This is a genomic window from Sulfitobacter sediminivivens, from assembly GCF_042611115.2.
Lineage (GTDB): Bacteria > Pseudomonadota > Alphaproteobacteria > Rhodobacterales > Rhodobacteraceae > Sulfitobacter > Sulfitobacter sediminivivens.
Map to the genome: position 1 here is coordinate 114,638 of NZ_JBHGAR020000003.1, position 54,832 is coordinate 169,469.

General features: G+C 57.0%; 61 protein-coding genes (2 of these 61 cut by a window edge). 50 read left to right on the plus strand and 11 right to left on the minus strand.

What is annotated here, in order from left to right; all coding sequences use genetic code 11:
- Window positions 1–533, minus strand: the 5' portion of a protein-coding gene (gene moaA / locus ACEWL3_RS04915) for a GTP 3',8-cyclase MoaA (RefSeq protein ID WP_386179752.1). The gene continues 475 nt to the left of window position 1, outside the view; the window shows 533 of its 1,008 coding nt (coding positions 1–533); the start codon lies at window positions 531–533; its stop codon lies off the left edge, out of view.
- 85 nt (window positions 534–618) lie between these two features.
- On the opposite strand from moaA, the gene ACEWL3_RS04920 reads away from it, so the two are divergent.
- Window positions 619–1,128, plus strand: coding sequence for a hypothetical protein (locus ACEWL3_RS04920; protein WP_386179755.1), 510 nt, complete (start codon window positions 619–621; stop codon window positions 1,126–1,128).
- A gap of 84 nt (window positions 1,129–1,212) precedes the next feature.
- On the opposite strand, the gene ACEWL3_RS04925 is transcribed toward ACEWL3_RS04920, so the two are convergent.
- Genes ACEWL3_RS04925 through glmU form a run of 4 tightly spaced genes read right to left on the minus strand, consistent with a single transcriptional unit; the run spans window position 1,213 to window position 5,618 of the window.
- Complete coding sequence (locus ACEWL3_RS04925) at window positions 1,213–1,896, minus strand: DNA alkylation repair protein (protein ID WP_386179758.1); 684 nt, start codon at window positions 1,894–1,896, stop codon at window positions 1,213–1,215.
- Window positions 1,889–2,443: a pyridoxamine 5'-phosphate oxidase family protein gene (locus ACEWL3_RS04930; RefSeq protein ID WP_386179761.1), complete on the minus strand. Its 555-nt coding sequence runs from the start codon at window positions 2,441–2,443 to the stop codon at window positions 1,889–1,891. The genes ACEWL3_RS04925 and ACEWL3_RS04930 overlap by 8 nt, the downstream gene beginning before the upstream one ends.
- Entirely contained in the window at window positions 2,443–4,263 is a 1,821-nt protein-coding gene (gene glmS / locus ACEWL3_RS04935) for a glutamine--fructose-6-phosphate transaminase (isomerizing) (RefSeq protein WP_386179763.1), read from the minus strand. The genes ACEWL3_RS04930 and glmS overlap by 1 nt, the downstream gene beginning before the upstream one ends.
- Before the next feature lie 2 nt (window positions 4,264–4,265).
- Complete coding sequence (gene glmU / locus ACEWL3_RS04940; protein ID WP_386179766.1) at window positions 4,266–5,618, minus strand: bifunctional UDP-N-acetylglucosamine diphosphorylase/glucosamine-1-phosphate N-acetyltransferase GlmU; 1,353 nt, start codon at window positions 5,616–5,618, stop codon at window positions 4,266–4,268.
- A gap of 142 nt (window positions 5,619–5,760) precedes the next feature.
- Here glmU and ACEWL3_RS04945 point away from each other — a divergent pair, with 142 nt between their 5' ends.
- Complete coding sequence (locus ACEWL3_RS04945; RefSeq protein WP_386179769.1) at window positions 5,761–6,438, plus strand: HAD-IA family hydrolase; 678 nt, start codon at window positions 5,761–5,763, stop codon at window positions 6,436–6,438.
- Entirely contained in the window at window positions 6,435–7,631 is a 1,197-nt protein-coding gene (locus tag ACEWL3_RS04950; protein WP_386179772.1) for a DegT/DnrJ/EryC1/StrS family aminotransferase, read from the plus strand. The genes ACEWL3_RS04945 and ACEWL3_RS04950 overlap by 4 nt, the downstream gene beginning before the upstream one ends.
- Before the next feature lie 39 nt (window positions 7,632–7,670).
- On the opposite strand, the gene ACEWL3_RS04955 is transcribed toward ACEWL3_RS04950, so the two are convergent.
- Window positions 7,671–8,156: a pyridoxamine 5'-phosphate oxidase family protein gene (locus ACEWL3_RS04955; RefSeq protein WP_386179774.1), complete on the minus strand. Its 486-nt coding sequence runs from the start codon at window positions 8,154–8,156 to the stop codon at window positions 7,671–7,673.
- Window positions 8,157–8,305: 149 nt separating this feature from the next.
- On the opposite strand from ACEWL3_RS04955, the gene ACEWL3_RS04960 reads away from it, so the two are divergent.
- The 44 genes from ACEWL3_RS04960 to ACEWL3_RS05175 all read left to right on the plus strand — a co-directional run bounded on the left by ACEWL3_RS04960 (window position 8,306) and on the right by ACEWL3_RS05175 (window position 46,136).
- Window positions 8,306–9,469: an isovaleryl-CoA dehydrogenase gene (locus ACEWL3_RS04960; RefSeq protein WP_114879055.1), complete on the plus strand. Its 1,164-nt coding sequence runs from the start codon at window positions 8,306–8,308 to the stop codon at window positions 9,467–9,469.
- Window positions 9,466–9,954: a lysozyme inhibitor LprI family protein gene (locus tag ACEWL3_RS04965; protein ID WP_386179777.1), complete on the plus strand. Its 489-nt coding sequence runs from the start codon at window positions 9,466–9,468 to the stop codon at window positions 9,952–9,954. Before ACEWL3_RS04960 ends, ACEWL3_RS04965 begins: the two co-directional genes overlap by 4 nt.
- A gap of 7 nt (window positions 9,955–9,961) precedes the next feature.
- A complete protein-coding gene (locus ACEWL3_RS04970) occupies window positions 9,962–11,476 on the plus strand; it encodes an AMP-binding protein (RefSeq protein ID WP_386179780.1) in 1,515 nt (504 codons plus the stop codon).
- The gene (locus ACEWL3_RS04975) at window positions 11,473–12,006 is read left to right on the plus strand and encodes a hypothetical protein (protein ID WP_386179783.1); all 534 of its coding nucleotides are present in this window, start codon (window positions 11,473–11,475) and stop codon (window positions 12,004–12,006) included. Before ACEWL3_RS04970 ends, ACEWL3_RS04975 begins: the two co-directional genes overlap by 4 nt.
- A gap of 10 nt (window positions 12,007–12,016) precedes the next feature.
- The gene (locus tag ACEWL3_RS04980; RefSeq protein ID WP_386179786.1) at window positions 12,017–13,621 is read left to right on the plus strand and encodes a carboxyl transferase domain-containing protein; all 1,605 of its coding nucleotides are present in this window, start codon (window positions 12,017–12,019) and stop codon (window positions 13,619–13,621) included.
- 9 nt (window positions 13,622–13,630) lie between these two features.
- On the plus strand, window positions 13,631–14,047 hold the full coding sequence (locus ACEWL3_RS04985) for an ASCH domain-containing protein (protein WP_386179789.1): 417 nt from the start codon (window positions 13,631–13,633) through the stop codon (window positions 14,045–14,047).
- Window positions 14,047–15,993 carry an acetyl/propionyl/methylcrotonyl-CoA carboxylase subunit alpha gene (locus ACEWL3_RS04990; RefSeq protein WP_386179792.1) on the plus strand — a complete coding sequence of 649 codons (1,947 nt, stop codon included), beginning with the start codon at window positions 14,047–14,049 and terminating at the stop codon, window positions 15,991–15,993. The genes ACEWL3_RS04985 and ACEWL3_RS04990 overlap by 1 nt, the downstream gene beginning before the upstream one ends.
- A 115-nt stretch (window positions 15,994–16,108) precedes the next feature.
- A complete protein-coding gene (locus tag ACEWL3_RS04995) occupies window positions 16,109–16,774 on the plus strand; it encodes a glutathione S-transferase family protein (protein ID WP_386179795.1) in 666 nt (221 codons plus the stop codon).
- A gap of 62 nt (window positions 16,775–16,836) precedes the next feature.
- Window positions 16,837–17,694, plus strand: a complete 858-nt coding sequence (locus ACEWL3_RS05000) for a hydroxymethylglutaryl-CoA lyase (protein ID WP_386179798.1) — start codon at window positions 16,837–16,839, stop codon at window positions 17,692–17,694.
- Window positions 17,691–18,224, plus strand: coding sequence for a DUF6653 family protein (locus ACEWL3_RS05005; RefSeq protein ID WP_386179801.1), 534 nt, complete (start codon window positions 17,691–17,693; stop codon window positions 18,222–18,224). The genes ACEWL3_RS05000 and ACEWL3_RS05005 overlap by 4 nt, the downstream gene beginning before the upstream one ends.
- A complete protein-coding gene (locus ACEWL3_RS05010) occupies window positions 18,217–18,999 on the plus strand; it encodes a crotonase/enoyl-CoA hydratase family protein (protein ID WP_386179804.1) in 783 nt (260 codons plus the stop codon). Before ACEWL3_RS05005 ends, ACEWL3_RS05010 begins: the two co-directional genes overlap by 8 nt.
- Window positions 19,000–19,131: 132 nt before the next feature.
- Window positions 19,132–20,157 (plus strand): fatty acid desaturase, encoded by a 1,026-nt coding sequence (locus ACEWL3_RS05015; protein WP_386179807.1) that lies wholly within the window; start codon window positions 19,132–19,134, stop codon window positions 20,155–20,157.
- Window positions 20,158–20,244: 87 nt separating this feature from the next.
- Entirely contained in the window at window positions 20,245–21,219 is a 975-nt protein-coding gene (locus tag ACEWL3_RS05020) for an ABC transporter transmembrane domain-containing protein (protein WP_386179809.1), read from the plus strand.
- A 168-nt stretch (window positions 21,220–21,387) separates the two neighbouring features.
- The gene (locus tag ACEWL3_RS05025) at window positions 21,388–21,753 is read left to right on the plus strand and encodes an NADH-quinone oxidoreductase subunit A (protein ID WP_114879043.1); all 366 of its coding nucleotides are present in this window, start codon (window positions 21,388–21,390) and stop codon (window positions 21,751–21,753) included.
- Window positions 21,744–22,283, plus strand: coding sequence for a NuoB/complex I 20 kDa subunit family protein (locus ACEWL3_RS05030; RefSeq protein ID WP_386179813.1), 540 nt, complete (start codon window positions 21,744–21,746; stop codon window positions 22,281–22,283). Before ACEWL3_RS05025 ends, ACEWL3_RS05030 begins: the two co-directional genes overlap by 10 nt.
- Window positions 22,280–22,885: an NADH-quinone oxidoreductase subunit C gene (locus tag ACEWL3_RS05035; protein ID WP_386179816.1), complete on the plus strand. Its 606-nt coding sequence runs from the start codon at window positions 22,280–22,282 to the stop codon at window positions 22,883–22,885. Before ACEWL3_RS05030 ends, ACEWL3_RS05035 begins: the two co-directional genes overlap by 4 nt.
- The gene (locus ACEWL3_RS05040; RefSeq protein ID WP_386179819.1) at window positions 22,885–23,058 is read left to right on the plus strand and encodes a hypothetical protein; all 174 of its coding nucleotides are present in this window, start codon (window positions 22,885–22,887) and stop codon (window positions 23,056–23,058) included. Before ACEWL3_RS05035 ends, ACEWL3_RS05040 begins: the two co-directional genes overlap by 1 nt.
- Window positions 23,059–23,182: 124 nt before the next feature.
- A complete protein-coding gene (locus ACEWL3_RS05045; protein WP_386179822.1) occupies window positions 23,183–24,430 on the plus strand; it encodes an NADH-quinone oxidoreductase subunit D in 1,248 nt (415 codons plus the stop codon).
- Window positions 24,431–24,512: 82 nt separating this feature from the next.
- Window positions 24,513–25,703: an NADH-quinone oxidoreductase subunit E gene (locus ACEWL3_RS05050; protein WP_386179825.1), complete on the plus strand. Its 1,191-nt coding sequence runs from the start codon at window positions 24,513–24,515 to the stop codon at window positions 25,701–25,703.
- 33 nt (window positions 25,704–25,736) lie between these two features.
- Window positions 25,737–26,687, plus strand: coding sequence for a helix-hairpin-helix domain-containing protein (locus tag ACEWL3_RS05055; RefSeq protein ID WP_386179828.1), 951 nt, complete (start codon window positions 25,737–25,739; stop codon window positions 26,685–26,687).
- An 18-nt stretch (window positions 26,688–26,705) separates the two neighbouring features.
- Entirely contained in the window at window positions 26,706–26,939 is a 234-nt protein-coding gene (locus ACEWL3_RS05060) for a DUF5337 domain-containing protein (protein WP_386179831.1), read from the plus strand.
- A 5-nt stretch (window positions 26,940–26,944) separates the two neighbouring features.
- Entirely contained in the window at window positions 26,945–28,243 is a 1,299-nt protein-coding gene (nuoF, locus tag ACEWL3_RS05065; RefSeq protein ID WP_386179834.1) for an NADH-quinone oxidoreductase subunit NuoF, read from the plus strand.
- Window positions 28,240–28,653, plus strand: coding sequence for a hypothetical protein (locus ACEWL3_RS05070; protein ID WP_435000538.1), 414 nt, complete (start codon window positions 28,240–28,242; stop codon window positions 28,651–28,653). The genes nuoF and ACEWL3_RS05070 overlap by 4 nt, the downstream gene beginning before the upstream one ends.
- 57 nt (window positions 28,654–28,710) lie before the next feature.
- A complete protein-coding gene (locus ACEWL3_RS05075) occupies window positions 28,711–29,118 on the plus strand; it encodes an MAPEG family protein (protein WP_386179839.1) in 408 nt (135 codons plus the stop codon).
- 4 nt (window positions 29,119–29,122) lie between these two features.
- A complete protein-coding gene (locus ACEWL3_RS05080; RefSeq protein WP_386179841.1) occupies window positions 29,123–29,629 on the plus strand; it encodes a DUF3291 domain-containing protein in 507 nt (168 codons plus the stop codon).
- On the plus strand, window positions 29,629–29,868 hold the full coding sequence (locus ACEWL3_RS05085; protein ID WP_114879033.1) for a hypothetical protein: 240 nt from the start codon (window positions 29,629–29,631) through the stop codon (window positions 29,866–29,868). Before ACEWL3_RS05080 ends, ACEWL3_RS05085 begins: the two co-directional genes overlap by 1 nt.
- A complete protein-coding gene (locus ACEWL3_RS05090; RefSeq protein ID WP_386179845.1) occupies window positions 29,865–30,359 on the plus strand; it encodes a DUF3291 domain-containing protein in 495 nt (164 codons plus the stop codon). The genes ACEWL3_RS05085 and ACEWL3_RS05090 overlap by 4 nt, the downstream gene beginning before the upstream one ends.
- A gap of 85 nt (window positions 30,360–30,444) precedes the next feature.
- Entirely contained in the window at window positions 30,445–31,158 is a 714-nt protein-coding gene (locus ACEWL3_RS05095; RefSeq protein WP_386179848.1) for a class I SAM-dependent methyltransferase, read from the plus strand.
- Complete coding sequence (locus tag ACEWL3_RS05100; RefSeq protein WP_386179851.1) at window positions 31,155–31,484, plus strand: hypothetical protein; 330 nt, start codon at window positions 31,155–31,157, stop codon at window positions 31,482–31,484. Before ACEWL3_RS05095 ends, ACEWL3_RS05100 begins: the two co-directional genes overlap by 4 nt.
- Window positions 31,485–31,526: 42 nt before the next feature.
- Complete coding sequence (locus ACEWL3_RS05105) at window positions 31,527–32,006, plus strand: DUF5333 domain-containing protein (protein ID WP_386179854.1); 480 nt, start codon at window positions 31,527–31,529, stop codon at window positions 32,004–32,006.
- 4 nt (window positions 32,007–32,010) lie between these two features.
- Window positions 32,011–34,026, plus strand: coding sequence for an NADH-quinone oxidoreductase subunit NuoG (gene nuoG / locus ACEWL3_RS05110; RefSeq protein WP_386179857.1), 2,016 nt, complete (start codon window positions 32,011–32,013; stop codon window positions 34,024–34,026).
- A 5-nt stretch (window positions 34,027–34,031) separates the two neighbouring features.
- Entirely contained in the window at window positions 34,032–34,406 is a 375-nt protein-coding gene (locus tag ACEWL3_RS05115; RefSeq protein ID WP_386179860.1) for a YNQ4 family lipoprotein, read from the plus strand.
- Window positions 34,407–34,412: 6 nt separating this feature from the next.
- Window positions 34,413–35,453, plus strand: coding sequence for an NADH-quinone oxidoreductase subunit NuoH (gene nuoH, locus ACEWL3_RS05120; protein WP_386179863.1), 1,041 nt, complete (start codon window positions 34,413–34,415; stop codon window positions 35,451–35,453).
- A 1-nt stretch (window position 35,454) separates the two neighbouring features.
- Window positions 35,455–35,949, plus strand: coding sequence for an NADH-quinone oxidoreductase subunit NuoI (nuoI, locus tag ACEWL3_RS05125; RefSeq protein WP_386179866.1), 495 nt, complete (start codon window positions 35,455–35,457; stop codon window positions 35,947–35,949).
- Window positions 35,946–36,362: a carboxymuconolactone decarboxylase family protein gene (locus ACEWL3_RS05130; protein ID WP_386179869.1), complete on the plus strand. Its 417-nt coding sequence runs from the start codon at window positions 35,946–35,948 to the stop codon at window positions 36,360–36,362. Before nuoI ends, ACEWL3_RS05130 begins: the two co-directional genes overlap by 4 nt.
- On the plus strand, window positions 36,359–36,961 hold the full coding sequence (locus ACEWL3_RS05135; RefSeq protein WP_386179872.1) for an NADH-quinone oxidoreductase subunit J: 603 nt from the start codon (window positions 36,359–36,361) through the stop codon (window positions 36,959–36,961). Before ACEWL3_RS05130 ends, ACEWL3_RS05135 begins: the two co-directional genes overlap by 4 nt.
- Window positions 36,962–37,215: 254 nt before the next feature.
- Entirely contained in the window at window positions 37,216–37,521 is a 306-nt protein-coding gene (gene nuoK, locus ACEWL3_RS05140; protein WP_024090650.1) for an NADH-quinone oxidoreductase subunit NuoK, read from the plus strand.
- Window positions 37,522–37,526: 5 nt separating this feature from the next.
- The gene (gene nuoL, locus ACEWL3_RS05145) at window positions 37,527–39,641 is read left to right on the plus strand and encodes an NADH-quinone oxidoreductase subunit L (RefSeq protein WP_386179877.1); all 2,115 of its coding nucleotides are present in this window, start codon (window positions 37,527–37,529) and stop codon (window positions 39,639–39,641) included.
- Entirely contained in the window at window positions 39,641–39,874 is a 234-nt protein-coding gene (locus ACEWL3_RS05150; RefSeq protein WP_386179880.1) for a hypothetical protein, read from the plus strand. The genes nuoL and ACEWL3_RS05150 overlap by 1 nt, the downstream gene beginning before the upstream one ends.
- Entirely contained in the window at window positions 39,874–41,436 is a 1,563-nt protein-coding gene (locus ACEWL3_RS05155) for an NADH-quinone oxidoreductase subunit M (RefSeq protein WP_386179883.1), read from the plus strand. The genes ACEWL3_RS05150 and ACEWL3_RS05155 overlap by 1 nt, the downstream gene beginning before the upstream one ends.
- 13 nt (window positions 41,437–41,449) lie before the next feature.
- Complete coding sequence (gene nuoN / locus ACEWL3_RS05160; protein WP_386180481.1) at window positions 41,450–42,892, plus strand: NADH-quinone oxidoreductase subunit NuoN; 1,443 nt, start codon at window positions 41,450–41,452, stop codon at window positions 42,890–42,892.
- Between the two features lie 48 nt (window positions 42,893–42,940).
- Window positions 42,941–43,675, plus strand: a complete 735-nt coding sequence (locus ACEWL3_RS05165) for a biotin--[acetyl-CoA-carboxylase] ligase (protein ID WP_386179886.1) — start codon at window positions 42,941–42,943, stop codon at window positions 43,673–43,675.
- A gap of 17 nt (window positions 43,676–43,692) precedes the next feature.
- A complete protein-coding gene (locus ACEWL3_RS05170) occupies window positions 43,693–44,469 on the plus strand; it encodes a type III pantothenate kinase (protein ID WP_386179889.1) in 777 nt (258 codons plus the stop codon).
- Entirely contained in the window at window positions 44,469–46,136 is a 1,668-nt protein-coding gene (locus tag ACEWL3_RS05175) for a ribonuclease J (protein WP_386179892.1), read from the plus strand. Before ACEWL3_RS05170 ends, ACEWL3_RS05175 begins: the two co-directional genes overlap by 1 nt.
- Here the strand turns inward: ACEWL3_RS05175 and ACEWL3_RS05180 are convergent.
- From ACEWL3_RS05180 to ACEWL3_RS05200, 5 genes are all read right to left on the minus strand, one after another.
- Entirely contained in the window at window positions 46,133–46,759 is a 627-nt protein-coding gene (locus ACEWL3_RS05180) for a hypothetical protein (protein WP_386179895.1), read from the minus strand. The two genes, ACEWL3_RS05175 and ACEWL3_RS05180, sit on opposite strands and share 4 nt — an antisense overlap.
- Window positions 46,760–46,882: 123 nt before the next feature.
- A complete protein-coding gene (locus ACEWL3_RS05185) occupies window positions 46,883–48,376 on the minus strand; it encodes a DEAD/DEAH box helicase (RefSeq protein ID WP_386179898.1) in 1,494 nt (497 codons plus the stop codon).
- Between the two features lie 141 nt (window positions 48,377–48,517).
- Complete coding sequence (locus tag ACEWL3_RS05190) at window positions 48,518–49,453, minus strand: glycosyltransferase family 2 protein (protein ID WP_386179901.1); 936 nt, start codon at window positions 49,451–49,453, stop codon at window positions 48,518–48,520.
- Complete coding sequence (locus tag ACEWL3_RS05195; protein ID WP_386179904.1) at window positions 49,453–51,072, minus strand: peptide chain release factor 3; 1,620 nt, start codon at window positions 51,070–51,072, stop codon at window positions 49,453–49,455. Before ACEWL3_RS05195 ends, ACEWL3_RS05190 begins: the two co-directional genes overlap by 1 nt.
- Before the next feature lie 121 nt (window positions 51,073–51,193).
- Window positions 51,194–52,150 carry a Hint domain-containing protein gene (locus ACEWL3_RS05200; RefSeq protein ID WP_386179907.1) on the minus strand — a complete coding sequence of 319 codons (957 nt, stop codon included), beginning with the start codon at window positions 52,148–52,150 and terminating at the stop codon, window positions 51,194–51,196.
- 158 nt (window positions 52,151–52,308) lie between these two features.
- On the opposite strand from ACEWL3_RS05200, the gene ACEWL3_RS05205 reads away from it, so the two are divergent.
- The 3 genes from ACEWL3_RS05205 to ACEWL3_RS05215 all read left to right on the plus strand — a co-directional run.
- Complete coding sequence (locus tag ACEWL3_RS05205) at window positions 52,309–53,088, plus strand: SDR family oxidoreductase (RefSeq protein WP_386179910.1); 780 nt, start codon at window positions 52,309–52,311, stop codon at window positions 53,086–53,088.
- The gene (locus tag ACEWL3_RS05210) at window positions 53,088–54,206 is read left to right on the plus strand and encodes a YhaZ family DNA alkylation repair protein (RefSeq protein ID WP_386179913.1); all 1,119 of its coding nucleotides are present in this window, start codon (window positions 53,088–53,090) and stop codon (window positions 54,204–54,206) included. Before ACEWL3_RS05205 ends, ACEWL3_RS05210 begins: the two co-directional genes overlap by 1 nt.
- A 103-nt stretch (window positions 54,207–54,309) precedes the next feature.
- Window positions 54,310–54,832 carry the 5' portion of a sodium:proline symporter gene (locus ACEWL3_RS05215; protein WP_386179916.1) on the plus strand. 836 nt of this gene lie beyond the right edge of the window, so 523 of the gene's 1,359 nt are visible here — the first part of the coding sequence; the start codon lies at window positions 54,310–54,312; the stop codon falls past the right edge of the window.

Consider the following 54,832-nt stretch of genomic DNA (forward strand, 5'->3'; position numbering starts at 1 on the left):
GTGATCGTGGGCAGTTCGTCTTCGTTAAATCCTTTGAGTGCCACCGCGTTGATCTTGACCCGCAGTCCGGCCTTTTGCGCCGCATCCACACCGCGCAGCACCTGCGGCAGTCGACCCCAGCGGGTGATGTCGGCAAATTTCTGATCATCCAGCGTGTCGAGTGAGATGTTCACCCGGCGCACCCCGGCGGCATAAAGATCGTCCGCAAAGCGTTCCAGCTGACTTCCATTGGTGGTCAGCGTAAGTTCCTTGAGGGTGCCCGCCTCAAGATGGCGGGACATGCCATCAAAGAAGGTCATGATGCCGCGCCGCACCAAAGGCTCGCCGCCGGTGATGCGCAGCTTTTCCACGCCAAGATCAACGAAATTGGTGCACAGACGGTCCAGTTCCTCGAGGGTCAGAAGCTCTTTCTTAGGCAGAAAGGTCATATTTTCCGACATGCAATAGACGCAGCGAAAATCGCAGCGGTCGGTCACAGAGACCCGCAAATAGGTGATGGCGCGTGCAAAGGGGTCGATCAAAGGTGCATTCATCCTTTATAGGTAATCACCCGCCCAAGAAGGGGCAAGCGACAATTGGGTGATTGATGCCGTGAACAGGTCTAGATAGGGTTTGGAAATGACACGTATTTTTATCATTGGTCTTTTGGTGGTCGGCATCGCGGGCTGCGGTGATATGGCGGCGCGCCTGGGGATTGGACGTGGTGCGAATGCCCCAGACACTGCGTTGTCTGCTGATGCGCCAGTGTCCGAAGCGGCTTTGACCCCTGCAACAGCCGCGCCACGCCCGCCCGCCGCCGCCAAGACAGCCGAGGCTTTGGATACCACGACCCCTGAACAACGTGCCGCAGCGACGGCCCCGGCAACGGCACCGACAAAGGCGCTTGGGAAAACAATTGCCTCGCTGGGCAGTCCGACAGAACCCGGATTATGGTTAAAGACACCGCTGGTTAAAGCTGAGGCGCAGGGTCGTGTGACCAACCTTGCCAATGGCAAATCGTCTCTGGTGACGCTGATCCCGATTGACGGGCCTGCCACCGCTGGCAGCCGTATGTCTTTGGCGGCACTCCGATTGATTGATGCGTCGCTGACCGATTTGACTGAAGTTGAGGTTGCGCTGGAAGGCTGATGCGACGACGGGGGCCAGCCCCCATCGCGGCAAGCCGCGATTCCCCCGTGAGTATTTTGGCGAAAAGAAATTGGGACGGGGCGGCTAGCTCTTGTTCAGCAACCGCATGGCTTCTTTTGCGGCAAAGGGCTTCATCCGCGGACCATAGTCGGCAATGAACGCCCTTGTGCGGTCCGGATCATGTTTGCTGAGTTCACGCAGCCACCAGCCGATGGCCTTTTGAATGAACCAATTGCGATCCGGGACGAGGGTTGCGGCCCAGCCCAAGACGCGGTCACGGATGATCAGATCCTCCGGTTTTGGGTGGTTCTGCTTGGTCCAGGGCAGCGTGCTGACCATGGCCGCACGGCGGGTCCACATGTGATCAGAGGCGACCCATTTTTCCACTTGGTCAAGGCGGCTGGGGTCCGCCACCAGACGTTTTTGTCCGGCCATCGCGGCGTGATCGGCGATGGCCCAGCTGTCAAAGTCAGGTGTCCAGGATGCAATGAGATCCCATGCCGGGCCATCGTCGGGCCGAATGCGTGCCTGGGTGAGCAGTTTGGCGGCGGCAAGGCGTGCCTCGTAGACATCTGTTTTCCATAAAGCGTCGGCCAGGGCGACACGGGCCGGGGCATCCAGTTCACTGCGCCAGCTTTGTGTCAGATCGTTAATCTGCGGGTTGGAAAGCCCCAGGTAAAAGCGATCCGCCTTGTGATAGCGACGCATGTCTTGTGCGCGGGCAGGATCGCCAAGCATGACGAGTTGATCGATACAACGCTCAATCATTTGCATCGGCCACAATGTGGGTGGGCAGGCCGTCAATTGTTTGTTGATTGCGTGTTTCCCAGTAGGTTGCGATACCGTCCGGGCCACGGTCATTTGTCCAGTGTTCAAGTGTGTCGCGGGATCCTGCATGATCAAAGAATGGCACCGCAAAGCCGCAGCTTGATTGCACCAGATCAACTGACAGGTCGTATATCTGACGGGCCCCGTCTGAGGGCGGGAAACGCGTGTTCAATTCGGCAAAATCTGCATCCCGCGGATGCAATGTCCGCGCCGTGCCATAAGCGCGCAGGATCATCGGGCGTTTTTCAAATCCACACCACATCAATGTCATGCGGTTGACCTGTGCCAGATGACCCGCGGTTTCATTTCCCGACCCGGTCAGATTGCGCCAGATGATCCGGTTGGGACCCAGCACGCGCAGGCTGTCCATGCCTTTGGGCGAGACGTTCACCCGGCCATCCGCAGCAGCAGTGCCGCAGAAAAACATGTGCTGTGCGGCGATGAATGCCGCGTGATCATCGCTGATCTTGTCGAATTGCTTTGCCATTATTCCACCGTCACTGACTTGGCGAGGTTGCGAGGCTGATCCACATCGGTGCCTTTGGCCACCGCCGTGTGATAGGCCAGCAACTGCGCAGGGATTGCGTACAGGATCGGGGCCAGAGCGTCGGCAATCGGTGGCATTTCAATGCTGGCCCAAACGCCTTCGCTGGCCTCGGCCAGGCCATTGGCGTCTGAGATCAGGATCACTTTGCCTTTGCGCGCCATGACTTCCTGCATGTTGCTGACCGTCTTATCAAAAAGCGCATCGCGTGGTGCCATCACCACTACCGGCACGTTTTCATCCACCAAGGCAATTGGGCCATGTTTCAACTCGCCAGACGCATAAGCTTCGGCGTGTATATAGCTGATTTCTTTCAATTTTAACGCGCCCTCATGGGCCAGAGGATACATCTGGCCACGCCCCAGAAACAGCACGTCGCGGGCCGAGGCAAGCTTGCGCGCCGCCGCGCGCATGGCGTCGCTTTGTGCAAGGCTGGCGTTGATCACCGAGGGCAATCCGCGCAGGGCACTGATGTGATCGGCGATCGCGTCTTCGTCCAGCACCCCTCGGTCACGGGCCGCCTTGAGCACCAACATGAACAGCACCGTCAACTGGCAGGTGAACGCTTTGGTCGAGGCCACGCCCACTTCGACCCCGGCATAGATCGGCAGCGCCAGATCGCTTTCGCGTGCGATCGAGGATTCGGGCACGTTGATCACCGATGTGATGCTGCTGGCCTTGCCTTCGCAGTAGCGCAGTGCAGCCAGTGTATCAGCGGTTTCTCCCGATTGGCTGACAAACAGTGCCATGGTGCGGGGCGGGATAGGGGGTTCACGATAGCGGAACTCAGATGCCACATCGACCTCAACGGGCAGGCGGGCAATCTGTTCGAACCAGTATTTCGCTGTCAGGCAGGCATAGGACGCGGTGCCACAGGCCACCATTGTAATGCGGTCAACGGTGGTGAAATCAATGCCCTTGCCGGGCAGGTTGATCGCGCCATCCCCACCGAGGTAATGCGCCAAAGCCTGTCCGATCACAGCGGGCTGTTCGGCGATTTCTTTGGCCATGAAATGTTTGTGACCGTCTTTGTCGATGCGGGTGGCGTCAATTTGAATGGTCTTGATGGCCCGATTGGCCAGCGTACCATTGGCATCCCTGATTTCGACGGATGTGCGGGTGATGACCGCACTGTCGCCTTCCTCAAGATAGCTGATCCTGTCGGTGAGCGGCGAAAGCGCAATCGCATCGCTGCCAACGAACATTTCGCCGTTGCCATAGCCGATTGCCAAAGGTGATCCCTTGCGTGCGGCTATCATCAGATCGTCGTGGCCCTCAAAAAGAAAGGCGAGTGCAAAGGCCCCCTCAAGCCGGGCAAGGGTTTTTGACGCGGCTTCGATTGGGCTGTCACCTTGGGAGATGTAGTGCTGGGTCAGTAGGGCAATGGTTTCGGTGTCGGTTTCCGTGACAAATTTCACACCGTGTTCGGCCAGCTCGGCGCGTAATTCGCGGAAATTCTCGATGATGCCATTGTGGACAACCGCCACGCCACCGGCCTGATGGGGGTGCGCATTGGTCACGGTCGGTGCGCCGTGGGTCGCCCACCGGGTGTGGCCGATGCCGGACTTGCCTGCCAGTGGTTCATGGACCAGCAGATCGCTGAGATTCACAAGCTTGCCCACCGCGCGGCGGCGCGCCAGTTTTCCGGCATTCACCGTTGCGATGCCCGCGCTATCGTAGCCGCGATATTCAAGGCGTTTGAGCGCCTCAACCAGAATAGGCGCTGCTTCGTGGTTACCCAATACCCCAACAATTCCACACATTTTTAGCTGCTCCGCTGTGCTTTGGCTTTCTTGGCCTTTAACATTTCGAACATTTTCCGCGCCCGGCCAGGTTTTTCAATTTGTGGCGCGCGCGACAGGGCCAAGGCCCCCGCTTCCACGTCAGAGGTGATCACAGACCCCGATCCTGTGAGGGCATCGTCGCCGATTGAAACAGGGGCGACCAACATGGTGTTGGATCCGATGAATACCCGGTCACCGATGTGGGTGTGATGCTTCATCACGCCATCATAATTACAGGTGATTGTGCCTGCACCAATGTTGGATTTGGTGCCGATTGTGGCGTCACCAATATAGCTCAGGTGATTGATTTTTGCCCCTTCGGCGATCTGCGCATTCTTGATCTCGACAAAGTTGCCGACGCGGACATCTTCGGCCAATTCTGCACCGGGGCGCAGGCGGGCGTAGGGCCCGATGATGCCGCCGCGCGACACATGACAGCCTTCGAGATGTGAGAAGGCGCGGATCGTTGCACCGGATTCGACGGTCACACCGGGGCCGAAAACGACGTTGGGTTCAATGGTCGTATCGCGACCAATCACCGTATCGCGCGCCAGATAGACCGTATCGGGTGCCATGAGGGTCACGCCATCTGCCATCAGTGTCGAACGGGCACGCGCCTGAAAGGCGGCATCGGCCCGGGCGAGGTCGGCACGTGAATTGATCCCCATGGTCTCAGCCTCATCACAGGTGACGGCAGTTGCTGACAGCCCGCGTTCATTGGCGATCCCGATGATGTCGGTCAGATAGTACTCGTCCGATGCGTTGTCATTGCCCACCGCGTCGATCAGATCGAACAGCAGTTCTGCTTTACATGCGATCACGCCGCTGTTGCACAGGGTGATGGCGCGTTCATCTTCGTTCGCGTCCTTGAATTCAACAATCCGCTGCAGCGTTTCGCCCTGAAGGATCAAGCGGCCATAACGGTCAGGGTCAGCCGCCTCAAACCCCAGTACCACAAGGTCATGGCTGCCAAGGGCGGTCTGCATTTTCTCAAGTGTTTGAGGCTGCACAAACGGGGTATCGCCGTACAAAACCAAAGCCATACCATCAAACCCGGCCAAGGCATCTTTGGCCTGTGCGACGGCATGGGCGGTGCCCAGCTGTTCGACCTGTTCAACGATTTCAGCACCTTCATGAAAATCCAGTGCCGCCTTGCGCACCAGATCGGCACCATGACCCGCCACCACAACGATGCGCGCCGGGTCCAGCACGGCACCCGACGCCATCGCATGCTCCAGCATCGGCGCATGGGCAATGGGGTGCAGTACTTTGGGCAGGTCCGAATTCATCCGTGTACCTTTGCCAGCGGCAAGGATGATCAGTGCGGTTTTCATTATCAGTCTCTTTATGGTCTTCTCTTGCATTCTCTTTACGCGGTTCGCAAAAAGGCGCAAGGGCGGGGCGTTCAAACAAGATTGCGGGTTGCAACATCACGCAGAGCACAAGCGGCGGGGAACCGCCAATAGGGGATGACCCATGAAAACTGTTGTTTTTGATCTTGATGGCACGCTGGCGGACACCAGTGGTGATCTGATCGCTGCTGCCAATGTGTGTTTTCGCGACATGGGGGCCGGTGATATGCTGGATGCAGCCGCTGATGCGGGAACCGCCCTGCGCGGTGGCCGTGCGATGCTGACCTTAGGGATGCAGCGGTTGGGGCGCGCTGATGATGCGGCCACGATTGACCAGTATTATCCAGTATTGCTTGAGGCTTATGCGGCCGACATCGACACCCATACGGTGCTTTACCCCGGTGCGATGGATGCGGTTGCGGCACTGAGAGGGGGCGGGTACCGGGTGGCAATCTGCACCAACAAGCCCGAAAGGCTGGCGGATTTACTGCTGACACGTTTGGGTGTGCGGGATGCCTTTGGGGCGATGCTTGGTGCTGACACATTGCCGGTGCGCAAACCTGACCCGGAACATTTGTTTGAAACCGCGCGGCGTGCGGGCGGCGATCCGGCCCGCTGTATTTTGATCGGTGACACGGACACCGACCGCAAAACCGCACGGGCCGCGGGCGTGCCTTGTGTTCTGGTGACATTCGGTCCGGCTGGTGGTGATATGGCCGCACTTGAGCCAGAGGCGCTGCTGGACGATTATGCAGACCTGCACGGCATCGTAGAACGGTTAATGGGAAAGGCTGTGGCATGAGTGAGATATTCAAGGGAAGTTTTACCCAGCAGGAAGCCATTCCCGAAGACGGGATTGAGGCGGCGATTGCCGTGATGCGGCATGGACGATTGCATCGCTATAACACGGCACCAGGAGAGGTGGCCGAAACCGCGCTGTTGGAGCAGGAGTTTGCCGCCCAGGTTGGTGCGAAGTATTGCCTTGCGGTGGCATCTGGGGGCTATGCCATGGCAACCGCCTTGCGCGCCGTTGGCGTTAAGCCCGGTGATAAGGTGCTGACGAATACGTTCACCCTTGCCCCGGTGCCGGGGGCCATTGCCGCCGTGGGGGCCGTGCCTGTGTTTGTCGGGGTGACGGACCAATTGGTGATTGATCTCGATGATCTGGCTGCCAAGGCGGACCAGGCGGATGTGCTGCTGCTCAGCCACATGCGGGGCCATCTGGCAGATATGGACGCGTTGATGGCGATTTGTGATGCGGCAGGTGTCACAGTGATTGAGGATTGCGCGCATACGATGGGTGCCTCATGGAACGGCGTGGCATCAGGCACCCAAGGCAAGATCGGGTGCTATTCCTGCCAGACCTATAAGCATGTAAATTCCGGCGAGGGCGGCTTGTTTGTGACCAATGACGCCGAGGTTGCGGCGCGGGCGATCATCCTGTCGGGATCCTACATGCTTTATGAACGCCACGCGGCGGGTCCTCGGAAAGAGGCGTTTGAGACCATACGGTATGAAACCCCCAATATATCCGGACGCATGGACAATCTGCGCGCGGCGATCCTGCGTCCGCAGTTGCGTAAACTTGATGCGCAACGTACGCGCTGGAATGCGCGGTATTATGAAATTGAAAAAGGACTGCGCGACACGCCGGGCCTGACGGTCATTGACCGCCCCGCGCAAGAGGTGATCGTTGGCTCGTCCATTCAGTTCTTGCTGAAAGACTGGGCCGAGGACGCCGTGCGCGAGGTATTGAAACGCTGTGCCGCACGCGGGGTCGAATTGAAATGGTTCGGCGGAGCCGAGCCGGTTGGCTTTACCAGCCGCTACGATTCATGGCGGTATGTCGATGCACCCCGGATGCCAGCAAGCGATGCGATTTTGGCCGGGATCGTGGACATGCGTGTGCCGCTGACATTCAGTCTTGAGGACTGCGCGTTGATCGCCCGGATCATCCGGGCAGAGGTGAGCGCAGTCTATCAGTCGCAAGAATAATCCCCCTCCGAAATCGGAGAGGGATTGAGACGTTTCAAATCAAGCCGCTTTGAAATGGATGGTGCCATGGTCGCCCATGTCAGGTTTGCTGTCGGTGAGATGGGCCTTGGCGACTTCATAAAGAAACCTGAGGCTGCCACCGGTTGCCCAGACTTCGGCCTCGGTCAGATCAAAGCGGATCAATTGAACATCATCATCCTGTTTGCCACCCTCAAACCACGCGGCCGCGATCCCGTTCCAAATTTCATCCAGCTTTGCGGCATCGGTTGAGACGCTGACATGACCTTCAATGCGGGCGTAAAGCGCCTCGTCATTGCTGGATATGATGTATTCTCCTGCTGCACCCGTTGTTGCCGCCTTGGCAAGATCGGTGCCTTTTGCCGTGATAAACCAGATCACCGGTTCTTTTGCGTCTTCAACGACATAGTGGCTCATCGGTACGGCGCGTGCGCCATCTGCGGCCATCATGCCCGTGCGGGTGTCTTCAAGGCGGTCCCAGAATTTCTCTTTCAATGTATCGGTCATTTTCTGCTCTCTTTGCTAAATCATGTTATCGTCTTCGCAGGGCTAACGACGACACAGCGCTTGCGGTTCCGTATGGAGCAAAATGCTTGACGGAAAACGGCTTGTTGCGTAAGTAATGAACAAGCGTTCAATAAATTTGGGGGAAGTCAATGTTCAACGCCAGCATGCAGTTTGATCTGGGTGAAGATGTTAACGCGCTGCGCGAGATGGTGCACCGCTGGGCGCAGGAGCGGGTCAAGCCGATGGCCGCCGACATCGACAGCAAAAATGAATTTCCCGCTGAACTTTGGACGGAAATGGGTGAACTGGGCCTTCTTGGCATGACCGTTGACGAAGAATTTGGCGGATCAGGACTTGGGTATGTCGCGCACACCGTTGCGGTTGAGGAAATCGCGCGGGCTTCGGCGTCGGTCTCTTTGTCATATGGCGCACATTCAAACCTTTGCGTAAATCAGATCAAGCTGAATGGCACGGCAGAGCAAAAGGCAAAGTATCTGCCCAAATTATGCTCGGGCGAACATGTGGGCGCATTGGCGATGTCTGAAACAAGTGCGGGCAGCGATGTGGTCAGCATGAAATTGCGCGCCGAAAAGCGAAACGATCATTTTCGGCTATCCGGCAATAAATACTGGATCACCAATGGCCCGGACGCCGAAACGCTGGTGGTCTATGCAAAGACAGATATGGATGCCGGATCAAAAGGCATCACCGCATTTCTGATCGAAAAGTCGATGAAGGGCTTCAGTACCAGCAACCACTTTGACAAGCTGGGCATGCGCGGTTCGAACACCGCGGAGCTGATCTTTGACGATTGCGAAGTGCCGTTTGAAAATGTGCTGGGCGAAGAGGGCAAGGGCGTGCGTGTGCTTATGTCTGGCCTTGATTATGAACGAGTCGTCTTGGCGGGCATCGGCCTTGGTATCATGGCGGCCTGCCTGGATGAAATCATGCCCTATATGGCAGAGCGCAAGCAGTTTGGTCAGCCGGTTGGCAGTTTCCAACTGATGCAGGGCAAGATGGCCGATATGTACACCGCGATGAATTCGGCACGCGCCTATGTCTATGAGGTTGCCAAGGCTTGTGACCGGGGCGATGTGACACGTCAGGATGCGGCGGCCTGCTGCCTTTACGCGTCAGAGCAAGCAATGGTGCAGGCGCATCAGGCTGTGCAGGCGATGGGCGGGGCAGGGTATTTGTCTGACAACCCGGTGGGCCGTATTTTCCGCGATGCCAAGTTGATGGAGATCGGGGCCGGCACGTCTGAGATCCGCCGCATGTTGGTGGGCCGCGAGATGATGGGGGCGATGGGGTGAAAGGTTTTGCTGTCATCGCCGCCCTGTTGGCCAGCCCCGCTTTGGCGCAGGATTTGCCCTATTCAGATGTGCAAACCCTGCAATGCCTGCAATATGCCGCCAATCCCGACGCGCAAAAAGCCTGTATCGGCCTGTCATCGTCGGCCTGTATAAACACAGAATTGGGTGGGACAACCGTGGGCATAGGCGGGTGTCTCGACGCCGAATGGCAGCTTTGGGACCGGATGCTGAACCAGAACTATCAGTTGCGGATGGCCGAAGCCAAACAAATTGACGCCGAGATGCGTGATATCGGGGCGACCGTTCCCTCACAGGCCACCGCTTTGCGCGCCATGCAACGCGCATGGATCACGTTTCGCGACGCATCCTGCGATTATGAACGCAGCAAATGGGGCGGTGGCACCGGAGGCGGCCCGGCGACTGTGGCCTGCTGGCTGGAACTGACCGGGCAGCAGGCGCTTGCGCTGGCCGCAACGGACAGGTGACCGGATAATGCTGCCGGGCTTGGATCAGAACGGACAATGGGACATTCCGGCGCGGCTGAACATGGCCGCACAGTGTTTGGCTCATCCTGCCGATGCTTTGGCTGTTGTTGATCTGACCGGAGAGACGCGGCGCGATGTGACCATTGGTGCGCTGGAACAAATGACCGACGATCTGGCGCGCGCGCTTGTGCATAGGGTACACCCCGGGGACCGGGTTGGTGTGTTGCTGTCGCAGTCACCGTGGTGCGCCGCTGCCCATCTGGCAATCTGGAAAATTGGTGCGATTTCAGCGCCTTTGTTCAAGCTTTTCAAGCGTGATGCCCTGTCGTCGCGGTGCGGTGACGCGGGTGTGGCACTGGTTCTGACCGATGAAGAGGGGGCCGCATTGCTGGGCAATCTAGCGGAATCGTGGCTGGTGGAGCAGGCTGGTGTCAAAGGTGATCCGATTGCCTTTGCCGACACGGGCCCGGACGACCCTGCGGTGCTGATCTATACTTCTGGGACCACTGGCAGCCCCAAGGGGGCGTTGCACGGCCACCGCGTGCTGACGGGGCATTTGCCGGGGGTGGCCCTGAGCCATGATCATTTGGGCCAAGCCGGTGATTGCCTTTGGACTCCGGCGGATTGGGCGTGGATTGGCGGGCTCTTTGATGTGTTGATGCCGGGATTGGCGCTGGGCGTGCCGGTGGTCGCGGCGCGGATGGCGAAATTTTCGCCAGAGGGCTGCGCAGATGTGATCGCGTGCGGGGATGTGCGGAATGTGTTTTTCCCTCCGACGGCGCTGCGGATGCTCAGGGCCGCGAACGTGTCGCTGCCCGGTTTGCGGTCTGTTGCCAGTGGCGGGGAACCCTTGGGCGCAGAGATGCTGAACTGGGGCCGAAACGCATTCGGTTTAGATATCAATGAATTCTATGGCCAGACAGAATGCAACATGGTGGCGAGCAGTTGTGGCGCTGATTTCCCCGCAAAGGCGGGTTGTATCGGCAAGGCGGTGCCGGGGCATGATGTCGCGGTGGTTGATGAAGCAGGTCGGCCAACGCTGGACGAAGGGGATGTGGCTGTGCGGCGAGGGTCCGCGTCAATGATGCTGGGCTATTGGAATAGGCCCGATGAAACGGCAGCCAAGTTTCGCGGTGACTGGTTGATCACCGGGGATCGGGGTCTGTGGGAGGGCGAGTACCTGCGCTTTGTCGGGCGCGAGGATGATGTGATTACGTCCGCCGGATACCGCATTGGCCCGGCTGAGATTGAGGATTGCCTGATGATGCATCCCGGGGTCGCTACGGTTGGGGTCGTGGGCAAACCTGATGCATTGAGGACCGAGGTGGTAAAGGCCTATGTGGTGCGTAAGGCAGGATCGGATGTCGGGGCGCGGGAATTGCAGAATTGGGTGAAGGAACGGCTGGCAAGCTATTCATACCCAAGGGAAGTTGCGTTTCTTGAGGCCTTGCCGATGACCGTGACGGGGAAAGTTATTCGGAAGGAATTGAAGGCGATGGCTTTGGCGGAGGGTGCGGCATGACCAGCCTTATCAACTCTGCTGCAGGTTTCCGTTGCCCCAATTGCAAATCACGGCAGGAATACTGGCATGTGCGCAAGTTGCTTTGGATCAACCGAATTTGGCCGTTCTTCGTTAAAAGTTACGGGAACTACTTTAAGATGTACAAGGAGCCGGAACTGGGGAAAGTCCGCTGCTATAGTTGTAAGATGGACTTGTGTGTCCCTAAGGGAACGATGGTTAAGTTGGAAGTTTTTTGCTGGGGCATAGCCTGCGCGATTTTCTATGCAATTATGAACTGGGCTTTGCACCAGTCCGCCCTCGCAGGACCGCCATCGTGGAATGGTATGAACACAGAGGAAATTCTGCGTAGCATCGAGCAAATTCAAAGCGGCAACGATCCCTATAGTGGCAGACTGCCGCTGATCATCTTGGCCGTTTGTGTTGCGGCACCTGTAAGTTATGTGATCGGCAGGTTCCTGTCCTACCGTATCGTGAGGCTGGAACGAAACCCACGTGCAGGCCCGTTGATGCCACCCGTATTTGAAAATTAGAGGCTATCCAATGAAACTCATATCCCAAGCTCTCCCATCCTCTGAGGCTTTCAAGGCAAACCAAACCTCACACCTCGAGGCCCTTGAAACCGTGCGCCAAGCGGCTGAGGCCGCAGCCTTTGGCGGTGGTGAAAAATCACGTGCGCGCCATGAAAGTCGGGGCAAGATGTTGCCGCGTGAGCGTGTCGCGAACTTGCTTGATCCGGGGTCGCCGTTCTTGGAGGTCGGGGCGACGGCGGCGCATGGGCTGTATGGCGGGGCGGCCCCTTGTGCGGGTGTGATTGCGGGCATTGGTCGGGTGCACGGGCTTGAGGTCATGGTGGTGTGTAATGACGCCACGGTGAAAGGCGGCACGTATTATCCGATGACGGTCAAAAAACACCTGCGTGCCCAAGAGATTGCCGAACAGAACAATCTGCCGTGTCTTTATCTGGTGGATTCAGGTGGTGCGAACCTGCCCAATCAGGATGAAGTGTTCCCGGACCGTGACCACTTTGGTCGGATCTTTTACAATCAGGCCCGGATGAGCGCCAAGGGCATTCCACAGATTGCCGTGGTGATGGGGTCCTGTACCGCTGGCGGGGCCTATGTGCCTGCAATGTCGGATGTGACGATCATCGTAAAGGAACAAGGCACGATCTTTTTGGCCGGACCGCCCTTGGTCAAGGCCGCGACGGGCGAGGTTGTGACGGCTGAGGATCTGGGCGGCGGCGATGTGCATACGCGCCTTTCGGGGGTTGCGGATTATCTGGCCGAGGATGACGCCCATGCGTTGGCCTTGGCGCGGCGGGCGGTGGCGTCTCTGAACCGTGCCAAACCCGCGACAGTTCAATGGGAAACGCCCGAGGACCCCGCCTATGACCCGGATGAGGTTTTGGGCGTTGTGCCCGGCGATCTGCGCACGCCCTATGACATCCGAGAAGTGATCGCGCGCACGGTGGATGGATCACGCTTTGACGAATTCAAGCCGCGTTTTGGCGAGACATTGGTGACCGGATTTGCGCATCTCAAGGGATGTCCCATCGGGATCATCGCCAACAACGGTGTGCTGTTTTCGGAATCCGCGCAAAAGGGCGCGCATTTTGTCGAACTTTGCTCAGCACGCGGTATCCCTTTGGTTTTCTTGCAAAACATCACCGGATTCATGGTTGGGCGAAAGTATGAAAACGAAGGCATTGCGCGGCATGGAGCCAAGATGGTGACGGCGGTGGCCTGCACCAATGTGCCAAAAATTACCATGCTGGTGGGCGGTTCTTTTGGCGCTGGCAACTATGGCATGGCCGGACGCGCCTATAGCCCTCGGTTCTTGTGGACATGGCCCAATTCACGCATCTCAGTCATGGGCGGACCGCAGGCGGCGGGTGTGTTGGCCACGGTGAAACGGGACGCGATTGAGCGGGCGGGCGAGACGTGGAGCGCCGAGGATGAGGCCAAGTTCAAGCAGCCCACAGTTGATATGTTCGAAGAACAATCGCACCCGCTTTATGCGTCTGCGCGGCTTTGGGACGATGGCGTTATTGATCCGCGCAAGAGCCGGGACGTGCTGTTTCTGAGCCTGTCTGCGGCGCTGAACGCGCCAATCGAAGAGACGAAATTCGGCATTTTCAGAATGTAAGGATGGAACATGACAAAAACGTTGCAGCAGATCATAGATGCCAACCCGGACGCGGAAACCTTTCGGTTTGGCGATGGGCCCGAGCTGTGCGCCCAGATTCTGGCTTTGGTGCGCAGTGGTCACAAAACGGCGACCTGCGATGCGGCGTCCGTTTACGGCGATGGTGGCGATGCATGGCCCGAGGTGGGACGTCGGGACATTGCGCTCAATTGGGATGGTACGCCAGCGGTCATGACCGAAACGGTAGAGGTACAAACGCGGCGTTTTGATGAAATGGATGCCGAATTTGTCGCCGCCCAAGGCGAGTTTCGCGATCTTGAGCATTGGCGCAAAGGATATGAGGCGTATTTTCGGCGTGCTGGTGTGTTTGCACCGGATATGAAGCTGATGTGCGAGCGGTTTAAAATGGTTGAGGATTTTGGCTGATGTTTGACACGATTTTGATTGCGAACCGGGGCGAAATTGCCTGTCGGGTGATGGAAACGGCGCAAGCGATGGGTGTGCGCTGTGTGGCTGTTTATTCGGACGCTGATGCGCGGGCCAAGCACGTGCAGATGGCAGATTTGGCTGTGCATGTTGGCGGATCGGCTCCGGCAGAATCCTATCTGCAAGGGGATGTGATCATACAGGCGGCCTTGGATGCGGGCGCGCAGGCGATCCATCCGGGCTATGGGTTTTTGTCTGAGAACCCCGATTTTGTCGAAGCGGTTGAAAAGGCCGGGCTGACCTTCATCGGGCCCTCGGCGTCGGCCATTCGGGCGATGGGCCTCAAGGACGCGGCCAAGGCGTTGATGATCAAGGCAGGCGTGCCAGTGGTGCCGGGCTATCACGGGTCCGATCAGGATGATGCGTTGCTGGAGGCGGAAGCAGACAAGATCGGCTATCCGGTGCTGATCAAGGCCGTTGCTGGCGGTGGCGGCAAGGGGATGCGTTTGGTCGAAAAGGCCAAGGAATTTCAAAGCGCATTGGCATCAGCCCGGTCCGAGGCCAAGACTGCCTTTGGCAATACGGATGTGCTGGTTGAAAAATTTGTGACTAAACCGCGCCATATTGAGGTGCAGGTTTTTGGCGATGGCACTCAGGCCGTGCATTTGTTTGAGCGCGATTGCTCCCTGCAGCGCCGCCATCAGAAGGTGATCGAAGAAGCACCTGCGCCCGGAATGACCGCAACGATGCGCGAGGCGATGGGGCAGGCCGCAGTCAAAGCGGCCGAGGCCATTGGGTACGCCGGGGCCGGGACGGTTGAATTCATTGTGGATGGGTCCGGCGGGCTCAGCGCGGATGGGTTCTTTTTCATGGAAATGAACACGCGCTTGCAGGTTGAACATCCGGTCACAGAGATGATCACAGGTGTCGATTTGGTCGAATGGCAGTTGCGGGTGGCGGCAGGGGGCGGGTTGCCCAAACGCCAGGACGAATTGAGCATCACCGGCCATGCCTTTGAGGCGCGGCTTTATGCAGAGGACGTGCCAAAGGGTTTCTTGCCTGCCACCGGTACGCTGACGCATCTGAAATTTGCCCTGGGTAGCCGTGCTGACAGTGGCGTGCGGGCGGGCGATACGATCAGTCCGTTTTACGACCCGATGATTGCCAAGATCGTGGTGCATGGACCAAACCGTTCGATCGCCCTGTCGCGTTTGCGGTCGGCGCTGGCGGGATGTCAGGTGGGCGGCACGGTGACCAATCTGGCATTCCTCGGTGCTTTGGCAGGGCATAAAGGGTTCGCTCAGGGCGATGTCGATACCGGACTGATCGCGCGCGACATTGACGCGCTTACCATGGTGCCACAAATCGCGCCACGCCATGTGGCGCTGGCGGGCATGGCGGCCCTTGGGCTGTTGGAAACGGGGCCTGAGACTGGATTCACCCTCTGGCGGCCCTTGCGGCGGCAGGTGATGTTGGCGTGGGCGGATCAAGAGCAGGTGATCAAAGTGCGCGTGCTGTCACCGGATAGGCAGATCTGGACGCTAGGCGATCAGGATGTGACCGCCGAGCGGATTGGCGGCCAGTGGCAGATTGACGGGCAATTGGCGGCGCAGGTCGCGGTTGCGGGTCAGACCATTACCATCTTTGAAAACCACGGAATGGTCTTTTCCCTGATTGATCCGCTGGCAAGGGCCGCTGGCGCGCATGGCGATGGCAATCTGGTCGAAGCACCGATGCCGGGTCTGGTCCGCAGTGTTGATGCAAAGGTGGGTCAGGCTGTGGCAAAAGGCGACAGGCTGGCGGTGCTGGAGGCGATGAAGATGGAACATTCGTTGCTGGCGGCACGCGATGGTGTGGTGGCCGAGGTGCTGGCAACCGCAGGGGATCAAGTCGAAGCAGGGGCCGCCCTGGTGCGGCTGGAGGCGGAAGAAGCAGCAGCCGCATGAGGGCACAGCGGATATGTGCATTGGCAAAAACCGCGCGGCTTTATCGCGCGCAACTCTTGTCGGGGGTTGGCACAGCCGCGCAATACCGGGATACAAGGTCTATGATGGACAAACTATGATCACATTGCACCACAGCCCCCAAACCCGGTCAATGCGCACCTTGTGGTTGCTGCATGAGTTGGATGTCGAGTTTCACGTCAAACTGCATGCCTTTGACAAGAGCCTGCGAGATCCTGAATACCTCAGCCTCTCGCCAGCGGGCCGGGTTCCTGCGCTTGAAATCGACGGCGAGCGGATGTTTGAGACAGGGGCGATCACGCAATATTTATGTGAACGGTTCAGCCCGGATCGGCTGGGCAGGCCGGTCAATGCGCCTGACCGGATGGCATGGCTGGTCTGGGTGCATTTCGCCGAGACCATCAGCCAACATACGGCCGCCCTGACACAGCAACACATTGCGCTGCGCGAGGATCATATGCGCAGCCCCATCGTGATGAAGCTGGAGGCAGCGCGGGTCGCCAAATGCTATGATGCGCTTGAGGCGCGGTTAAGCACCCCGATTGAAAACCGCGACTACATGCTGACCTCTGGGTTTTCGGCGGCGGACATCTCTGTGGGTCAAGCGGTTTACATGTCGCGCTACTTTGTGACTTTGGACAGGCATCCGGCGGTCTCGGAATGGTATGATCGGATCACTGAGCGTGTGAGTTTTGGTAAATCGCTGCCTGAAAACGGTGGGATATACGAAAAAGACTTTTATCCGCCTTGGCCTGTCGAATGAAGCAAGGTTAAGGTTTGTCCATACACGGTCACGAAAAGGGCCGGATCAAATAGGGGGACGCGATGAGTTTGGGACCATGTGAGATTTTTGAGGTCGGTCCAAGGGACGGTCTGCAAAACGAAGCGCGCGAGATTTCTGTAGACAAGAAGGTGGCGCTGATTGATCGCCTTTCGCAGGCTGGTTTTTCTCGGATCGAATGCGCCAGTTTTGTCAGTCCGACATGGGTGCCACAGATGGCAGGATCGGGGCAGGTTCTGGCCAAGATCACCCGCTCGGAAGGCGTGCGCTATGCGGCGCTGACGCCCAACATGCGGGGGTACGAAGACGCGCTGGCCGCTGGTGCCGATGAGATCGCTGTTTTTGGCTCTGCCTCCGAAGGGTTCAGCCAAAAGAACATCAACGCTAGTATCGCGGAATCGCTCGAACGGTTTGCGCCCATACTCGAAGAAGCGCGACATGTTGATATCCCCGTGCGCGGGTATGTGTCTTGTGTGGTTGAATGTCCCTACGATGGCCCGATTGCCCCGGCTGATGTGGCAAAGGTTGCCGATAAACTCTTTTCGATGGGATGTTACGAGATATCGCTGGGCGATACCATTGGCGCAGGCACTCCAGACAGCATTGCGCGTATGTTGTTGGCGGTGCGCGACGTGGTACCGGCGGGCCGGTTGGCCGGGCATTACCATGACACCAAGGGCCGTGCGATGGCCAACATCGATGCGTCGCTGTCGATGGGCGTGCGGGTGTTTGACGCTGCCGTGGGCGGGCTTGGTGGCTGTCCATATGCCCCCGGTTCGCCAGGCAATGTGGCAACAGAGGCGGTGAACCGTCATCTGACGGCACTTGGCTATCAGACGGGCCTTGACCAATCCGTACTGGATGATGCCGCAGCGATGGCTCAGATGATGCGGACGGCATGAAATTGGCGGCCTGGGCCGAGCGGTTGATGGGCATGAACGATGTCGTTTGGGCACGTCATGCGAACCCTTGGTCCGGCTGGACCCGGATGGCCACGGGACTGCCGCTCTTCAGTCTGGCAGTCTGGAGCCGTGTGTGGCTTGGCTGGGGGGCGGTGATTGCGGTTGTCGTGGCGATTGCGTGGATCTGGTTCAACCCGCGCGCTTTTGCACCACCCAAAAACATTGATAACTGGATGAGCAAGGGCGTTTACGGCGAGCGGATTTACCTTGAGCACAAGACAGAGCTGCCTGCCCATCATCAGCGCGCCGCCTTGGTGCTGGGCTGGCTCACGTTGCCGGGCATCGTCATCATGACATGGGGTCTTTGGGGTTTGCGGTGGGAAGGGGCGGTGTTTGGCACGGCTTTGGCCATGCTGCCCAAGATCTGGTTCGTCGACCGGATGGTATGGATATTTGAGGATTGGCAAAGAGCCGGGCGCGCGGTGCCGGGTTTGCCCCCAGAATTAATGCAGGGAGCGGACAATGTTTGACACAATCAGCTTGGATGTGGATGGGCGCGGTGTCGCGACCCTGACGCTGAACCGGCCGGAAAAGCACAACGCGATGTCAGCCAATATGTTGGCAGAACTCACGCAGGCCGCGGCACAACTGGCTGCTGATGCTGCCGTGCGGGTTGTTGTCTTGACCGGGGCGGGCACGTCGTTTTGCGCAGGTGGTGATCTGGGGTGGATGCGCGATCAGGCGGGTATGGATGCGGTAACCCGGTCAAAAGAGGCGGGCAAGCTGGCCGCGATGCTGGGGGCGCTCAATACCTTGCCAAAGCCGCTGATTGGCCGGGTCCAGGGCAATGCGTTTGGTGGTGGCGTCGGCATGGCAAGCGTCTGCGACGTGGCAATTGGCGTTGATACCCTGAAGATGGGGTTCACCGAAACCCGGCTGGGGATCATCCCCGCGACCATCGGGCCATACGTGTTGGCCCGGATGGGCGAAGGGCGGGCGCGCCGGGTGTTCATGTCGGCACGGCTTTTTGGCGCGGCTGAGGCCGTTGATCTGGGATTGCTGGCGCGCGCCGTTCCGCTGGCAGAACTGGATGCGGCCATTGAGGCAGAGGTCACGCCCTATCTTTCCTGTGCGCCGGGGGCTGTGGCCGCGGCCAAAAAACTGGCCCGGGAATTGGGGCCGCGGATTGACGATGCGGTTGTGGCCCACACCATCGCGGCCCTGGCCGCACGGTGGGAAACCGACGAAGCAGCCGAGGGCATCGGCGCGTTTTTCGACAAACGCAAGGCCGCCTGGGTGACTTAACCGTTGCAACAGTTACCCAAATGACGCGGCAGATGGCCCCAAAATCGATGTCTTTTCGGTCAAAGCGGCTTTAACACTTGCTATGTATCTGCATTAGGCTATCCGGGTTGGCAAAACCAAAAGAAGCAGGACATGGCAGAAATAACGCACAACACTCCCGCCGCCGCCGCCGCCCGCGATTGGGTCAAAATACTGGCGAGTTACCGTGAACCAAACACTTTGCGCAGTAGCTTTGAATTGGCAGTCAGCCTTGTGCCATTCGTTGTTTTGTGGATCGCAGCGTGCTGGGTTGCGCAGTACAGCTATCTTGGGGCCTTTTTACTTTCGGCTTTGAACGGCGGATTTCTGTTGCGCTTGTTCTGCATCCAGCACGATTGTGGCCATGGGTCTTTCTTTGGTAACCGCAATGTCAGCGACTGGATCGGTCGGGCGCTGGGCGTGATAACCTTGACGCCCTATGATGTATGGCGTCGGACTCATTCCATTCACCACAGCCATGCCGGCGATCTGGATCAGCGCGGCATTGGCGATGTCATGACCCTGACGGTTGAGGAATATCACCAGCGCACTGCCTTTGGCCGGTTCTTGTACCGCGCCTACCGCCATCCACTGGTGTTGTTCGGGATCGGGCCTGCGTATCTTTTCATTCTTGAGTACCGGTTGCCATTGGGTCTGATGAATCAGGGCCGTTATTGGGTGTCCGCGATGGCCACAAACCTGGCAATTGCCGCAGTTTTGACTGTGATCATCTATTTTGGCGGGCTGCAGGCACTTTTCCTGGTGTTTTTGCCGACAACATTGATCGCGGCCTCGGTGGGTGTGTGGCTGTTTTATGTACAGCACCAGTTTGAGACGACCCATTGGGAAAATCACGAGAAATGGCAGTTGCACGAGGCGGCGCTGCACGGCAGTTCGCACTATGACCTGCCGCCCATTCTGCGCTGGTTCACAGCCAATATTGGCATCCACCACGTCCACCACCTTTATAGCCGTATCCCGTTTTATCGGTTGTCTGAGGTCCTCAATGACCACCGTGAATTGGTGGAATGCAGCCGGATGACATTCATGCAAAGCCTGAAATGCGCCAGCCTTGATCTGTGGGACGAAAAAAGCCGCCGATTGATTTCTTTTGCCGCGGCGCGCCGACAGGCCGCTTGATGCTTGGCGGGGCAGCGCTATCGTTAGATCAGCTGTTTAATTAAGGTAAACTGCTTTCCCTTTTTGATTTGCGCTGATTGGTATCAGATGAAATTATTGAGTTTCTTTTTCAAGGAACGTGAGATCGAAAAAACCGGCGACGATGCTGCGGTTTCGTCGCTGTTGGCCTTTGTCTGGCGGATGACGCGTTGGCATCAGGTTTGGGCCTGCCTGCTGGCCGTGGTGGTTGCGGCTTTGAACCTCGCGCCGATTGAATTACAGCGGCGGATCGTGAACGAGGTTGTCGAGACCCAGAATGTGCCCCTGCTCTTGCAGTTTGGCATGTACTATCTTGGCATCATTGTCCTGCATCAGGCGGTCAAGTTTGCCTTGAACACCTATCAGGTCTGGATGACCGAAAGCACCAACCTTTACACCCGCCGGCATCTCTTGGGCCTTTATGGCAATGCCGTTGATGAGGATGGCGACGAAAACAGCGGGCGGGTCGTGTCCATCATCGGGACCGAGGTGGACAAACTGGGCGGTTTTGTGGGCGAGGGGCTGTCGCAATCCTGTGCCAATGTGGCGCTGCTGCTGGGCGTGCTGGGCTATATGGCTGTGGTCGAACCCTCAATTGCCCTTTTTGCCGTTGGGTTCATGGTCCCTCAGATCATTGTGACGCCATTTATGCAAAAGTATCTCAATAAACTGGTGGAACGCCATGTGGGCTATATGCGCACGCTTGGTGATGAGGTGTCAGAACTTGACGCCACACCAGACGGTGGCGATCTGCCGATCCTCAAGAAAATATTTTCGAACCGATTGCGGTTCAACATGCTCAAGTTCGTGCTCAAGGCGGTTCTCAACCTGCTCAATTCATTGGGCCCGCTGTCAGTGCTGCTTTATGGTGGATACATGGTGATGATGGGCGAGACGCAGGTTGGCGTTATCGTCGCGTTCATTTCAGGGTTTGACCGCATCTCGGGCCCTGTGCGCGAATTGGTTGGTTTTTACCGGGTCTATGCACAGGCCAACGTCCAACACACAATGATCGCCAAATGGATGGACAAGGTGAGGGATTGATTTGGCGCATGTGCCTCATGATCGGCAGGGGAGACCCCGAAATGCCCCCGCTTTCCGCCGTCGCGCCCGTTGACCCCACTGACTGCCACGGTTAAACCCGTTTCAAGTCTGTTCTGCACCGGTCTTTGCCCAAGATCAAAGACCACGCACCGCTAAAGGAGCCACCCCTTGGACGACATGCTGCGGGAATACCTGCCAATCCTCGTTTTTCTGGCCGTTGCCATCGGTTTGGGGATCGTTTTGATCCTTGCTGCTGTGGTTCTGGCCGTGCGCAATCCGGACCCTGAAAAAGTGTCTGCCTATGAATGTGGGTTCAACGCCTTTGATGATGCGCGGATGAAATTTGACGTGCGGTTCTATCTGGTATCGATTCTGTTCATCATCTTCGATCTGGAGATTGCGTTTTTGTTCCCTTGGGCCGTGGCCTTTCAAGAGGTCAGCATGGTTGGTTTTTGGTCGATGATGGTGTTCCTTGCGGTGCTGACCGCCGGGTTCGCCTATGAATGGAAGAAGGGGGCGTTGGAATGGCAGTAACTGAAACGCATAGTCCCGCAACCGCAAGCATGGACCGGGACGTAGCCACGCAGAATCTGAATGCAGAATTGCAGGACAAGGGTTTCCTTGTCACATCGACCGCCGACATCATCAACTGGGCCAGAACAGGTTCGCTGCATTGGATGACATTCGGTCTGGCCTGCTGTGCGGTTGAGATGATGCACACCTCAATGCCACGCTATGATCTGGAACGCTTTGGCACAGCGCCGCGCGCCAGCCCACGTCAATCCGACCTGATGATTGTCGCCGGAACACTGACCAACAAAATGGCCCCCGCACTGCGCAAGGTATACGACCAGATGCCGGAGCCGCGCTATGTAATCTCGATGGGGTCTTGCGCCAATGGTGGTGGGTATTATCACTACAGCTATTCCGTGGTGCGCGGCTGTGACCGGATTGTGCCGGTAGATATTTATGTGCCGGGCTGCCCGCCCACGGCCGAAGCGCTGCTCTATGGTATCTTGCAATTGCAACGAAAGATGCGCCGGACAGGGACGATTGTACGATGAGCGATCAACTGCAGGAACTTGGTGCCTATATCGAGGCCAAGCGCCCCGATTGTGTGCTGGCCTGGGACGTGACCCAAGGCGAGCTGAACATGGACGTGACGCTGACCAATATCGCCGGACTGGTGGAGTTCCTGAAAGGCGATGCCACCTGCCGGTTCTCCACGCTGGTGGACATCACAGCGGTCGATTACACAGGCCGCGCCAAACGGTTTGATGTCGTCTATCACTTCCTCAGCATGTACCAGAACCACCGCATCCGTTTGCGTGTCGCGGTGCGGGAAAAGGATATGGTGCCATCGCTGGTCGATGTACACCCCTCGGCCAATTGGTTCGAGCGCGAAGTCTTTGACATGTTCGGTATCCTGTTTTCCGGCCACCCTGATTTGCGCCGCATCCTGACCGACTACGGCTTTCGCGGCTATCCGCTGCGCAAGGATTTTCCGACCACCGGCTATACCGAAGTGCGTTATGACGAGGTCGAAAAGCGGGTGGTGTATGAGCCGGTGAAGCTGGTTCAGGAATACCGCCAGTTTGATTTCATGAGCCCTTGGGAAGGTGCGGAATACATCCTGCCGGGTGACGACAAAGCGGACGCGAAATAATGGAAGGCATGTGGTGGCTCATTCTTTCGGCACTGACGGCCATCCCGATGGTCAAGCTGCTGCCGTTCTTTGGCATCAATAAATACTGGGCCGCGGCCTGTCTGGTGCCGTTCGGCACGATTGCTCTGCTGTGGTGGATGGGGATGAAGCTGCAAGAGTTGGAGAAGCTGTGATGGAACTGCTTTTTGACGGAATTTTTGTGGTGACTGCAGTACTGACAGCTCGTCTTGCTGCGATGCCCTTTTCTAAATCGACCACTGGATACACGGTTTGCGAACAGTTGGTGAAAGTGAGATCATGATGGACGGCGACATTCGCACAAACACCTATGACGACGGTTCCACGGACTTCCAAACCGGTGAACAGAAAATCCGCAACTTCAACATCAACTTCGGTCCGCAACACCCTGCGGCGCACGGCGTTTTGCGGCTGGTGCTGGAGCTTGACGGCGAGATTGTAGAACGCTGCGACCCTCACATCGGCCTGTTGCACCGTGGTACCGAAAAGCTGATGGAAAGCCGCACGTATCTGCAAAACCTGCCGTATTTTGACCGGCTTGATTACGTCGCCCCGATGAATCAGGAACACGCTTGGTGTCTGGCGATCGAAAAGCTGACGAATACGCCCGTGCCGCGCCGTGCCTCGCTGATCCGCGTGTTGTTCTGTGAAATTGGACGGGTGCTGAACCACTTGCTGAACGTGACCACGCAAGCGCTGGACGTTGGGGCGCTGACCCCACCGCTCTGGGGTTTTGAAGAGCGTGAGCAGTTGATGGTGTTTTATGAACGTGCCTGTGGCGCGCGTCTGCACGCCGCCTATTTCCGCCCAGGTGGGGTACATCAGGACCTGACGCCGGACCTGCTCGATGATATTGAGGCATGGGCTGAACAGTTCCTCAAAGGTTTCATGGTCGATATCGATGGGTTGCTGACTGAAAACCGGATTTTCAAACAGCGCAATGCCGACATCGGCGTGGTGACCGAACAGGACATTCTGGATTACGGGTTCAGTGGCGTCATGGTGCGCGGCTCTGGTCTTGCGTGGGACCTGCGGCGCGCGCAGCCATATGAATGTTACGACGAATTTGAATTCCAGATTCCGGTGGGCAAGAACGGCGATTGTTATGATCGTTACCTCTGCCGGATGGAGGAAATGCGCCAGTCGACCTACATCATCCAGCAGGCGATTGAGAAGTTGCGCGCGCCCGAAGGGCAGGGCGATGTGCTGGCGCGGGGCAAGATCACCCCGCCATCGCGCACTGCGATGAAGACCGACATGGAAAGCCTGATCCACCACTTCAAACTTTATACCGAAGGTTTCCACGTGCCTGCGGGCGAAGTCTACTGCCCGGTTGAGGCCCCCAAAGGTGAATTTGGCGTGTACCTCGTTGCCGATGGCTCCAACAAACCATACCGCGCCAAAATCCGCGCGCCGGGGTTTTTGCATTTGCAGGCGATGGATTTCATTTCCAAGGGCCATCAGTTGGCTGATGTTGCCGCAATTATTGGCACCATGGATGTGGTGTTTGGGGAGATTGATCGGTGATCAGCCGCCCCGTTTTTCTTTTCGCTGAAAATACTCCCGCCGGAGGCATCTGTCGCCACCGCATGCACGAAAGCCTATTCTGATGCTCCGCCGTCTACACCCAGACCAACCCGCCTCCTTTGCCTTCACCCCTGCCAATCAGGCATGGGCTGAGGCGCAGATCACCAAATATCCCGATGGCCGTCAGGCCAGCGCCATCATTCCGCTGTTGTGGCGGGCGCAGGAGCAGGAAGGCTGGCTTAGCCGTCCGGCGATTGAGCATGTGTCCGAGATGCTGGGCCTTGCCTATATTCGAGGTCTCGAGGTTGCGACATTCTACTTCATGTTCCAGCTGCAACCAGTTGGTTCTGTGGCACATATTCAGGTGTGCGGCACCACCTCTTGCATGATCTGCGGGGCCGAAGATCTGGTGGCCGTCTGCAAAGAGCGCATTGCGCAGCATGCACATGAGTTGAGCAGTGATGGCAAATTCAGCTGGGAAGAGGTCGAATGTCTTGGCTCCTGCTCGAACGCTCCGATGGCCCAGATCGGCAAGGACTACTATGAGGATCTGACCACCGCGCGTCTGAATGAAATTCTGGATGAACTGGCTGCGGGCAGGGTGCCGATACCGGGGCCGCAAAATGGCCGCTACGCCGCGGAGCCGCTCAGCGGTTTGACCAGCCTGAAAGACCATGACAGCGGTAAAACGCAGTACAATGCCAGCGTGCAATTGGCGGTGGACATCGGTGACACGGTCAAACGCATTGACGGCACCGAAGTGCCGCTGCTGACCCCATGGCAGGGTAAGCCGGCCAATTCGGCAAAGAAACCGAAAGCCAAGCCATCCACCAACGGGCCCGTTCCGAGCAAGGGAAAGCCTGCGGATGCGACGGGGGTGACGGTGCAGCAGGCTAAGAAGCAATCCAAGGCCAAGCCACCATCGAAATCTGACCCGAAACCTGTAAAAGCAGACACAGGTGTACAAGAATATGACGCTCCGGGCAAAAAGCCACGCACGATGAAAGCACCGCGTAAAGCGGGTGCGGATGACCTGAAACTGATCAAAGGGGTTGGCCCAAAGCTTGAGACCTTGCTGAACACAATGGGGTTTTACCACTACGATCAGATCGCCAAATGGGGCGCAGATGAAGTCGCATGGGTGGATCAAAACCTCGAAGGGTTCAAAGGCCGCGTGAGCCGGGACAATTGGGTCGATCAGGCCCGCAGTCTGGCCTCAGGCGACGAAACCGAATTTTCGAAACGCGCAAAGAAAGACGGCATCTATAAATAAGCCGCATTTTCCGCAGAAGCGGGGAGAGGGACAATGATGAGTAACACATCCGAAAAAGAGGCCTGCACAAAGCGATGCTGGTATATGGGCGGCGGCATTGGATTGCTTTTGGCCGTAATTTTGTGGGGGATCGGCGGTTGGGGTTTCATATCTTCCGTCTTTGTCGGAATTATCGTTGCGGTGATCGCGGGATGGCTCTTGCAAAAACTGCTGTGCGCAGGGATTGAAACAGCGTCATCTGCATCCAGCAGCTCAGCTTCACAAAGCCGCCCGGCAAGCCAATCCGCTGCGGGTGCGTCAACAGCGACAACTGCGGGCGCTGCGGCACCTACTGCTGCCCCAGCCAGCACGGACCAAAACACCACGGCGTCAAGCTTGATGAGCGATCCTGTTGCGAACGATCCAGCCAACAAGACGGCGGCGAAAAAACCCGCTGCAAAAAAGACGGCACCGGCCAAAAAGACCGCAGCGAAAAAGACAACGGCGAAGAAGACTGCGGCCAAATCGGCAGGGGCAGCGACAACCAGTTCCGAACCAGTGGCAGCACCGGCAGCCAAAAAACCTGCCACCAAGAAAGCACCCGCCAAGAAAGCAGAAGCTGCGCCAGCGACCGCAAAAACTGCATCCAAGACGGCGGCGGCCGCCCCAGCCAAGGCAGCAGCAAAGCCAAAAGCAGCCGCCAAGCCCGCGCGCAAGCCCGTTGCGGCGGATGGCAAGCCAGAAATGCTGAGCAAAGCCCGCGCAGGCGGCGCGGATGATCTTAAGCTGATCAGCGGCGTTGGGCCAAAGCTCGAAGGCACCCTGAACGAGTTGGGCGTTTACCATTACGATCAGGTTGCGGGATGGCGCAAAAAGGAAATCGAATGGGTCGATGCCCGTTTGCGTTTCAAGGGCCGGATTGAACGCGACGGTTGGATCGCACAGGCCAAGATATTGGCGAAGGGTGGCGAGACAGAATTCTCAAAGCGCAAGAAAAAGACCTGAGCCGGGGCAGGGTGATCCATGACCAACGCCGACGACAAAGCGCTTGCACGCAAAGGCCAGACCGTTGGCTTGGTCATTGCTGTGACGATGGTTTTGTGGCTGGCGGCACAATGGGTCGGCCCTGCGATGGGGTTGCCGGGGCGCTTTGCCCTGCTGTTTGATTTCGCAGCATTGGCGGCGCTTTTCTGGGCAATGGTCGTGATTTATCAGATGTGGCAGGCCCGCCGGGCCGCCAAAGAAAACCAAAGGTAGGCGTCATGCTTCAAGATAAAGACCGCATTTTTACCAACATCTACGGTATGCATGACCGCACACTGAAAGGCGCGCAGGGGCGCGGCCATTGGGATGGCACGGCTGGCATCATCAAGAAGGGCCGCGAGTGGATCGTTGACCAGATGAAGGCATCAGGTCTGCGCGGTCGCGGTGGTGCGGGTTTCCCAACCGGCTTGAAATGGTCGTTCATGCCCAAGGAAAGCGATGGCCGCCCTTCCTATCTGGTAGTGAATGCGGACGAATCTGAGCCCGGTACATGTAAAGACCGCGAGATCATGCGCCACGATCCACATACATTGGTTGAGGGTTGCTTGATCGCATCGTTCGCGATGAACGCGCATGCCTGCTACATTTACATTCGCGGCGAATACATCCGCGAAAAGGAGGCGCTTCAGGCTGCGATTGATGAGGCTTACGCAGCGGGTCTGCTGGGCAAGAACGCCTGCAAGTCGGGGTGGGATTTTGACCTTTATCTGGCGCATGGTGCCGGGGCCTATATCTGTGGAGAGGAAACCGCGTTGCTGGAGAGCCTGGAGGGCAAAAAGGGCATGCCACGGATGAAGCCGCCTTTCCCTGCGGGTGCGGGTCTTTATGGCTGTCCGACCACAGTCAACAACGTGGAATCTATTGCCGTTGTACCAACAATCTTGCGGCGCGGGCCGGAATGGTTCGCGGGCTTTGGCCGTCCGAACAATGCAGGCACCAAGCTGTTTGCGATTTCTGGTCACGTGAACAACCCATGTGTCGTCGAAGAGGCGATGAGCATTGGGTTTGAGGAATTGATCGAAAAGCACTGCGGCGGTATTCGCGGTGGCTGGGACAATCTCAAGGCGGTGATCCCCGGTGGGTCGTCGGTGCCAATGATCCCCGGCCCACAAATGCGCGACGCGATCATGGATTTTGATTATTTGCGCGAACAACGCTCGGGCCTCGGCACGGCGGCGGTGATCGTGATGGACAACAACACCGATGTGATCAAGGCAATCTGGCGGTTGTCGAAATTCTATAAGCACGAAAGCTGTGGCCAATGCACGCCGTGCCGCGAAGGTACGGGATGGATGATGCGGGTCATGGAGCGATTGGTGACAGGCGATGCGGAGCCTGAGGAAATCGACATGTTGCTGGACGTGACCAAGCAGGTCGAGGGGCATACGATCTGTGCTTTGGGCGACGCGGCGGCCTGGCCGATCCAAGGTCTGATCCGGCACTTCCGCGATGAGATAGAGGACCGGATCAAGCACAAGCGTACAGGTCGGATGAGCGCGGCGGTGGCGGCGGAGTGAGATTTCTAATCGTTGTGGCCGTTTGTGTGTTTGGGGGCGTACAGATGCCCCTTGCGCAGGTAAATCGGGATGGCTTTCAACGAGTTTTGGTTGCGAACCCGGTGCCTGAGATTTTGGCGGCGCGGTTTTTGGCCAGACGCCTTGCAAAGGGCTGTGCGCGGATTGATATGCATGCGGATGTCGAGCCGGCTGTTTCAGCCTTGCGATTTTCACGGCCGGACGAATTTTTTGCAGTGAAGTCTAAATCTGTTGCGGCAGCAGCACGACGTTTGTCGAATGAGTTCGATGCTGAGAACAACAAGCCTTTCAGATTGGATACTTCGCGTGGCCCTCTTGATCCGGCTGTGTGCAAGGCGGCTGAGCGGCGGGTTGGTTTGGACAACCTCGTGGGACTGATGCTGGACATTTGATCAATATTTGCGACTGGCTCCGGGCCTCGCGTTTCGTTTTTTCAAGGAGAATGCACCATGCAGCAATTCGCTGAATACAGTCACGCCATCGCTTCACTCGGTTTGTGGGCTTTGCTCAGTCTCATTCTCGCAGGGCTGTCGACAAAGGGGCGCACGCCGGAAAATCGTTGTGATTGTGGTAAGCCAAAGCGGGACTATGCCAACGCCGTCTATCGGGCGGACCGCGCGTTCATGAATGCGATTGAAAATTCCGGTCCCTTCATTGCAGCAACCATTGCAGCAATACTGGCCGGGGCCGCGCCGTTCTGGGTGAACTTCTTTGCGTCAGTGTTCATCGTATCCCGCGTCGCCATGGCAATTGTTCACATCCGCACAGAAAACCAACCTGCACGTTCTGCGATGTTCATGATCGGATTTGTCTGCGTGGTCGGTTTGTCCCTGCTGGCCGTGATCGCGGCGTTCTGAGACAATGAAACAGCCCGCAGGCCATCACCTCGCTGAGTTGAACCTTGGTATTCTCAAATACGACTGGGACGACCCGCGGGTGCAGGGGTTCGTCGATGGCCTTGATCTGGTCAACGGTGTGGCGCAGCGAAGCCCCGGTTTTATCTGGATGATGTCCGAAGATGAGATGGACGAGGAGCAGCGTGCCTCGGATGGCGCACTGGGTGGCAACCCTCGCACGGCGAGCACGCTTTCGGTCTGGCGCGATGTCTCAACTCTTGAGCATTTTGTTTGGAACACGGTGCACAAGCAATTCTATGATCGCAAGGCAGAATGGTACGATGCGGTTGAGAGCCTGCGTTTTGCGATTTGGTGGGTGCCGATTGGCCATCAACCCACAATGACCGAGGCGATTGCCCGGTTTCGGCATCTGGGCGAACACGGCGACAGTGACCATGCGTTTGGGTGGTCCCATGTGAAACAAGCGCAGTTGTGGAAGACCAAAAATTGCGATGAGGGAACAGCAGCATAATGGGATTTTTCCGTAACATCTGGGACGGCTTGCTGAGCCTTGGGGCCGCGATCCTTTCGTTTGCGATCTTTGCGGTCCCCGTCTGGGCGACCCATCAGGCGATCACCTATGGGATTGTACCGATCTGGGCCTATGCGGCTTTGGTTGGACTGGTCTATATCGGCGGCAACTTGACGATCGCATTCTTGCGCAAAGCTCTGGATGGGGTGGCCCCGCTAAAAGAGAGGAAAAGACGATGAAAGACATGCATCTGGCGGAATTGAATGTGGGGCGATTGTTGACCGCGACCGACGATCCGCGTGTCAAAGAATTCATGGACAACCTCGACCGCATCAACGGTCTTGGCAAACGCATGCCGGGATTCGTTTGGATGATGGAAGGATCAGGTGAGCCGGGCACCGGCAATACCGAGGCTGCGATTGGGGGTGACCCGCAATATGTCTCGAACCTGACGGTCTGGGAAAGCGTCGAGACGCTGGAGAAATTCGTTTGGGGCACGATCCACAAGCAATTCTATGAAAAGCGCGAAGAATGGTTCGAGGTTCTGGGAGCGATGCATTTTGTGATGTGGTGGGTGCCAAGGGGCCATCAGCCGACACTGGAAGAGGCATTGGCCCGGCTGGAGCATATGCGCACGCACGGTGACAGTGACTATGCTTTTGGTTGGTCACATTTGAAACAGGCGCAGATGTGGCAAAGCCACGGGTGCACACAGGCGAAGGTTGCCTGAGCCCGCGTTTTGCAGAATAACAGACACGAAGACGGTAAAGTGGGGCTGCCAAGCGCCCCCGGCCGCAAGAGCAGGACAGGTTGAGATGAGGAAATTCAGGTTCCCCGAAGATGGCGATGTGGCCGCAGACATCCGCGAACGCTATGGCTTTGACGGTGATCTGCTTGATATCTATGCGGGCAACGAAGGGGTGAAAGTCCACAAATGGCATCATTATCTGCCGATTTATGATCGCTATTTTTCCCGCTATCGAGGCACCCCGGTCAAATTCCTTGAGATTGGCGTGAACAATGGCGGCAGCCTGCAGATGTGGCGACGATACCTGGGCAAGGATGCAGTGATTTGTGGTGTTGATATCAACCCCGACTGCGCTCAGTACGATGGCCAGTTTGGGATGGTGCGGATTGGCTCGCAGGATGATCCCGCGTTTCTGGCCGACGTGGTCCGCGAAATGGACGGCGTTGATGTGGTCCTTGATGATGGCAGCCACCGGATGGCGCATGTTCATACATCGCTCGAGGTTTTGTTTCCGCTCCTGACCATGGGGGGGACATACATGATTGAGGATTTGCACACTTCGTATTACGCGCGGTTTGGCGGTGGGTTTAAAGAGCCGGGAAATTTCTTTAATACGGTGCGCAGGATGATAGATGATATGCACATATGGTATCACAACAAGGGCAAACCGCAGGTGCCTGAATTGGCACGCGAATTCAGCGGCGTGCACGTGCATGATTCCATTGTGGTTATCGACAAGGCAGAACTACTGCGACCGACACATTCAAGGGTACAGAAATGAAGAAATCAACTTTGGTAATTCTGGCTTTGATCACGGCCGGGCTGATGGCGGGCTGCACGAAGAAATCAGATCGCATTTTATTTGACGGGAAATACTTTCGCACCAAGGTCAGCAAAGTTGACAAGCAGCGCGATGTATTTCTGGTGACAGTCAGTGAGCCTGGAAAATCCATTGATGGTGCCCGCGAGGCAGGGCGGCACGCTGGCGTGTCTTATTGTGTGAAAAACTACGGTAATTCGGACATCGATTGGTCCATCGGGCCAGACATGGAACAACTGCGGATCAGCGAGAACAAATTGATCTTTCAAGGCACTTGTCCACAGTGATCCAATGCGCGGCATATCGCGCGCAATTGTCCGAAGGGCGCAATGTTATTGCATATCAGCATTCCAAATCCCCATGTGCGGATCGGGCCATTGTGCCCGGCGTACATGAGGAGCGTAAATATGCGTAAGATATTGATTATACTGTTGAGCGTGGGCCTGTTGGGAACACCTGTTGCGGCCAAACAGCCCTTGAACAAGGTGGCGGCCATCGACGATGCGCTTTTTGATTTGGGGATTGCTGACCGCGTCCGCAAAAACTGTCCGACAATCAGCGCGCGCATGTTTCGAGCCATCACCTATGTCCGAAAGCTAGAATCAGAAGCCAAGGCTTTGGGCTATACAAGCGTGGAAATAGAGGCCTACATCGACAGCGAGGCCGACAAAGCACGTTTACGGGCAAAAGCAGCTGCATTTTTCAAGGCAAAGGGGGTCGATACTTCGGACCCGCAAAGCTATTGTGCCTTTGGACGTGCAGAGATTCAAAAATCGAGCCGCATAGGTTCGTTACTAAAAGCGAAATGAGCATATGAGCGATATCCGCAAGATCATCATCGACGGCAAGGAAATCGAAGCCGAGGGTGCGATGACACTCATTCAGGCCTGTGAGCTGGCGGGCGTGGAAATCCCACGTTTTTGCTATCACGAACGCCTGACGATTGCGGGTAATTGCCGGATGTGTCTTGTGGAAGTTGTCGGTGGACCACCCAAGCCTGCGGCATCCTGCGCAATGCAGGTCAAGGATCTGCGTCCCGGACCCGAAGGGCAGCCACCTGTGGTAAAGACCAATTCACCGATGGTGAAGAAAGCCCGCGAGGGCGTGATGGAATTTCTGCTGATCAATCACCCGCTGGATTGCCCGATCTGCGATCAGGGCGGCGAGTGTGATTTGCAGGATCAGGCGATGGCCTACGGCGTTGATTTCAGCCGTTTCCGCGAACCCAAACGTGCCACCGAAGATCTGGATCTGGGACCCTTGGTCGAAACCCACATGACGCGGTGCATTTCGTGCACCCGTTGCGTGCGCTTTACCACCGAGGTCGCAGGCATTCACCAAATGGGCCAGACAGGCCGGGGTGAGGATGCTGAAATCACGGCGTATCTGGGGCAAACGCTGGACAGCAATCTGCAGGGCAACATCATTGATCTGTGTCCAGTTGGTGCGCTGGTCAGCAAGCCTTATGCGTTTACCGCGCGGCCTTGGGAGTTGAGCAAAACCGAAAGCATCGACGTGATGGATGCGCTGGGGTCCAATATCCGTGTGGATACCAAAGGCCGCGAAGTGATGCGGATTTTGCCGCGCAACCATGATGGCGTGAATGAGGAATGGATTTCCGACAAGACGCGTTTCGTCTGGGACGGATTGCGTCGTCAGCGGTTGGACACGCCCTATTTGCGCGAGAATGGCAAACTGCGCCCAGCGGAATGGCCAGAGGCGCTGGCCGCTGCCGCTGCTGCGATGAAAGATAAGAAGGTCGCTGGCTTGGTAGGTGATCTGGTGTCGGTTGAAGCGGCCTATGCGCTTAAAACGATGATCGAGGGGCAGGGCGGCGTTGTTGAGTGCCGGACCGATGGGGCCAAACTGCCAACGGGCAACCGTTCAGGCTATGTTGGGACTGCAAGGATTGAAGACATTGATAGCGCCCAGATGATTCAGTTGATCGGGACAAATCCGGCCATTGAAGCGCCTGTGCTGAACGCACGTATCCGCAAGGCGTGGGTGCGAGGGGCCAATATCGGGCTGATCGGTGAAGCCGTCGACCTGACCTACGAATATGCGCATATGGGCAATGATCGCGCAGCGCTGGACAAGGTGCTTGGCACCAAATTCAAACAAGTGCTTGAGGTGCCGTCCCTCGTGATCGTCGGCCAAGGTGCGCTGCGCGAGGCGGATGGTGCCGCTGTGCTGGCCGCCGCGATGGAACTGGCAGAAAAGACCGACAGCAAGTTGATGGTGCTGCACACGGCGGCGGGCCGGGTGGGTGCGATGGACATCGGTGCGGTTGCACCGGGGGGCATGGACGATGTGTCGGGTGCTGATGTGGTCTATAACCTGGGCGCGGATGAGGTCGATATCGCGGCTGGCCCGTTTGTGATCTATCAAGGCTCGCATGGGGATCGCGGCGCACACCGCGCGGATATCATCCTGCCGGGTGCCGCCTATACCGAAGAGCCGGGTCTTTTTGTGAACACTGAAGGGCGGCCACAACTGGCATCCCGCGCGGGGTTCGCACCGGGGCAAGCCAAAGAAAACTGGGCGATCCTGCGGGCATTGAGCGCAGAGATGGGCGCGACATTGCCGTTTGATTCCATTGCGGCATTGCGCAAGGCGCTGGTAAAGGATGTGCCGCATCTGGCTGATGTTGATCAGGTGCCGGAAAACGAATGGTCCGCGCTGCCCAAGGGCAAACTGGGCAAAGCCAGCTTTGCGCCTGCGCTCTCGGATTTTTACCTCTCGAACCCGATTGCACGCGCAAGCGAATTGATGGCCGAATTGTCATCAAACGCCGCAGCGCGCCGTGCGAACCCAATGGCGGCGGAGTGAAGGCCATGCTGGCCCTCGCTCCTGTCTTGTTAGCTGCCTGTGAACCTCAGGTGCCGACGGCAGAGGATTTTATCCCTGAATACAAAGGGGTAGAGACCACCTTGCTTGACGGTGATCTGGTACAGTTCAATGTGGCGATGACCAAAGCGCTGTCAACGCGTGACGTATCCGACTATGCGGAATGTGCAGCGGCACAATATACGCTGATCCGTGGGTATGGTTTTGCACGTCATCTGCGGACAAATGTGACCCAAGAGGCTGGCATATGGCGGGCAGATGCTGTTTACACAATCTCGCCAAGCCTGCCACGGGGCTTGAAGACAATTGATGCCGAAGTGACCGCACAGAATTGTGCGGAAAAGGGCATTCCGGCGGTGTGAGGGACTATGGCTGACTTCTTTTACAACACATATCTGGGCATTGGCCTGCTGACTGTCGGTCAGGTGTTGCTGCTGGTGGTACCGCTCCTGCTGGCGCTTGCGTTCCTGATGTATGCAGACCGCAAAATCTGGGCTGCGGTGATGATGCGGCGTGGCCCCAACGTTGTTGGTGTCTTTGGCCTGTTGCAGTCCTTTGCGGATTTTCTGAAATACATCGTCAAGGAAGTGGTCGTGCCTGCGGGTGCGGACCGTCCGGTGTTTTTCCTGGCCCCGATGATATCCTTTGTCATGGCGATGATCGCATGGGCGGTGATCCCGTTTAACGAAGGCTGGATCCTTGCCGATATCAATGTGGCGATCCTGTATGTCTTCGCCATCTCCTCGCTTGAAGTCTACGGCGTGATCATGGGCGGATGGGCATCGAACTCGAAATACCCTTTCCTTGGCTCGCTGCGGTCCGCGGCGCAGATGATTTCATATGAAGTTTCCATCGGTTTGATCATCATCGGGGTGATCCTGTCGACGGGCTCGATGAATTTTACCTCGATTGTAAACGCGCAGGACGGCGACTGGGGCATTTTCAACTGGTACTTCCTGCCGCATTTCCCAATGCTGATCCTGTTCTTTATCAGCGCCTTGGCTGAAACCAACCGGCCGCCGTTTGACCTGCCGGAAGCGGAATCAGAACTGGTCGCGGGTTATCAGGTTGAATATTCTTCGACACCATTCCTGCTTTTCATGATCGGAGAGCTGGTTGCGGTTGTGCTGATGTGCGCGCTGGTGTCGCTGTTGTTCTTTGGCGGCTGGTTGTCACCCATCCCATTCCTGCCTGACGGGTTCTTTTGGATGTTCATCAAGATGTTGATGGTGTTCTTCATGTTCTCGATGGTCAAGGCAATCACGCCGCGCTACCGCTACGACCAGCTGATGCGTCTGGGTTGGAAAGTGTTCCTGCCGTTCTCATTGTTCTGGGTGGTCTTCGTGGCCTTTGCGGCGAAATTTGACTGGTTCTGGGGCGTCTATGCCCGCTGGACCGTAGGGGGCTGAGATGGCACAAACCGATTATACACGCGCTGCAAAATATTTCCTGCTGCAGGATTATGCCAAGGCGTTCATGCTGGGCATGCGGTACTTCTTTGCGCCTAAAGTCACGCTGAACTATCCGCATGAAAAGGGGCCGCTTTCCCCGCGCTTTCGTGGTGAACACGCGCTGCGCCGCTATCCGAACGGCGAGGAACGCTGCATCGCGTGCAAACTCTGCGAAGCGATCTGCCCGGCACAGGCGATCACCATCGACGCCGAACCCCGCGCAGATGGCAGCCGTCGCACCACGCGCTATGACATCGACATGACCAAATGCATTTATTGCGGGTTCTGTCAGGAAGCCTGCCCGGTGGATGCGATTGTCGAAGGTCCGAATTTTGAGTTCTCAACAGAGACTCGTGAAGAGCTTTATTACGACAAGAACAAACTGCTGGAGAACGGTGACCGCTGGGAGGCCGAGATTGCCCGGAACCTTGAAATGGATGCGCCGTACCGATGACAGATCCCACAAACCCATTTGAAGCGATGATGAAACAGGCGCAGGAAATGGCAAAGTCGTTTCCGGCGATGGATGCGTTTTCGCCGAAAGGTTTTGAGGCAATGATGGGCACAATGCCCAAGGAATTGATGGAAACCTTCTTTGGCAACACGCTGAACCCGGATGGGCTGGATGCGCGCACGCGGCTGTTGCTGACACTGGCCGGGCTGACCATGCAGGGTGCACAAAACGATGTGGCGCTGCGCCAGACCGTCCGTCATGCACTGGAGGCAGGGGCCACCAAGCAGCACATCATTGAAACAATTGGACAGATGTCGGTTTTTGCCGGCATCCCCGCTATGACCCGCGCGCTGGAACTGGCGCAGGCGGTGTTGGATGAAAAGGCGGATACTAAAAAGGAAGACGGGGCATGACGGTCTTTTCATTCTATCTGTTTGCGATCAGCGTGATCACTGGCGGCCTCTTCACCGTGATCAGCCGCAATCCCGTGCATTCGGTGCTTTGGCTGATCCTGTCGTTTCTCAGCGCGGCGGGACTGTTCGTGCTGTTGGGTGCAGAATTTGTCGCGATGTTGCTGATCATCGTTTATGTCGGCGCTGTTGCGGTGCTGTTCTTGTTCGTCGTCATGATGCTGGACGTTGATTTCGCGGAACTGAAGGCCGAAATGGCGCGCTATATGCCGCTCGCGTTGCTGATTGGTCTGGTGATCCTGATGCAGTTTGTCATGGCCTTTGGCGCATGGGAAACCAACGCGGCCGCCGAAGGGCTGCGTGCGCAAGCGATTGATCCAAATACGTTCAACACCAAGGCGTTGGGATTGATCCTTTATGACCAATATTTCCTGTTGTTTCAACTGGCGGGTCTGATCCTGCTGGTGGCGATGATCGGTGCGATTGTTTTGACGTTGCGCCACCGCGTGGATGTCAAACGCCAGGACGTGGTTGCCCAGATGATGCGCAACCCGGCCACGGCGATGGAACTGAAAGACGTAAAACCGGGGCAGGGGCTGTAGCGCACCGGCATTTTTAAGATAGTCCAGAGCGTTTCTGTGCAGAAGATCGCAACCGGACGAGACAAGGGACGCAAACGATGTCGAGGAATACAATTGTGGTGCTGATTGTCGTGCTGATCATTCTATTCGGCGGCTACAACTTGATCGGCTAAACCCATATCCCGGTGGAAGTCGGGGTTGAACAAGACTAAGAAGCCCGAAAACGGGCGATGTATGAAAGACCCGGGTTAACGGGGAACAAACCGAGGGACGATATGATCGGACTTGAACACTATCTGACAGTGGCGGCGACGCTGTTTGTCATTGGCATCTTCGGGCTCTTCCTGAACCGCAAGAACGTGATCATTCTGCTGATGAGCATTGAATTGATGCTGCTGGCGGTAAACATCAATCTGGTGGCGTTTTCCAGTTTCCTTGGCGATCTGGTGGGCCAGGTTTTTACCCTTTTCGTGTTGACCGTTGCCGCCGCCGAGGCCGCGATTGGTCTGGCTATTCTGGTTTGTTTCTTCCGTAATCGCGGCTCTATTGCTGTCGAAGACGTAAACGTGATGAAGGGCTGAGGGCTATGGAAACCACAATCCTATTTGCCCCGCTTGTCGGTGCATTGATTTGCGGCTTTGGCTGGAAGATCATCGGAGAGACCGCTGCGATGTGGGTTTCAACCGGCCTTCTGTTCCTTGCGGCCCTGCTCAGCTGGTTGGTGTTTCTGACCTTCGACGGACCCACCGAGCATATCCAGATATTGCGCTTTATCGAAAGTGGTACGCTTTCCACCGATTGGGCCATTCGCATGGACCGGTTGACCGCGATCATGCTGATTGTGGTGACAACGGTGTCGAGCCTCGTGCACCTTTATTCGTTTGGCTACATGTCGCATGACGTGAATTTCAACGAAGATGAATCCTACAAACCGCGCTTCTTTGCCTATCTGTCGTTCTTTACCTTTGCGATGTTGATGCTGGTCACATCCGACAACCTTGTGCAGATGTTCTTTGGCTGGGAAGGGGTCGGCGTGGCGTCGTATCTGCTGATTGGGTTCTATTATAAGAAACCATCCGCCAATGCCGCAGCGATCAAAGCGTTTGTGGTGAACCGGGTTGGGGATTTCGGCTTTGCGCTGGGTATCTTTGGTCTTTTCTATCTCACCGACAGCATCAAATTTGACGATGTGTTTGCCGCCGCGCCTGAGCTGGCCGAACAAACCGTTGGGTTTTTGTGGTCGGAATGGAACGCTGCGAACCTGATCGCCTTTTTGTTGTTTGTTGGTGCAATGGGTAAATCAGCCCAGTTGTTTCTGCACACGTGGTTGCCCGATGCGATGGAAGGTCCGACCCCTGTGTCCGCCCTGATCCACGCGGCGACCATGGTGACAGCGGGGGTTTTCCTTGTCTGCCGCATGTCACCGCTGATGGAATTTGCACCTGAGGCGATGATTTTCGTCACGGTCATCGGGGCGTCGACGGCATTCTTTGCCGCGACCGTGGGTCTGGTGCAGACCGATATCAAGCGCGTCATTGCGTATTCCACCTGTTCGCAGCTGGGCTACATGTTTGTGGCCGCAGGTGTTGGCATGTATTCCGCCGCGATGTTCCACCTCTTTACGCATGCCTTCTTTAAAGCGATGCTGTTTCTCGGGGCAGGTTCGGTCATTCATGCCATGCACCATGAGCAGGACATGACCAACTATGGTGGTCTGCGCAAAAAGATCCCCTACACCTTCGCGGCAATGATGATTGGCACGCTGGCGATCACCGGTGTCGGCATCCCGCTCACGCATTTTGGTTTTGCCGGCTTCCTGTCCAAGGATGCGATTATTGAATCTGCATGGGCAGGCGGGTCGATGTATGGTTTCTGGTTGCTGGTCGTGGCCGCTGCGATGACCTCGTTCTATAGCTGGCGCTTGATGTTCATGACGTTCTACGGCACGCCACGTGGCGACAAGCACACCCATGAGCATGCACATGAAAGCCCGATGACAATGTTAGTTCCGCTGGGCGTGTTGAGCCTTGGCGCGATCTTTGCGGGCATGATCTGGTACAACAGCTTCTTTGGGCATGCCGAGGACATCGCGGAATTCTATGACATCCCACTGGCTGAGATGGCGGCGGACGGCACGGCCCATGTTGATGGTGCCGAGAAGGGCCAGGATGACGCTGCAGCGACCGAGGGCCATGGTCAAGAGGCAGCCGGGGACGGCGAACACCACGCATCCTTTGGCGGCGCACCGGGGGAAGGGGCGATTTATTTTGGCCCAGACAATCATGTGCTGGACGACGCCCATGCGGCACCGGCCTGGGTCAAGGTCAGCCCCTTTATCGCAATGTTGGGTGGTTTCCTGATGGCGATGTGGTTCTATATCTGGAACCCAAGTCTGCCTGCGCGCCTGGCGGCAAACCAGCAGCCCTTGTATCAGTTCCTGAAAAACAAATGGTATTTTGATGAGCTGTACGATGTGATCTTTGTGGGCCCGGCCAAAGCCATTGGGCGCTTCTTGTGGAAACGTGGGGACGGCAATGTGATCGACGGCACGCTCAATGGTGTGGCGATGGGGATCATCCCGTTCTTAACCCGCCTCGCGGGCAAGGCGCAGTCCGGCTATATCTTTACCTATGCCTTTGCCATGGTGATCGGCATCGCTGTGTTGGTGACCTGGATGTCGATGAGCGGGGGGGGCAACTGATGCCTATCGAATTCTATCTCATCATCGGGGGCTGTGTCGCGGTGATGGGTCTTTCCGCGTTCTATCTCGGTGACGAGAACAAATCGACACGCGCGCTGGCCCGCGTCGGCATTGTAATGGGAGGCTCAGGTCTCTTTGTCGCCACCCTATTTTATGCCGCGATTTTTGCTGCGGTTCTCATTGTTATCCTGCCGATCGCCTTGATTGCGGCCTGGTGGAACGGAGCATTCTGATGGACCATCACCTGCTTTCCATAATCACCTTCATGCCTGCCTTTGCGGCATTGATTTTGGCCGTGTTCCTGCGCGGTGATGATGCAGCGGCTGGGCGCAATGCCAAATGGCTGGCGATGATCACCACGACCGTCACGTTCCTGATCTCGCTGTTTGTGCTGTTTGATTTTGACGCCAGCAACCCTGATTTCCAGTTCTTGGACGAGGCCGAATGGCTTCTTGGCATGCAATACCGTCTGGGGGTTGACGGTATTTCGATCCTGTTTGTAATGCTGACCACTTTCATGATGCCGCTGGTGATTGCCGCATCCTGGAATGTGGAGACCCGCGTCAAAGAATACATGATTGCATTTTTACTGCTTGAGACGCTGATGCTGGGCGTGTTCATGGCGCTGGATCTGGTTCTGTTCTATCTCTTCTTCGAAGCAGGCCTGATCCCGATGTTCCTGATCATTGGCATCTGGGGCGGCAAGGACCGCATCTATGCCAGCTTTAAGTTTTTTCTCTATACCTTCCTTGGGTCGGTTCTGATGCTGGTAGCGATGGTGGCGATGTTCACCGAAGCGGGCACAACTTGTATCGGCGGGTGCGAAGTGAGCCTTTTGACCCATACCTTTGGGTCCGAAACCTTTAGTCTTATGGGCATACAGATTGTCGGCGGCATGCAAACCCTGATGTTCCTTGCATTCTTTGCTAGCTTTGCGGTCAAAATGCCGATGTGGCCGGTGCACACCTGGTTGCCGGATGCCCACGTGCAAGCCCCAACGGCGGGTTCTGTTGTTCTGGCGGCAATCCTGCTCAAGATGGGTGGTTATGGCTTCTTGCGGTTTTCGCTGCCGATGTTCCCGGTTGGGTCTGACGTGATGGCACCCTTTGTCCTCTGGATATCGGCGATTGCGATTGTCTATACCTCGCTGGTGGCGCTGGTGCAGGAAGATATGAAAAAGCTCATTGCCTATTCATCGGTCGCACACATGGGGTTCGTGACCATGGGCATCTTTGCCGCGAACCAGCAGGGCGTGGACGGTGCGATTTTCCAGATGATCAGCCACGGCTTTATCTCGGGGGCGTTGTTCCTGTGTGTCGGTGTGATCTATGACCGCATGCACACCCGCGAGATTGACGCCTATGGTGGTCTGGTGAACCGGATGCCGGCCTATGCCCTGATCTTTATGTTCTTCACAATGGCGAACGTGGGCCTGCCGGGCACATCGGGGTTTGTTGGTGAATTTCTGACATTGATGGCGGTTTTTCAGGTCAATACCTGGGTCGCAGCGGTTGCGACATCCGGCGTGATCCTTTCTGCGGCCTATGCGCTTTGGCTGTACCGCCGGGTGGTCATGGGCGATCTGATCAAGGAAAGCCTCAAGGCGATCACTGACATGACCACGCGTGAGCGCTGGATTTTTGCGCCACTGGTGGTGATGACCTTGCTCTTGGGTGTCTACCCTGCGCTGGTGCTCGATATGATCGGGCCGTCGGTTGCGGCCTTGGTGGGAAATTATAACGTGGCGCTGGAGGCGGCAGGCGATGTCGTTCAGTCCGCCGCTGTGTCAAACTAGGAAGGTCCGAGTGATGATTTCCAATGATCTGAATGTGATCCTGCCGGAAATCCTGCTGGCGGTGTTTGCCATGCTGGGGCTTTTGGGGGCGGTTTACACGTCCAAGGACAAGGCCGGCGGCCTGTTGGTCTGGTTGACAGCAGCGGTATTTGTCGTGTTGGCGGCATGGATCGGGATGACCGGTGAAGGGACCCGCATTGCCTTTGGCGGCATGTTCATCGAGGATTCATTCGCACGCTTTGCCAAGGTGACGATCCTGCTGTCTGCGGCGGCCGTGCTGATCATGTCCGAAGGGTATATGAAAGCCCGCGGATTGCTGCGCTTTGAATATCCAATTTTGGTCGCGCTCAGCGCCGTTGGCATGATGATGATGGTCAGTGCAGGTGATTTGATGGCGCTTTATATGGGCTTGGAGCTGCAATCGCTGGCGCTTTATGTGGTGGCGTCCCTGCGCCGCGATTCCGTGAAATCAACCGAAGCGGGCCTGAAGTATTTCGTGCTCGGCGCGCTGAGCTCTGGCATCCTGCTTTATGGTGCCTCCTTGGTTTATGGCTATGCCGGAACCACCTTGTTCAGCGGCATCATCACCACGGCGCAATCAGGTGAGACATCGCTTGGCCTGCTCTTTGGCTTGGTGTTCCTGATCTCTGGCATGGCTTTCAAAGTATCTGCCGTGCCGTTCCACATGTGGACGCCGGATGTCTACGAAGGATCGCCCACGCCGGTCACCGCCTTTTTTGCAACAGCACCCAAGGTTGCGGCGATGGGGCTTTTTGCGCGGGTGCTGCATGACGCCTTTGGCAACGCGGTCAGCGACTGGAGCCAGATCATTGCGCTGCTGTCGGTGCTGTCGATGTTTCTTGGTGCCGTGGCAGCCATTGGCCAGACCAATATCAAACGGCTGATGGCGTTCTCGTCCATTGCCCACATGGGCTATGCGTTGATGGGTCTAGCGGCTGGCACGGTATTGGGTGTGCAGGCCATGCTGGTCTATATGGCAATCTATGTGACCATGAATGTCGGTACCTTTGCGTTCATCCTGCTGATGCAGAAAGATGGCGCGCCGGTGACGGATATCCGGTCGCTCAATATGTATTCCAAGCGCAGCCCGGGTCGGGCGCTTGCGATGCTTGTGTTGCTATTTTCGTTGGCCGGTGTGCCACCGATGCTGGGTTTCTTTGGTAAGCTTTACGTGTTGCGCGCCGCCTATGAGGCCGGGTTGGTCTGGTTGGCGGTTGCCGGCGTGATCGCTTCGGTGATCGGGGCCTATTATTATCTGCGCATCGTGTTCTACATGTATTTTGGCGAAGAGGGATCGGAGCAGTTGGACGATCAGGGCGGTGCCTTGTTGTCCGGTTTCCTGATGGCGTCCGCCTTGGTTATGGTGCTTGGCATCGTGAACATGTTCGGGGTCGAAGGGGCGGCGGCGGCGGCGGCGGCGACACTTGTCAACTAAGGTGCATTCCGCGCGGGCGGAAATGTGTATTTTTGGAACAATGAAATCATGAGCGCGTGGCCTGTGGCATATGGGCGGCGCGTTTTTGATGTGTTGGATTCGACACTGTCAGAGGCGGGGCGCATTGCGCCGTCACTTACCCGACCCACATGGATTTTGGCGCTTGAGCAAACCGCGGCGCGCGGGCGGCGTGGGCGGGCATGGTCAACGGCGCGCGGAAATTTCGCAGGTACGTTGATCTTGCGGAGGACCGAGGCACCCGGGTTTGCGGCCTTGCGCAGTTTTGTGACCTCATTGGCGTTGTTGCGTGCCTTTGTGGCGTTGACCGGACAGGTCGATCGTTTCGCGTTGAAATGGCCCAATGACGTGTTGCTTGATGGTGGCAAAGTCGCGGGTATCTTGCTGGAAAGCAGTGGCGATCAGTTGATCATCGGGGTGGGCGTGAACCTTGCCCATGCGCCCACTGTGGCTGATGTTGAACCGGGTGCCGTGACGCCTGTATCGCTTGCGGGTGCGTTTGACCTGAAGGTCAGCCCAGAGGCGTTTCTGGAACTGCTTGCCATTGAATATGCAGCATTGGAGACCCAGTTTACCACATATGGTTTTGCCCCCATACGCACGGCGTGGCTGGCACATGCCGCCCGACTGGGCCAGGTGATCACCGCGCGGACCATGCGTGAGCAAACCGTTGGCACCTTTGAGGATGTGGACCCAGAGGGTAATCTGATCTTGCGCACGAGCAGCGGTGCGGTCGCCATCACGGCGGCAGATGTATTTTTCTGAACGGGGGGGCGACCTGCATGCTTTTGGCAATCGATTGCGGCAACACCAATACTGTATTCTCAATATGGAACGGGACTGAATTTATCGCAACTTGGCGCACGTCGACCGAATGGCAGCGCACCGCAGATCAATACTACGTCTGGCTCAGCACGTTGATGAAGTTTCAGAATGTCGAGGCTGACATCACCGATGTAATCGTCAGTTCAACCGTCCCGCGCGTGGTGTTTAACCTGCGGGTTTTTGCGGATCGCTATTTCAACACGCGCCCCATGGTTGTGGGCAAACCGGAATGTGCACTGCCTGTGGATGTCAGGGTGGACATTGGCACAGCGGTAGGGCCGGATCGGTTGGTGAACACAGTGGCGGGCTATGACCTTTATGGAGGCGACCTGATTGTCGTGGATTTTGGCACTGCCACGACCTTTGACGTGGTCGATCACGATGGGGCCTATATCGGCGGAGTGATTGCACCCGGCGTGAACCTTTCGCTTGAGGCGTTGCACAATGCCGCCGCGGCGCTGCCTCATGTGGACATCTCCAAACCACAGATGGTGATCGGTACCAATACTGTTGCTTGTATGCAATCGGGTGTTTTTTGGGGTTATGTCGGGCTGGTTCGTGAGATATGTGCGCGGATAAAGGCGGAACATGGGCGCGACATGCGTGTGATTTCCACCGGGGGCCTTGCGCCGCTGTTTCAGCAGGCCGTGGACCTTTTTGATGAATACCAAGATGACCTCACAATGCACGGCCTGACCGTGATACATAAATATAATAAGGAATTAGCTGAATAATGAGCAGCGAAAGATTGATCTATCTGCCCCTCGGTGGGGCAGGCGAAATTGGCATGAATGCCTATGTCTATGGTTACGGGCGGCCCGGTAAGGAACGGCTGATCGTCGTGGACATCGGCGTGGCCTTTCCCGATATGGACACAAGTCCCGGCGTGGATTTGATCCTGCCGGATATTGCGTGGCTGAAAGAACGTCGCGACCAGATTGAAGCGGTGTTTGTCACCCACGCGCACGAAGACCACGTCGGTGCCGTCGCCCATAGCTATGAGGCACTTCAGGCACCGATATATGCGCGCAAGTTCACCGCCAACATCGCGCGCCGCAAGATGAGCGAACATGGTCACCCAGATGATGCCGTGACTGTAGTTGGGGCCTGGCCCCAGCAGATCAAAGCGGGGCCATTCACTGTTGGCTTCATGCCGATCTCGCATTCGATCCCTGAATCCTCTGCCATGGTGATTGACAGCCCGGCAGGCCGGGTGATCCATTCGGGTGACTTCAAGATTGACCGCACGCCTGGCGTCGGCGAACCCTTTGACGATGCCTTGTGGGCTGAGCTTTGCAAAGACGGGGTCAAGGCGCTGGTGTGTGATTCCACGAATGTGTTTTCACCTCTGCCGGGCCGATCAGAGGCCAGTGTCGGACCAGAGATTGAGAGACTGGTCAGCGGCCATGACGGTATGGTGGTGGCGACAACTTTTGCCTCGAACGTGGCGCGTGTGAAAACGCTGGCTGTGGCGGGCGACCGGGCAGGGCGGTCAATTGTACTGTTGGGACGATCAATGAACCGGATGGTCGAGGCCGCGCTTGAAAGCGGCGTGATGAAAGATTTTCCAAACTGCATCAGCCCCGAAGAGGCACGCGGGATTCCACGTGAAAACCTGATGCTGCTGGTAACAGGTAGCCAAGGCGAACGCCGTGCGGCGTCCGCACAGCTGGCGCAGGGCAAATTTCAGGGGCTCGAGCTGAAAGAGGGCGATTTGTTCCTGTTTTCATCCAAGACAATTCCCGGAAATGAGCGTGGTGTGATCAGGATCATCAACCAATTCTCTGAAAAGGGCGTGGATGTGGTCGATGATTCGTCCGGTCTTTATCATGTGTCCGGTCACGCCAATCGCCCGGATCTGGAAGAATTGCATGACATTGCCAAACCGCAGATCCTGATCCCGATGCACGGCGAACACCGGCATTTGCGCGAGCACGTAAAGATTGCCAATGGCAAGGGCATCAAAGGTGTGCTGGCTATAAACGGCATGATGATCGACCTTTCCGGCAACGCGCCCAAGGTTGTCGAATACATCGAAACGGGCCGCACCTATCTGGATGGATCAGTCAAGATTGGCGCGCTTGATGGTGTTGTCCGTGACCGTATCCGTATGGCGCTGAATGGCCATGTGACCGTAACGGTGATCATGGACGCCGATGACGAGCCTTTGGGTGAGCCGTGGGTGGACACCATGGGTCTACCAGAAACCGGACGCAGCAATGCGTCGCTGGTGGATGTCTTGGAAGAGGATCTGAGCCAATGGCTGAACCGGTCCGGGGCCAAAACGTTGCGCGATGATGACAAGCTGAACGACGGGCTGAAAAAGACCGTGCGTCAATCAGCGCAGAACGAGATCGGTAAAAAGCCAGAAGTGACGGTGGTGGTCAGCCGCCTGAATTAACGGCGGCACATAAAAACCGTGCCACCGACCGCGAGCACTGACACCCCGGCGGCGGCCAAAACCGCCGGGGCAGACAACGCGGTCATCATGGTTGAGCCTGTGCTTGCCAGATTTGCGGTGATCGTCCCAGCGCTGCCCGACAGGATCAATGCGCCGGATTGGTGGGCGATCGCGCGTGCGCCACCGGGTTCTGTGAGGACCTTTGTTGCGCCTTGGGCAATTGATTTGCTGATTTCGGTGGTTTCATCAACGGTTGTATTGACCCGTTCACAGACTGTCTTTCGACATAGCCCGCGAAAATTCCGAGGTCCTGGGATCAGGAAATATCCGTCATCTTCCGTGGATGTCAGGCAATAGGTGGCGATCTCTTCGGTTGGGACGGTCGTGGCCAGATAATCGTATAAAACGCCACTGTTGCACGCTGGTGGGCTGCCCCAGGCCTCGTTCCATTTGCGTGAGGGCCAGCTCAGCAGTTTTTCCCGTCGCTTTACATCATCCGCAAAAGTGGTGAAATTCTCGCTGTCCACGACGATTTCGCTGCCGTTTACAACAGCGCTACAGCGTTCGGCACTGGCCTGGCTGGCGGCAACGACAAAAAAGAGGGCATGCAAAAGACGCGGCATGAGGCGTTGATCCGATAAGGAAGTAATCCCATATCTAAGGAGCTGTCAGCGCCGCACCAAGGTCAAATGGCACAGCAGGGATCGGCGCGCTGCTTGTCGCCGATCCGCTTGTAACCTGATCGGCTAGTTTTCACGTTCCTCAAAGCTAAGACCGATGAAGTCGGGCAGGTGATCGCCCAGACCCACAACCTTGTTGCCACCACGGTTATCATTGTTGCGGCTGCGGTTGTTGTCGCTCCGCGGTGTGTCTTTTCGCGCTGTGTCTTGCTTTTGACGAGGTTTCTCTTGCGCTGCTGGCTTTGTCTCGGGCGCAGGTTTCGCGGCCTCTGTCTTGGCGGGCGCTTCGGTTATCGGCTTTTGCTCTTTAGTTTTTTCGTCGGACTTGCGGCTGCGTGAGCGGCTATGCCTGGGCTTTTCGCTGTCATCCGCTGGTTTCGCCGCTGCCTCTGACGTAGGGGTAACACCGCCGCCTAGTGGGTCATCAAGGCGCGGGATTTCGCGTTGCACCAGACGTTCAACATCGGCGAGGTTTTTCTCGTCGCGCGGTGCACAGATCATGATCGCCTTGCCGTCACGGCCCGCGCGGCCGGTGCGGCCAATGCGGTGCACATAATCTTCTGCATGGCTTGGCACATCGAAGTTAAAGACGTGGCTTACTGATGGCACGTCAAGGCCACGTGCGGCCACATCCGAGGCCACGAGAAAGCGCAGATCGCCGGCACGAAAGCCATCAAGAGTTCTTGTGCGTTGGCTTTGGTCCAGATCGCCATGAATTGGGGCTGCGTCATAGCCATGCTTTTTCAATGACTTAGCGACGACATCCACATCCATCTTGCGGTTGCAAAAGATGATGGCGTTGGTGCATTTGTCACCTTCAGCGTCAATAAGCTTGCGCAAGGCGTTGCGTTTTTCAGTGCCTTCGCGGTCTTTCCGAGAGGCTTTGAACATCAGCACACCTTGGGTGATATTCTCGCCGGTGGTCGCCTGACGGGCGACTTCGATCCGCTCGGGGTTGCTGAGGAATGTGTTGGTGATCCGCTCAATTTCGGGTGCCATTGTTGCCGAGAAGAACAGCGTCTGGCGGGTAAAGGGCGTCAGGCCGAAGATGCGTTCGATGTCAGGGATGAACCCCATATCAAGCATGCGGTCGGCTTCGTCCACCACCATGACCTTGACGTCATTCAGGATCAGTTTGCCACGCTCAAAATGGTCAAGTAAACGGCCCGGTGTGGCAATCAGCACGTCCACACCTTTGTCGATCAGGGTGTCTTGTTCTTTGAACGACACGCCGCCGATCAGCAACGCTTTCGTCAGTTTCACATACTTGGAATATGTGTCAAAGTTTTCGGCCACCTGGGCTGCAAGTTCCCGTGTGGGGCAAAGCACCAAAGAGCGCGGCATGCGCGCGCGTGCGCGGCCCCGTGCCAAAAGCGTGATCATCGGCATCACGAATGCGGCGGTCTTTCCGGTGCCGGTCTGGGCGATGCCCAAAACGTCGCGGCCAGCCAAGGCTGGGGGTATGGCACCCGCCTGAATGGGGGTGGGGGTTTCGTACCCGGCCTCCTCAACAGCTTTGAGGACCTTGGGATTGAGACTGAGATCAGAGAATTTTGTCATATGTATCCGGTATGAGCGGACACTGGTTTGGCCCGCGGCGCATTCAATGCCGGCCCGAATGGCCCAAGTGGCGATCCTGTGATCGCTGCATCGTTGGAAGCGCATACCAAGTTGCGGGAATGGCGTCAAATGATTGTGCGTTCAGGGGTTTACGTTGGGGAAATGGGTCCGCATCGGGCTATCGAGGTCTAGATTGATCAAAGCCAGCAATCCATGGGCGTCCAATCTGGCACGCAATCCGGGCGTGTCGGCGGAAACTTCTTCAAAAAACGCACGCAGACCTTCTTCGCCATCTTCCTTTTCGATCATGGTGAAAAGCTCGTGCATGGACAGCCCGCCCTTTTCATGGGGCTTGTTGGGGCCAAGTTCCGCGCGGTAGGATCCTTTGGTCAGCCTGTACTGATAGCTTGATCGCCAGTCGTCCCACGTTTTGGCATGCATATGGGCAAGCTCGATGCCGGGTTGATCGTCGATTCCCGTGATCTGTTCGCCATTCTGAAAGGCATTGTGGATTTTGACAGTCACGTCAGGCAATCCGGTGCGCACAAATACTTTGCCCGCCAGATGGCTGAGAAACCCACCCTTGGTGTAAAGGCCGTAGGTCGGATAAAGCGATGTCACGATGCGATCGCGGTCCGGGCCACCGGGGATGAATCGCTTGAAGGCAGCTGTGCCACCTGACAGCGATTCCATCGGGCGGATGCGGGTCAGGGGTGTGTCGCCGGGCAGGGTGGCCAGAATGGTGCCAATGTGCTGATCGCAAATCAGAAACTCGTCCACGTCCATGTGGATCAACCAATCCAACTCGGCGCGGCGGCGGTAGGCGTGCGTTGCATTGGCCGTCTGGCGTGCCTGATGCATCTCGGGCCGTTGTTTGCGGCGTTTTAGCCACCATGCGTCATCACACTTGGTCACCCGAACTTTGGGATGCGCGCTCAATGCCTCAAATGCCGACGGGTTTTCCTCGTCGAGATAGATAAAAAGCCGATGTGCGCCTTTTTCCAGATGATAGGCGGCGAACCGCAGGATTTCATCCGCCGGGGCCTTGATCGTCGCCGAAATGCCCCAGGTCGTCATCAGACCATCATTTCCTTGGTCGCGGTCAAGCGTACATCAGGGTAATCACGCTCAATCCGGTCAATGTCCCACTGCAGGCGGGTCAGATAAACGATGTCACCATCATGGTCATGTGCGATATGTTGTTTGTTGGCTTCTGTAAATTTATCAACGGCTTGCTTGTTGCCGTTCACCCAACGCGCAGAGGTAAACTGCGATGCCTCGAACCGCACGGGCAGCCCGTATTCCAATTCAATCCGGCTGGCCAACACTTCAAATTGCAACTGGCCTACGACGCCCACGATAAAACCGGACCCGATGGAGGGTTTGAACACTTTGGCCGCGCCTTCCTCTGCAAACTGCATCAGCGCCTTTTCCAGATGTTTCGCCTTAAGCGGATCGCCTGCACGTACCGTTTGCAAAAGTTCTGGCGCAAATGAGGGGATGCCGCTGACCCGCAAGGTTTCGCCTTCGGTAAGGGTGTCTCCAATGCGCAACTGGCCGTGGTTGGGGATGCCGATGATGTCGCCGGCCCATGCTTCTTCGGCCAGTTCGCGGTCTGAGGCCAGAAACATCACCGGATTTGTGATCGTCATCTGTTTCTTGGTGCGCACATGGGTCATTTTCATGCCGCGCAGGAAATGCCCCGAGGCCAGCCGTACAAACGCGACGCGGTCCCGGTGCTTGGGATCCATATTGGCCTGTACCTTGAAGACAAAGCCGGAAACCTTTGTTTCTTCTGGTAAAATTGCGCGCGGCGTGGCCGTCTGAATTTGTGGTTCTGGACCATAGGCCGCAATGCCGTTCATTAATTCCTTGACGCCGAATGAGTTGATCGCTGAGCCGAACCAAATCGGTGTCAGCGTTCCCTCATGCATCGCCTTAAGGTCAAGTGGCGGCAGCAGTTCACGGGCCATCTCAAGGTCTTCACGCAGTTTTTCAAGCAGGGCGGCAGGCACGTATTCGGCAAGTTTCGGGTCTTCCAACCCTTCGATCTGCACGCTTTCAGCAACCTTGTTTCGGTCTGCGCGGTCCATCAGTTCGAGACGGTCGCGCAGAATATCGTAGCAGCCGATAAAATCACGGCCCACGCCAATCGGCCAGGAGGCCGGGGTCACGTCGATCGCCAGGTTTTCCTGTATTTCGTCAATGATCTCAAACACGTCCCGGCTTTCACGGTCCATCTTGTTACAGAAGGTCAGGATCGGCAGGTCGCGCATACGGCAGACCTCAAACAATTTCTGGGTCTGCGATTCAACACCCTTGGCCCCATCAATGACCATGACCGCAGCGTCCACCGCCGTCAGCGTGCGATAGGTGTCTTCAGAAAAGTCAGAGTGGCCGGGCGTGTCGACCAGATTGAACCGGAAATTGCGGTCCTTCGTGGCAAAATCAAACGACATGGCTGAAGCTGAAACCGAGATCCCCCGGTCCTTTTCCATCGCCATAAAGTCTGAGCGGGTGCGCCGCGCCTCGCCTTTGGCGCGCACTTGACCCGCCATCTGGATTGCGCCGCCAAACAACAGGAATTTTTCCGTGAGCGTGGTTTTCCCCGCATCCGGGTGGCTGATGATCGCAAATGTGCGACGGCGCGCAATCTCGGCGGGCAGGTCGGGGCGATTTGAGGCGGTGTCTAACATGGGACGCATATATCTATGCCGGACAGGCACGGCAAGCGATGGTCGTGCATTTGCGTGCTGCCCTTACCGTGCGCTGGATTTGCGCAGAAGCTCTGCAGCATCAGGGCGGTTGAGCAGTCGTTCATTCACGTCCAGACCCAGCGTGGGGCAGGTCGGAATGTCCGGGGATTACATCGCCCAACGTTTTTGCCAAATCAGCAGGCAAGACAGGTTTTGTGCGGGGGTCGATCAGCATGCTTTCGGCGGCAATCCCTTCGGCATAGATGATCTGGTGACTGTCAAAGAGCAGCTGGAAATAATCAACATAGCCGCCGTCCCTGACCACGACCGAATCGCCATTGAGCAGATGCCGGGCCTTGACCAGCAACTCGGACCGTCCGGCCCCCACCTCATCGAAGCGCTGATAGATGAACAGGCGGTGATCGGGGCTGATAATCAGATCGTTTATATTGTTGAGGGTCCCTGCACGGACACAGATCGGGGCAAATTCGCCCACGGCGCGTACGGTGCTTTGCCCGATCCACCGGACCGCCTGTGCGCCATCATCACGGGTCAGAATCTTGTCACCGATGCTCAGATTTTCAATCAGGCACTGCGCGCCGGTGGCGAGTGCTATATGGGTGCCACGCGTGAACGAAACACAGGCAACTTGCGCAAATTTCTGCGTGGGGTTCAGGGTGTCGATGCCAACAAGACGGTATTCCGTTTTTGTCGAGAACGCAGACAGGGGCAGGAGGAACATCTCGCCTGCATCGCCGTCATCGCTCACGTCAACCAGCAACAGACCCTCGCTGATCTGTCCGTCAGGCGACATGAAGGTCAACGTGCAATCCAAATGCAGGCGCGCGCCAGCCGTGCCGATGAGCGTTTCATCGGCCAACTGAAAACTTCCATCTTGCAGCGGTTGCAGCGACAGCAGATCAGGGGTTACGCCTGAGCAGATTTTGTACACATCGTCCAGATGCAGTTCAGCCGCGAACGACAAGCTGTCGCCACTGTTCGCCCCTTCAGTCGAGATGACATTGTCGGCCCGGTAGACGGGTACATTTTGGGCTTGGGGCAGGCGAGAACGGGTCATGGCGAACTTTCATTGCGGTACCAATGAGTGCTGCAGAGTTGGCTGGACGGGATCAGCATTGGATGCTGGCCCGCCCGGGTCCACTGCAGGGTGTTTAGCTGGCAAGATCGGACAGTCGTGTTAGGAATTGGTTAACCAACACAAAAGGAATCAATGAGATGGATCTGGGGATCAAAGGAAAATCAGCGCTGGTGTGCGCGTCATCCAAAGGGCTGGGCCTTGGCTGCGCTGAAAATCTGGCGGCGGCTGGCGTGAACTTGATAATGAACGCGCGTGGGTCTGACGCGCTTGAAGCTGCAGCAAAGCGTGTGCGCGACGAATATGGTGTGATCGTCACAACCGTCGCGGCGGATGTTGCGTCCGAGCAAGGGCAGGCGGAGGTGATCGCGGCCGCAAAAGACGTGGATATTCTGGTCAACAACGCAGGCGGGCCGCCCCCCGGCATGTGGCACGAATGGGACCGCGATGATTTTATCAAAGCACTCGACGCCAATATGCTGGCCCCGATCGCGCTGATAAAGGCTTTGGTGCCGGGCATGATGGACCGCGGATGGGGGCGGGTGGTCAACATCACCTCGCAATCCGTGCGCGCGCCTATCGGGGTGCTGGGCCTGTCAAATTCAGCGCGCACCGGATTGACCGGCTATGTTGCAGGCACATCGCGTCAGGTCGCGGGCAAAGGCGTCACCATCAACAATCTGCTTCCCGGTATCCACGCGACAGACCGCGCCGATGGACTGGACGGTGGCGTGGTAAAGGCGAAGGGCATCACACTGGAACAAGCGCGCGCAGAACGCGCCGCAACCATTCCGGCGGGCCGCTATGGCACGCGGGCCGAATTTGGTGCTGCATGTGCATTTTTGTGCTCGCAGCATGCAGGGTTCATTGTCGGTCAGAACATCTTGCTGGATGGCGGTGCCACCAATCTCACAATGTGATGACTGAAAAATTTTCGCTCAAAGACCATTTGTTTAACGAAAGAACCGTGGCGCAGCTGGCTGGTGAATATGCGGCTGCGCTGCCGTTCTTTCATGCAGACAGGTTTCAGGCTGAGGCATTGTCAGGCTTTTGTTCCCGTGAATTATTGGCACGGCTCGATTGGATGGCTGATTGTCTGGAGGCGCAATTGGCCACAGACTTTCCGACCATGGCCGATCAGCTTACTGCAGCCATGCAACCGCCACTGGACCCCAATCTGCAAGACGATGATTTCGGTCAGTTCATTCACGCGTTGCCTGGCATACTGGCGGTTCGACACGGGCTTGAGGATCACTGCGACCGGGCGCTTGATCTGCTTTATGAGGCCACAAAGCGGTTCTCGATGGAATTTTATGTCCGCCCCTTCCTCAACCGCTGGCAAAGTCAGACGTTGGCGCGCATGGCCGCTTGGGCAAAGGATGAGAATTACCATGTCCGGCGGTTAGTCAGCGAAGGCACGCGACCCAAATTGCCTTGGGCAAAGGCGATCACTCTGGACACATCACAGACCCTGCCGTTGCTTGACATCCTGCACGCCGATCAAACCCGCTATGTGACAAGGTCGGTGGCCAACCACCTGAATGATATCACCAAAACCAAACCCGATGTGGTGGTGCAAACGCTGCAAGACTGGGCAAAGGCGGCGCAGCAGGACAGCAAGGAGTTGGCATGGATGACGCGGCACGGGCTGCGCACCCTGATCAAACAGGGGCATGGGCCTGCATTGACCCATCTGGGGTATCGGGGTGATGTGAATGTGTCAGCCAGGATGACCCTCTCGCAAGAGGCTTATGCGATTGGTGATGTGCTGGAGTTTACCTGTACCCTGACAACTGCCACTGTCTTGCCGGTGATTGTCGACTACCGCATCATCTTTGCCCGCCCAGGCGGCAAATCAGCGGAAAAGGTGTTTAAGTTGAAGGTTGGTCAGATCGCCGAGGGTAAGGCACTAACGCTCAGGAAAAAGCACCACTTCAAAGGGGATGCGACCACATTCAAGCTTTATCCCGGTGCGCACCGGATCGTTTTGCAAGTCAATGGTGTCGATGTGGCGCAAGCAGCGTTTGAGCTGACCTGATACACGCACGTTCACATTCCTGACAGCGATGATGTCACGTCTGGCAGCGGGCGGGACGCTGATCTAAGGCTTGGACGAAATTCAAGTCATAGGCCCGGTCGTCATGCAAACTACTGTTCTGATTGTTGTCTTTGGGGCCATCATCTTGGCCAGTCTGTTGGCAGCACCACGCCGCGCCTCAGTTGAAGGGTTCTTTGGCGGGGCCGGAGCCACAGGCCGTGCACCCGGACTTTGGGTGCTGGTTCTGAGCCAGGTGACCACATGGATTTTTGCACGTTCGCTGATGAACGCGGCGATTTTGGGCTATTACTACGGGATCGCGGGCACTCTGGCATATGCCGCATATTACGGGTCGTTCCTGACCGGCGGATTTATCGTGGGACGCCTGCGAGCCAAAGGTGCGCGGTCGATGCAGGATTGGCTGGGCGCGCACTTCGGAATTATGGGGCAGGGCTGCTACAATCTGGTTGTCGCCTTACGGCTCTTGTCCGAGGTTTTTGCAAACTTGCTGGTGGTCGGCTTGATCTTCAACGCCGTGCTGGCGGGCAGTGGCACCTCTGCAATCCTGATCGTCGCAGCCTTGGGGCTGGCCTATTCCGCATGGGGGGGATTGTCGGCGGCATTGC

Excerpts from the sequence above, each read along its gene's own strand:
- ACEWL3_RS04920 (WP_386179755.1), top strand. The coding sequence starts at position 619 with ATGACACGTATTTTTATCATTGGTCTTTTGGTGGTCGGCATCGCGGGC.
- ACEWL3_RS04925 (WP_386179758.1), bottom strand. The coding sequence starts at position 1,896 with ATGATTGAGCGTTGTATCGATCAACTCGTCATGCTTGGCGATCCTGCC.
- ACEWL3_RS04930 (WP_386179761.1), bottom strand. The coding sequence starts at position 2,443 with ATGGCAAAGCAATTCGACAAGATCAGCGATGATCACGCGGCATTCATC.
- glmS (WP_386179763.1), bottom strand. The coding sequence starts at position 4,263 with ATGTGTGGAATTGTTGGGGTATTGGGTAACCACGAAGCAGCGCCTATT.
- glmU (WP_386179766.1), bottom strand. The coding sequence starts at position 5,618 with ATGAAAACCGCACTGATCATCCTTGCCGCTGGCAAAGGTACACGGATG.
- ACEWL3_RS04945 (WP_386179769.1), top strand. The coding sequence starts at position 5,761 with ATGAAAACTGTTGTTTTTGATCTTGATGGCACGCTGGCGGACACCAGT.
- ACEWL3_RS04950 (WP_386179772.1), top strand. The coding sequence starts at position 6,435 with ATGAGTGAGATATTCAAGGGAAGTTTTACCCAGCAGGAAGCCATTCCC.
- ACEWL3_RS04955 (WP_386179774.1), bottom strand. The coding sequence starts at position 8,156 with ATGACCGATACATTGAAAGAGAAATTCTGGGACCGCCTTGAAGACACC.
- ACEWL3_RS04960 (WP_114879055.1), top strand. The coding sequence starts at position 8,306 with ATGTTCAACGCCAGCATGCAGTTTGATCTGGGTGAAGATGTTAACGCG.
- ACEWL3_RS04970 (WP_386179780.1), top strand. The coding sequence starts at position 9,962 with ATGCTGCCGGGCTTGGATCAGAACGGACAATGGGACATTCCGGCGCGG.
- ACEWL3_RS04975 (WP_386179783.1), top strand. The coding sequence starts at position 11,473 with ATGACCAGCCTTATCAACTCTGCTGCAGGTTTCCGTTGCCCCAATTGC.
- ACEWL3_RS04980 (WP_386179786.1), top strand. The coding sequence starts at position 12,017 with ATGAAACTCATATCCCAAGCTCTCCCATCCTCTGAGGCTTTCAAGGCA.
- ACEWL3_RS04985 (WP_386179789.1), top strand. The coding sequence starts at position 13,631 with ATGACAAAAACGTTGCAGCAGATCATAGATGCCAACCCGGACGCGGAA.
- ACEWL3_RS04990 (WP_386179792.1), top strand. The coding sequence starts at position 14,047 with ATGTTTGACACGATTTTGATTGCGAACCGGGGCGAAATTGCCTGTCGG.
- ACEWL3_RS04995 (WP_386179795.1), top strand. The coding sequence starts at position 16,109 with ATGATCACATTGCACCACAGCCCCCAAACCCGGTCAATGCGCACCTTG.
- ACEWL3_RS05000 (WP_386179798.1), top strand. The coding sequence starts at position 16,837 with ATGAGTTTGGGACCATGTGAGATTTTTGAGGTCGGTCCAAGGGACGGT.
- ACEWL3_RS05005 (WP_386179801.1), top strand. The coding sequence starts at position 17,691 with ATGAAATTGGCGGCCTGGGCCGAGCGGTTGATGGGCATGAACGATGTC.
- ACEWL3_RS05010 (WP_386179804.1), top strand. The coding sequence starts at position 18,217 with ATGTTTGACACAATCAGCTTGGATGTGGATGGGCGCGGTGTCGCGACC.
- ACEWL3_RS05015 (WP_386179807.1), top strand. The coding sequence starts at position 19,132 with ATGGCAGAAATAACGCACAACACTCCCGCCGCCGCCGCCGCCCGCGAT.
- ACEWL3_RS05020 (WP_386179809.1), top strand. The coding sequence starts at position 20,245 with ATGAAATTATTGAGTTTCTTTTTCAAGGAACGTGAGATCGAAAAAACC.
- ACEWL3_RS05030 (WP_386179813.1), top strand. The coding sequence starts at position 21,744 with ATGGCAGTAACTGAAACGCATAGTCCCGCAACCGCAAGCATGGACCGG.
- ACEWL3_RS05035 (WP_386179816.1), top strand. The coding sequence starts at position 22,280 with ATGAGCGATCAACTGCAGGAACTTGGTGCCTATATCGAGGCCAAGCGC.
- ACEWL3_RS05040 (WP_386179819.1), top strand. The coding sequence starts at position 22,885 with ATGGAAGGCATGTGGTGGCTCATTCTTTCGGCACTGACGGCCATCCCG.
- ACEWL3_RS05045 (WP_386179822.1), top strand. The coding sequence starts at position 23,183 with ATGATGGACGGCGACATTCGCACAAACACCTATGACGACGGTTCCACG.
- ACEWL3_RS05050 (WP_386179825.1), top strand. The coding sequence starts at position 24,513 with ATGCTCCGCCGTCTACACCCAGACCAACCCGCCTCCTTTGCCTTCACC.
- ACEWL3_RS05055 (WP_386179828.1), top strand. The coding sequence starts at position 25,737 with ATGATGAGTAACACATCCGAAAAAGAGGCCTGCACAAAGCGATGCTGG.
- ACEWL3_RS05060 (WP_386179831.1), top strand. The coding sequence starts at position 26,706 with ATGACCAACGCCGACGACAAAGCGCTTGCACGCAAAGGCCAGACCGTT.
- nuoF (WP_386179834.1), top strand. The coding sequence starts at position 26,945 with ATGCTTCAAGATAAAGACCGCATTTTTACCAACATCTACGGTATGCAT.
- ACEWL3_RS05075 (WP_386179839.1), top strand. The coding sequence starts at position 28,711 with ATGCAGCAATTCGCTGAATACAGTCACGCCATCGCTTCACTCGGTTTG.
- ACEWL3_RS05080 (WP_386179841.1), top strand. The coding sequence starts at position 29,123 with ATGAAACAGCCCGCAGGCCATCACCTCGCTGAGTTGAACCTTGGTATT.
- ACEWL3_RS05085 (WP_114879033.1), top strand. The coding sequence starts at position 29,629 with ATGGGATTTTTCCGTAACATCTGGGACGGCTTGCTGAGCCTTGGGGCC.
- ACEWL3_RS05090 (WP_386179845.1), top strand. The coding sequence starts at position 29,865 with ATGAAAGACATGCATCTGGCGGAATTGAATGTGGGGCGATTGTTGACC.
- ACEWL3_RS05095 (WP_386179848.1), top strand. The coding sequence starts at position 30,445 with ATGAGGAAATTCAGGTTCCCCGAAGATGGCGATGTGGCCGCAGACATC.
- ACEWL3_RS05100 (WP_386179851.1), top strand. The coding sequence starts at position 31,155 with ATGAAGAAATCAACTTTGGTAATTCTGGCTTTGATCACGGCCGGGCTG.
- ACEWL3_RS05105 (WP_386179854.1), top strand. The coding sequence starts at position 31,527 with ATGTTATTGCATATCAGCATTCCAAATCCCCATGTGCGGATCGGGCCA.
- nuoG (WP_386179857.1), top strand. The coding sequence starts at position 32,011 with ATGAGCGATATCCGCAAGATCATCATCGACGGCAAGGAAATCGAAGCC.
- ACEWL3_RS05115 (WP_386179860.1), top strand. The coding sequence starts at position 34,032 with ATGCTGGCCCTCGCTCCTGTCTTGTTAGCTGCCTGTGAACCTCAGGTG.
- nuoH (WP_386179863.1), top strand. The coding sequence starts at position 34,413 with ATGGCTGACTTCTTTTACAACACATATCTGGGCATTGGCCTGCTGACT.
- nuoI (WP_386179866.1), top strand. The coding sequence starts at position 35,455 with ATGGCACAAACCGATTATACACGCGCTGCAAAATATTTCCTGCTGCAG.
- ACEWL3_RS05130 (WP_386179869.1), top strand. The coding sequence starts at position 35,946 with ATGACAGATCCCACAAACCCATTTGAAGCGATGATGAAACAGGCGCAG.
- ACEWL3_RS05135 (WP_386179872.1), top strand. The coding sequence starts at position 36,359 with ATGACGGTCTTTTCATTCTATCTGTTTGCGATCAGCGTGATCACTGGC.
- nuoK (WP_024090650.1), top strand. The coding sequence starts at position 37,216 with ATGATCGGACTTGAACACTATCTGACAGTGGCGGCGACGCTGTTTGTC.
- nuoL (WP_386179877.1), top strand. The coding sequence starts at position 37,527 with ATGGAAACCACAATCCTATTTGCCCCGCTTGTCGGTGCATTGATTTGC.
- ACEWL3_RS05150 (WP_386179880.1), top strand. The coding sequence starts at position 39,641 with ATGCCTATCGAATTCTATCTCATCATCGGGGGCTGTGTCGCGGTGATG.
- ACEWL3_RS05155 (WP_386179883.1), top strand. The coding sequence starts at position 39,874 with ATGGACCATCACCTGCTTTCCATAATCACCTTCATGCCTGCCTTTGCG.
- nuoN (WP_386180481.1), top strand. The coding sequence starts at position 41,450 with ATGATTTCCAATGATCTGAATGTGATCCTGCCGGAAATCCTGCTGGCG.
- ACEWL3_RS05165 (WP_386179886.1), top strand. The coding sequence starts at position 42,941 with ATGAGCGCGTGGCCTGTGGCATATGGGCGGCGCGTTTTTGATGTGTTG.
- ACEWL3_RS05170 (WP_386179889.1), top strand. The coding sequence starts at position 43,693 with ATGCTTTTGGCAATCGATTGCGGCAACACCAATACTGTATTCTCAATA.
- ACEWL3_RS05175 (WP_386179892.1), top strand. The coding sequence starts at position 44,469 with ATGAGCAGCGAAAGATTGATCTATCTGCCCCTCGGTGGGGCAGGCGAA.
- ACEWL3_RS05180 (WP_386179895.1), bottom strand. The coding sequence starts at position 46,759 with ATGCCGCGTCTTTTGCATGCCCTCTTTTTTGTCGTTGCCGCCAGCCAG.
- ACEWL3_RS05185 (WP_386179898.1), bottom strand. The coding sequence starts at position 48,376 with ATGACAAAATTCTCTGATCTCAGTCTCAATCCCAAGGTCCTCAAAGCT.
- ACEWL3_RS05190 (WP_386179901.1), bottom strand. The coding sequence starts at position 49,453 with ATGACGACCTGGGGCATTTCGGCGACGATCAAGGCCCCGGCGGATGAA.
- ACEWL3_RS05195 (WP_386179904.1), bottom strand. The coding sequence starts at position 51,072 with ATGTTAGACACCGCCTCAAATCGCCCCGACCTGCCCGCCGAGATTGCG.
- ACEWL3_RS05200 (WP_386179907.1), bottom strand. The coding sequence starts at position 52,150 with ATGACCCGTTCTCGCCTGCCCCAAGCCCAAAATGTACCCGTCTACCGG.
- ACEWL3_RS05205 (WP_386179910.1), top strand. The coding sequence starts at position 52,309 with ATGGATCTGGGGATCAAAGGAAAATCAGCGCTGGTGTGCGCGTCATCC.
- ACEWL3_RS05210 (WP_386179913.1), top strand. The coding sequence starts at position 53,088 with ATGACTGAAAAATTTTCGCTCAAAGACCATTTGTTTAACGAAAGAACC.